Source organism: Tepidiphilus sp. HLB4 (genome assembly GCF_054823945.1).
On record NZ_JSYB01000006.1, the window covers coordinates 1 to 55,771 of the forward strand.

At 65.7% G+C, this 55,771-nt stretch carries 57 protein-coding genes and 2 pseudogenes (1 of these 59 cut by a window edge); 23 read left to right on the forward strand and 36 right to left on the reverse strand.

Translation table 11 applies throughout. The features are described 5' to 3' along the window. Window positions 1-677, forward strand: a pseudogene (locus OA56_RS01040) (acyl-CoA dehydrogenase family protein); the annotation flags it as partial. Here OA56_RS01040 and OA56_RS01045 read toward each other — a convergent pair. Continuing rightward, entirely contained in the window at window positions 674-1,144 is a 471-nt protein-coding gene (locus tag OA56_RS01045; RefSeq protein WP_055423297.1) for a MarR family winged helix-turn-helix transcriptional regulator, read from the reverse strand. The pseudogene OA56_RS01040 and the gene OA56_RS01045 overlap by 4 nt on opposite strands. 108 nt (window positions 1,145-1,252) lie before the next feature. Between OA56_RS01045 and OA56_RS01050 the strand changes: the two genes are divergently transcribed. From OA56_RS01050 to OA56_RS01060, 3 genes are read left to right on the forward strand one after another with little or no spacing between them, the layout of a single operon-like run. After that, entirely contained in the window at window positions 1,253-2,020 is a 768-nt protein-coding gene (locus OA56_RS01050) for a glucose 1-dehydrogenase (protein ID WP_055423298.1), read from the forward strand. A 26-nt stretch (window positions 2,021-2,046) separates the two neighbouring features. Next, on the forward strand, window positions 2,047-2,829 hold the full coding sequence (gene badI, locus OA56_RS01055; protein ID WP_055423299.1) for a 2-ketocyclohexanecarboxyl-CoA hydrolase: 783 nt from the start codon (window positions 2,047-2,049) through the stop codon (window positions 2,827-2,829). A gap of 10 nt (window positions 2,830-2,839) precedes the next feature. After that, window positions 2,840-4,000, forward strand: coding sequence for an acyl-CoA dehydrogenase family protein (locus OA56_RS01060; RefSeq protein WP_461583187.1), 1,161 nt, complete (start codon window positions 2,840-2,842; stop codon window positions 3,998-4,000). 102 nt (window positions 4,001-4,102) lie between these two features. Here OA56_RS01060 and OA56_RS01065 read toward each other — a convergent pair whose 3' ends face one another. Together OA56_RS01065 and chrA are read right to left on the reverse strand one after the other, a co-directional pair. Then, window positions 4,103-4,885, reverse strand: a complete 783-nt coding sequence (locus tag OA56_RS01065) for a GNAT family N-acetyltransferase (protein WP_461583188.1) — start codon at window positions 4,883-4,885, stop codon at window positions 4,103-4,105. A 100-nt stretch (window positions 4,886-4,985) separates the two neighbouring features. After that, a complete protein-coding gene (gene chrA / locus OA56_RS01070) occupies window positions 4,986-6,179 on the reverse strand; it encodes a chromate efflux transporter (protein ID WP_461583189.1) in 1,194 nt (397 codons plus the stop codon). A gap of 128 nt (window positions 6,180-6,307) precedes the next feature. Between chrA and OA56_RS01075 the strand changes: the two genes are divergently transcribed. The 5 genes from OA56_RS01075 (at window position 6,308) to arsA (ending at window position 10,396) form a co-directional block, all read left to right on the forward strand. Beyond that, window positions 6,308-6,664: an ArsR/SmtB family transcription factor gene (locus OA56_RS01075; RefSeq protein ID WP_240803310.1), complete on the forward strand. Its 357-nt coding sequence runs from the start codon at window positions 6,308-6,310 to the stop codon at window positions 6,662-6,664. Beyond that, the gene (locus tag OA56_RS01080; protein ID WP_461583190.1) at window positions 6,661-7,092 is read left to right on the forward strand and encodes an arsenate reductase ArsC; all 432 of its coding nucleotides are present in this window, start codon (window positions 6,661-6,663) and stop codon (window positions 7,090-7,092) included. Before OA56_RS01075 ends, OA56_RS01080 begins: the two co-directional genes overlap by 4 nt. Beyond that, complete coding sequence (gene arsB, locus OA56_RS01085; protein ID WP_141056131.1) at window positions 7,089-8,135, forward strand: ACR3 family arsenite efflux transporter; 1,047 nt, start codon at window positions 7,089-7,091, stop codon at window positions 8,133-8,135. Before OA56_RS01080 ends, arsB begins: the two co-directional genes overlap by 4 nt. 66 nt (window positions 8,136-8,201) lie before the next feature. Then, window positions 8,202-8,585 carry an arsenite efflux transporter metallochaperone ArsD gene (gene arsD, locus OA56_RS01090; RefSeq protein WP_055423304.1) on the forward strand — a complete coding sequence of 128 codons (384 nt, stop codon included), beginning with the start codon at window positions 8,202-8,204 and terminating at the stop codon, window positions 8,583-8,585. Between the two features lie 26 nt (window positions 8,586-8,611). Further along, entirely contained in the window at window positions 8,612-10,396 is a 1,785-nt protein-coding gene (gene arsA / locus OA56_RS01095) for an arsenical pump-driving ATPase (RefSeq protein WP_055423305.1), read from the forward strand. A 51-nt stretch (window positions 10,397-10,447) separates the two neighbouring features. Here the strand turns inward: arsA and OA56_RS01100 are convergent. Beyond that, window positions 10,448-10,958: pseudogene (locus tag OA56_RS01100) on the reverse strand (HPP family protein). Window positions 10,959-11,097: 139 nt separating this feature from the next. Between OA56_RS01100 and OA56_RS01105 the strand changes: the two are divergent. Genes OA56_RS01105 through OA56_RS01120 form a run of 4 tightly spaced genes read left to right on the forward strand, consistent with a single transcriptional unit; the run spans window position 11,098 to window position 13,972 of the window. Continuing rightward, window positions 11,098-11,718, forward strand: a complete 621-nt coding sequence (locus OA56_RS01105; RefSeq protein ID WP_055423306.1) for a TetR/AcrR family transcriptional regulator — start codon at window positions 11,098-11,100, stop codon at window positions 11,716-11,718. Window positions 11,719-11,755: 37 nt separating this feature from the next. Next, a complete protein-coding gene (gene ubiE / locus OA56_RS01110) occupies window positions 11,756-12,490 on the forward strand; it encodes a bifunctional demethylmenaquinone methyltransferase/2-methoxy-6-polyprenyl-1,4-benzoquinol methylase UbiE (protein ID WP_461583191.1) in 735 nt (244 codons plus the stop codon). An 18-nt stretch (window positions 12,491-12,508) separates the two neighbouring features. Then, entirely contained in the window at window positions 12,509-13,381 is an 873-nt protein-coding gene (locus OA56_RS01115; RefSeq protein ID WP_461583192.1) for a Tim44 domain-containing protein, read from the forward strand. Between the two features lie 3 nt (window positions 13,382-13,384). Then, complete coding sequence (locus tag OA56_RS01120; RefSeq protein WP_055423309.1) at window positions 13,385-13,972, forward strand: hypothetical protein; 588 nt, start codon at window positions 13,385-13,387, stop codon at window positions 13,970-13,972. Between the two features lie 53 nt (window positions 13,973-14,025). On the opposite strand, the gene OA56_RS01125 is transcribed toward OA56_RS01120, so the two are convergent. From OA56_RS01125 to OA56_RS01165, 9 genes are all read right to left on the reverse strand, one after another. Next, window positions 14,026-14,466, reverse strand: a complete 441-nt coding sequence (locus tag OA56_RS01125; RefSeq protein ID WP_055423310.1) for a F0F1 ATP synthase subunit epsilon — start codon at window positions 14,464-14,466, stop codon at window positions 14,026-14,028. Between the two features lie 86 nt (window positions 14,467-14,552). After that, the gene (gene atpD / locus OA56_RS01130; RefSeq protein WP_141056304.1) at window positions 14,553-15,950 is read right to left on the reverse strand and encodes a F0F1 ATP synthase subunit beta; all 1,398 of its coding nucleotides are present in this window, start codon (window positions 15,948-15,950) and stop codon (window positions 14,553-14,555) included. Window positions 15,951-15,979: 29 nt separating this feature from the next. Beyond that, complete coding sequence (gene atpG, locus OA56_RS01135) at window positions 15,980-16,849, reverse strand: F0F1 ATP synthase subunit gamma (RefSeq protein WP_461583193.1); 870 nt, start codon at window positions 16,847-16,849, stop codon at window positions 15,980-15,982. Between the two features lie 34 nt (window positions 16,850-16,883). Next, on the reverse strand, window positions 16,884-18,422 hold the full coding sequence (gene atpA, locus OA56_RS01140) for a F0F1 ATP synthase subunit alpha (RefSeq protein WP_055423313.1): 1,539 nt from the start codon (window positions 18,420-18,422) through the stop codon (window positions 16,884-16,886). Between the two features lie 10 nt (window positions 18,423-18,432). Continuing rightward, a complete protein-coding gene (locus OA56_RS01145; protein ID WP_461583194.1) occupies window positions 18,433-18,975 on the reverse strand; it encodes a F0F1 ATP synthase subunit delta in 543 nt (180 codons plus the stop codon). Window positions 18,976-18,978: 3 nt separating this feature from the next. Beyond that, window positions 18,979-19,452, reverse strand: a complete 474-nt coding sequence (locus OA56_RS01150) for a F0F1 ATP synthase subunit B (RefSeq protein WP_142809470.1) — start codon at window positions 19,450-19,452, stop codon at window positions 18,979-18,981. A 49-nt stretch (window positions 19,453-19,501) separates the two neighbouring features. Continuing rightward, window positions 19,502-19,747: a F0F1 ATP synthase subunit C gene (gene atpE, locus OA56_RS01155; protein ID WP_028875394.1), complete on the reverse strand. Its 246-nt coding sequence runs from the start codon at window positions 19,745-19,747 to the stop codon at window positions 19,502-19,504. Window positions 19,748-19,850: 103 nt separating this feature from the next. Continuing rightward, on the reverse strand, window positions 19,851-20,702 hold the full coding sequence (gene atpB / locus OA56_RS01160; RefSeq protein ID WP_055423315.1) for a F0F1 ATP synthase subunit A: 852 nt from the start codon (window positions 20,700-20,702) through the stop codon (window positions 19,851-19,853). 9 nt (window positions 20,703-20,711) lie between these two features. Beyond that, the gene (locus tag OA56_RS01165; protein WP_141056300.1) at window positions 20,712-21,068 is read right to left on the reverse strand and encodes an ATP synthase subunit I; all 357 of its coding nucleotides are present in this window, start codon (window positions 21,066-21,068) and stop codon (window positions 20,712-20,714) included. A gap of 144 nt (window positions 21,069-21,212) precedes the next feature. On the opposite strand from OA56_RS01165, the gene OA56_RS01170 reads away from it, so the two are divergent. Next, window positions 21,213-21,653, forward strand: a complete 441-nt coding sequence (locus OA56_RS01170; protein WP_461583195.1) for a PaaI family thioesterase — start codon at window positions 21,213-21,215, stop codon at window positions 21,651-21,653. 42 nt (window positions 21,654-21,695) lie between these two features. Here OA56_RS01170 and OA56_RS01175 read toward each other — a convergent pair whose 3' ends face one another. The 9 genes from OA56_RS01175 to mdh all read right to left on the reverse strand — a co-directional run bounded on the left by OA56_RS01175 (window position 21,696) and on the right by mdh (window position 32,052). Next, complete coding sequence (locus OA56_RS01175; protein WP_072247929.1) at window positions 21,696-22,517, reverse strand: ABC transporter ATP-binding protein; 822 nt, start codon at window positions 22,515-22,517, stop codon at window positions 21,696-21,698. Window positions 22,518-22,563: 46 nt separating this feature from the next. Then, window positions 22,564-23,814 (reverse strand): ABC transporter substrate-binding protein, encoded by a 1,251-nt coding sequence (locus OA56_RS01180; RefSeq protein WP_141056299.1) that lies wholly within the window; start codon window positions 23,812-23,814, stop codon window positions 22,564-22,566. Window positions 23,815-23,855: 41 nt separating this feature from the next. Continuing rightward, window positions 23,856-24,929, reverse strand: a complete 1,074-nt coding sequence (locus OA56_RS01185) for a branched-chain amino acid ABC transporter permease (RefSeq protein ID WP_055423319.1) — start codon at window positions 24,927-24,929, stop codon at window positions 23,856-23,858. A 3-nt stretch (window positions 24,930-24,932) separates the two neighbouring features. Then, window positions 24,933-25,820, reverse strand: coding sequence for a branched-chain amino acid ABC transporter permease (locus OA56_RS01190; RefSeq protein ID WP_028875388.1), 888 nt, complete (start codon window positions 25,818-25,820; stop codon window positions 24,933-24,935). A gap of 1 nt (window position 25,821) precedes the next feature. Then, window positions 25,822-27,786: an AMP-dependent synthetase/ligase gene (locus OA56_RS01195; RefSeq protein ID WP_055423320.1), complete on the reverse strand. Its 1,965-nt coding sequence runs from the start codon at window positions 27,784-27,786 to the stop codon at window positions 25,822-25,824. After that, window positions 27,776-28,573 carry an ABC transporter ATP-binding protein gene (locus OA56_RS01200; RefSeq protein ID WP_461583196.1) on the reverse strand — a complete coding sequence of 266 codons (798 nt, stop codon included), beginning with the start codon at window positions 28,571-28,573 and terminating at the stop codon, window positions 27,776-27,778. The genes OA56_RS01195 and OA56_RS01200 overlap by 11 nt, the downstream gene beginning before the upstream one ends. 140 nt (window positions 28,574-28,713) lie before the next feature. Further along, complete coding sequence (locus tag OA56_RS01205; RefSeq protein WP_055423322.1) at window positions 28,714-29,088, reverse strand: DUF779 domain-containing protein; 375 nt, start codon at window positions 29,086-29,088, stop codon at window positions 28,714-28,716. A gap of 137 nt (window positions 29,089-29,225) precedes the next feature. Further along, window positions 29,226-30,746, reverse strand: a complete 1,521-nt coding sequence (adh, locus tag OA56_RS01210; RefSeq protein WP_461583197.1) for an aldehyde dehydrogenase — start codon at window positions 30,744-30,746, stop codon at window positions 29,226-29,228. A gap of 124 nt (window positions 30,747-30,870) precedes the next feature. Further along, the gene (gene mdh, locus OA56_RS01215) at window positions 30,871-32,052 is read right to left on the reverse strand and encodes an iron-dependent methanol dehydrogenase (RefSeq protein ID WP_461583198.1); all 1,182 of its coding nucleotides are present in this window, start codon (window positions 32,050-32,052) and stop codon (window positions 30,871-30,873) included. Between the two features lie 312 nt (window positions 32,053-32,364). On the opposite strand from mdh, the gene OA56_RS01220 reads away from it, so the two are divergent. Then, on the forward strand, window positions 32,365-34,200 hold the full coding sequence (locus tag OA56_RS01220) for a sigma-54-dependent Fis family transcriptional regulator (protein WP_461583199.1): 1,836 nt from the start codon (window positions 32,365-32,367) through the stop codon (window positions 34,198-34,200). Between the two features lie 4 nt (window positions 34,201-34,204). On the opposite strand, the gene OA56_RS01225 is transcribed toward OA56_RS01220, so the two are convergent. The 7 genes from OA56_RS01225 to OA56_RS01255 form a co-directional block, all read right to left on the reverse strand. Further along, entirely contained in the window at window positions 34,205-35,053 is an 849-nt protein-coding gene (locus tag OA56_RS01225; RefSeq protein ID WP_461583200.1) for a ParB/RepB/Spo0J family partition protein, read from the reverse strand. Beyond that, window positions 35,053-35,844 carry a ParA family protein gene (locus tag OA56_RS01230; RefSeq protein WP_055423326.1) on the reverse strand — a complete coding sequence of 264 codons (792 nt, stop codon included), beginning with the start codon at window positions 35,842-35,844 and terminating at the stop codon, window positions 35,053-35,055. The genes OA56_RS01225 and OA56_RS01230 overlap by 1 nt, the downstream gene beginning before the upstream one ends. Further along, complete coding sequence (gene rsmG / locus OA56_RS01235) at window positions 35,844-36,512, reverse strand: 16S rRNA (guanine(527)-N(7))-methyltransferase RsmG (RefSeq protein WP_461583201.1); 669 nt, start codon at window positions 36,510-36,512, stop codon at window positions 35,844-35,846. Before rsmG ends, OA56_RS01230 begins: the two co-directional genes overlap by 1 nt. Further along, on the reverse strand, window positions 36,509-38,431 hold the full coding sequence (gene mnmG / locus OA56_RS01240) for a tRNA uridine-5-carboxymethylaminomethyl(34) synthesis enzyme MnmG (RefSeq protein WP_461583202.1): 1,923 nt from the start codon (window positions 38,429-38,431) through the stop codon (window positions 36,509-36,511). Before mnmG ends, rsmG begins: the two co-directional genes overlap by 4 nt. A 68-nt stretch (window positions 38,432-38,499) precedes the next feature. Next, the gene (locus tag OA56_RS01245) at window positions 38,500-39,357 is read right to left on the reverse strand and encodes an SPFH domain-containing protein (RefSeq protein ID WP_055423329.1); all 858 of its coding nucleotides are present in this window, start codon (window positions 39,355-39,357) and stop codon (window positions 38,500-38,502) included. Between the two features lie 28 nt (window positions 39,358-39,385). Further along, window positions 39,386-39,844, reverse strand: coding sequence for an NfeD family protein (locus OA56_RS01250; protein ID WP_055423330.1), 459 nt, complete (start codon window positions 39,842-39,844; stop codon window positions 39,386-39,388). After that, window positions 39,841-40,623, reverse strand: coding sequence for an alpha/beta fold hydrolase (locus tag OA56_RS01255; protein WP_055423331.1), 783 nt, complete (start codon window positions 40,621-40,623; stop codon window positions 39,841-39,843). Before OA56_RS01255 ends, OA56_RS01250 begins: the two co-directional genes overlap by 4 nt. Window positions 40,624-40,740: 117 nt before the next feature. On the opposite strand from OA56_RS01255, the gene OA56_RS01260 reads away from it, so the two are divergent. Next, entirely contained in the window at window positions 40,741-41,010 is a 270-nt protein-coding gene (locus OA56_RS01260) for an HPr family phosphocarrier protein (RefSeq protein ID WP_055423332.1), read from the forward strand. A 13-nt stretch (window positions 41,011-41,023) separates the two neighbouring features. Then, entirely contained in the window at window positions 41,024-42,766 is a 1,743-nt protein-coding gene (gene ptsP, locus OA56_RS01265) for a phosphoenolpyruvate--protein phosphotransferase (protein ID WP_055423402.1), read from the forward strand. 3 nt (window positions 42,767-42,769) lie between these two features. Here ptsP and OA56_RS01270 read toward each other — a convergent pair whose 3' ends face one another. Then, window positions 42,770-43,375 (reverse strand): UbiX family flavin prenyltransferase, encoded by a 606-nt coding sequence (locus OA56_RS01270; protein WP_055423333.1) that lies wholly within the window; start codon window positions 43,373-43,375, stop codon window positions 42,770-42,772. Between the two features lie 37 nt (window positions 43,376-43,412). On the opposite strand from OA56_RS01270, the gene OA56_RS01275 reads away from it, so the two are divergent. After that, window positions 43,413-44,525: a C40 family peptidase gene (locus tag OA56_RS01275; protein WP_198289012.1), complete on the forward strand. Its 1,113-nt coding sequence runs from the start codon at window positions 43,413-43,415 to the stop codon at window positions 44,523-44,525. A gap of 40 nt (window positions 44,526-44,565) precedes the next feature. Here OA56_RS01275 and OA56_RS01280 read toward each other — a convergent pair whose 3' ends face one another. From OA56_RS01280 to OA56_RS01300, 5 genes are read right to left on the reverse strand one after another with little or no spacing between them, the layout of a single operon-like run. Then, window positions 44,566-45,282, reverse strand: a complete 717-nt coding sequence (locus OA56_RS01280) for a uracil-DNA glycosylase family protein (RefSeq protein WP_055423335.1) — start codon at window positions 45,280-45,282, stop codon at window positions 44,566-44,568. Further along, a complete protein-coding gene (locus tag OA56_RS01285) occupies window positions 45,279-45,896 on the reverse strand; it encodes an ABC-type transport auxiliary lipoprotein family protein (RefSeq protein ID WP_461583203.1) in 618 nt (205 codons plus the stop codon). The genes OA56_RS01280 and OA56_RS01285 overlap by 4 nt, the downstream gene beginning before the upstream one ends. 38 nt (window positions 45,897-45,934) lie before the next feature. Further along, window positions 45,935-46,855, reverse strand: a complete 921-nt coding sequence (locus OA56_RS01290; protein ID WP_055423337.1) for an MlaD family protein — start codon at window positions 46,853-46,855, stop codon at window positions 45,935-45,937. Between the two features lie 3 nt (window positions 46,856-46,858). Beyond that, window positions 46,859-47,578: a dienelactone hydrolase family protein gene (locus OA56_RS01295; RefSeq protein WP_055423338.1), complete on the reverse strand. Its 720-nt coding sequence runs from the start codon at window positions 47,576-47,578 to the stop codon at window positions 46,859-46,861. 55 nt (window positions 47,579-47,633) lie between these two features. After that, window positions 47,634-48,569, reverse strand: a complete 936-nt coding sequence (locus tag OA56_RS01300; RefSeq protein ID WP_055423339.1) for a LysR family transcriptional regulator — start codon at window positions 48,567-48,569, stop codon at window positions 47,634-47,636. A 119-nt stretch (window positions 48,570-48,688) separates the two neighbouring features. On the opposite strand from OA56_RS01300, the gene OA56_RS01305 reads away from it, so the two are divergent. Together OA56_RS01305 and OA56_RS01310 are read left to right on the forward strand one after the other, a co-directional pair. After that, window positions 48,689-49,876: an acyl-CoA dehydrogenase gene (locus OA56_RS01305; protein WP_055423340.1), complete on the forward strand. Its 1,188-nt coding sequence runs from the start codon at window positions 48,689-48,691 to the stop codon at window positions 49,874-49,876. A 17-nt stretch (window positions 49,877-49,893) separates the two neighbouring features. After that, a complete protein-coding gene (locus OA56_RS01310; RefSeq protein ID WP_461583204.1) occupies window positions 49,894-51,117 on the forward strand; it encodes a CaiB/BaiF CoA transferase family protein in 1,224 nt (407 codons plus the stop codon). A 7-nt stretch (window positions 51,118-51,124) separates the two neighbouring features. Here OA56_RS01310 and pdxR read toward each other — a convergent pair whose 3' ends face one another. Then, window positions 51,125-52,615, reverse strand: coding sequence for a MocR-like pyridoxine biosynthesis transcription factor PdxR (pdxR, locus tag OA56_RS01315; protein WP_461583205.1), 1,491 nt, complete (start codon window positions 52,613-52,615; stop codon window positions 51,125-51,127). Window positions 52,616-52,726: 111 nt separating this feature from the next. Here pdxR and gabT point away from each other — a divergent pair, with 111 nt between their 5' ends. The 3 genes from gabT to OA56_RS01330 form a co-directional block, all read left to right on the forward strand. Then, window positions 52,727-54,037, forward strand: coding sequence for a 4-aminobutyrate--2-oxoglutarate transaminase (gene gabT, locus OA56_RS01320; protein ID WP_461583206.1), 1,311 nt, complete (start codon window positions 52,727-52,729; stop codon window positions 54,035-54,037). Between the two features lie 61 nt (window positions 54,038-54,098). Then, a complete protein-coding gene (locus OA56_RS01325; RefSeq protein ID WP_461583207.1) occupies window positions 54,099-55,373 on the forward strand; it encodes a Glu/Leu/Phe/Val family dehydrogenase in 1,275 nt (424 codons plus the stop codon). A gap of 32 nt (window positions 55,374-55,405) precedes the next feature. Then, window positions 55,406-55,771: the 5' portion of an ABC transporter ATP-binding protein gene (locus OA56_RS01330; RefSeq protein ID WP_461583208.1), read on the forward strand. Its footprint extends 744 nt past the window's final position; only the first 366 of its 1,110 coding nucleotides appear in the window; it begins with the start codon at window positions 55,406-55,408; its stop codon lies beyond the right edge, outside the window.

A 55,771-nucleotide genomic window follows, 5' to 3' on the forward strand; every position in this document is an offset into this window, starting at 1 on the left:
GGAATTTACAGAAAGGATGGTACACAACCACGGATCGAAAGGGAGCTCGCGCGGGAGATGGGCCAGCTAGGGTTCATCGCGCCGGAGCTCCCCGTGGACTTCGGTGGCTCGGGGCTGGATCGCCTCAGCAGCGGCTTACTGCTCGAGAGCATCGCCAGGGGCGATTTCAACGTCGCCTATGTCAATCTCCTCGCCTCCTTGTGCGGGCAGATCGTTGCACAATACGTACGGCCGCTCCTCCATGGCAAGGGAATGGTTGCGGGCAGTGACGGCGGGAGAGAAACTCATCGCGATCGCCCTGACCGAACCCCACGCAGGGTCGGACGCCGCCCGCATCCGGTTGCGAGCGCAGCGCAAAGGCGATCATTTCGTGCTCAACGGAGAGAAGACCTCGATTTCGATGGCTACCCAAGCCGACGTGGCGGTAGTCCTTATGGCTGAAAGACCAAGAGCTTCCGCACACGGCCGAGGCGGCGATGTGCAAGTGGTGGGCCCCCAAGCTCGCCTGCGAGATCATCCAGCAGTGCCTGATCGCCCACGGTCACGGAGGCTACAGCAACGATCTGCCGTTCGGTCAGCGCTACCGCGACGTGCTCGGTCTGCAGATCGGCGACGGCACCGCCAACATCATGAAGATGATCATCTCCCGGCAGATGCTCGCCCGGCATCGCCCCTAGAGTTTGGCCATGTTGTTATGCAGAACGTTGAGATAATGGATGAAGGTGATGCGATCGTCGAACGACAACCCCTTGAGCGCCTTGTCGTAGAAATCGTGGATCGGTTCGGCAAGATCGGCCCAGAGCTTCTCCCCTTTCGCGGTAAGGCGCACCTTGCGCGAGCGACGGTCCTCCTCGCCGGTGACGCGTTCGACGTACCCCTGGCGTTCCAGGCGGTTGAGGATGCCGAAAAGGTTCTGCCGGCTCACCAGCAGATAGCGGCTGAGCTCACCCACGGTCATCCCCTCGGCCGCCTGCGGACGGGAGAGTGCCCCGAGCACCGACCACTGCTGGGTGGTCACGCCAAACTCGCTCAGCGCCTGCGTCCCTTTGGTGTGCAGCGTGTTGGCCGTCTGAAAGAAACGAAAGAAGAGACGGTTGTTGATCTCGACGATGGCGAGGGTCTTTTCAGGGGTCAGATCCTTCATGGGCAACTCATGGCGCAAAGGCACGCGGCGGGAAAGAATAGGAAAGTATAACCGTAGGGGTCCCGGCACCGGGATCGTGTTCGATACCAAGGAGGAAGGAGGAAGATGATGAAAGGCTTGCGCGACAAAGTAGCGGTAATCACGGGCGGCGGAGGCGGGATCGGTGCGGCCATCTGCCGCCGCTTCGGCGAAGAGGGCACGGCTGTAGCGGTGCTCGATCTCAACGGCAAAGCCGCCGAGGAGGTGGCTGGGGAGATCCGTGCCGCCGGCGGCAAGGCCAAAGCCTACCCCGTCGACCTCACCGTACAGGAACAGGTACAGGCCACGGTGGCGGCGGTCGAGAATGATCTCGGCCCCATCGACATCCTCGTCAACAACGCGGGCTGGGACCGGGCGGCTCCTTTCCTCAAAACCGACAAGGCGCTGTGGGACAAGATCGTGGCGGTCAACCTCTACGGGCCGCTCTACATGCACCACGCAGTGCTGAGCCGGATGGCGGCACGCGGCAAGGGGCGGGTCGTGAACATCGCCTCGGACGCGGCGCGCGTGGGCTCGTCGGGCGAATCAGTCTATGCCTTTTGCAAAGGCGGGCTGGTGGCGTTCTCGAAAACGATCGCCCGCGAGCTCGCCCGGCAGAAGATCAACGTGAACGTCGTCTGCCCCGGCCCCACCGACACGGCACTCTTTCGCGATTTTGCCGGCGAAGGCGAACAAGGAGAGAAGCTGCGCGCGGCGCTCATCAAGGCAATCCCTTTCGGCCGTCTGGGCGAACCCGAAGACGTGGCGGGCATCGTGGTGTTTCTCTCCAGCGACGAAGCGGCCTTCATCACCGGCCAGGTCATCAGCGTCTCCGGCGGCCTGACGATGGCCGGCTGATCCACCCAAAAGGAAGGAGCAAGAAGATGGAATATCAGGACATTCTCTACACCAAGGTCGATGGCGTGGCCACGATCACGATCAACCGCCCGCAGCGCTACAACGCCTTCCGCGCCCAAACCTGCGAGGAAATGATCCACGCCTTCAAAGATGCAGACTTCGACCGCAGCATCGGCGTGGTGGTACTCACCGGCGCCGGTGACAAGGCGTTCTGCACCGGCGGAGACCAGAGCACCCACGAGGGCGGCTACGGCGGGCGTGGTGCCATCGGCCTGCCGATCGAGGAAGTGCAGAGCGTGATCCGTGACATCGCCAAGCCGGTGATCGCGCGGGTGAACGGCTATGCGATCGGCGGCGGCAACGTGCTCGTGACGCTGTGCGATCTGGCGATCGCCTCCGAGACGGCGCAGTTCGGCCAGGTTGGTCCCAAGGTAGGCTCGGTGGATCCCGGATTCGGTACGGCGCTGCTGGCGCGCGTCGTGGGGGAGAAGAAGGCACGCGAAATCTGGTATCTGTGCCGGCGCTACACGGCCCAGGAAGCGCTGGCCATGGGGCTCGTCAATGCCGTGGTGCCGCCCGAGCGGCTCGACGAGGAAGTGCGCCGCTGGTGCGACGAGATCCTGGAGAAGAGCCCGACTGCGATCGCACTGGCGAAGAAGTCGTTCAACGTCGACACCGAGATGATCCGCGGCATGGGAGCGCTGGCGATGCAGGCGCTGCGCCTCTACTACGAGACGCCGGAATCGGCCGAGGGCGTGCGCGCGTTCCAGGAAAAACGCAAGCCCGATTTCCGCAAATACGTCAAATGAGGGCGCGTCGATGATCCGGGACGAGGAAACCTTGACGCTTCTGCTCGACACGATCGCCCGCTTCGTACGCGAGCGTCTGGTGCCGGCCGAGGCGGAAGTGGCGCGCACCGACCGCATCCCCGAGGAGATCGTCGCCGAGATGCGCCGCCTGGGGCTCTTCGGCCTGACGATCCCCGAAGAATACGGCGGCATGGAGCTCACCATGGAGGAAGAAGTGCGGGTGTACTTCGAAATGGGGCACACCTCGCCGGCCTTCCGTTCCTATTTCGGCACCAACTGCGGCATCGGCAGCCAGGCGATCGTCATCGACGGGACGCCGGAGCAGAAAGCCCGCTATCTGCCCCGCCTCGCCTCCGGCGAGCTCATCGGCTCCTTCGCTCTGACGGAACCGGGCGCCGGGTCGGACGCAGCAAGCCTGAGGACGACCGCGGTGCGTGAAGGCGACTGTTATGTGCTCAACGGCACCAAACGCTTCATCACCAACGCCCCGGAAGCCGGCATCTTCACCGTGATGGCCCGCACCGATCCTGCCAAAAAAGGAGCCGACGGCATCTCCGCCTTCCTCGTCGAGCGCGACACACCGGGCCTGTGGGTCGGCCCGCCCGACGTCAAAATGGGCCAGCGCGGGGCCCACACCGCCGACGTCGTCTTCGAGAACTGCCGCGTGCCGGCCGAAAACCTCATCGGCGGACGCGAAGGCCAAGGCTTCAAGACGGCGATGAAAGTGCTCGACAAAGGGCGCATCGCCATCGCCGCAACCGCGGTCGGCGTGGCCGAGCGCATGCTGCAGGATGCGCTGCGCTACGCCTGTGAGCGTGAGCAGTTCGGCAAGCCCATCGCCGAATTCCAGCTAGTCCAGGCGATGCTCGCCGACAGCCAGGCCGAGATCTACGCCGCGCGCTGCACGGTGCTCGATGCCGCGCGCCTGCGGGATGCGGGAGAGAACGTCAACCTGCAGGCGGCCTGCGCCAAGATGTTCGCCACCGAGATGTGCGGCCGCGTGGCCGACCGGGCCGTGCAGATCCACGGCGGCGCGGGGTACATGGCCGAATACGGCATCGAGCGCTTCTACCGCGACGTGCGGCTCTTCCGCATCTACGAAGGCACCACGCAGATCCAGCAGCTGGTGATCGCGCGCAACCTCATCCGTTCGGGGAAAATCTACGGCTGAGTCGCGTCCACGTCCAAGGGTTCGCGCAACGCAAAACCGAACGCCTGCCGCTCGCTGGCAGGTGCTCGAGTCGCGTACCGGCCGTTCGTGTCTCGCTCATGTTCAGCCAATGCTCCCCATCTCCGCCCGAAAATGCCGCGCATAGCGCCGCGAGACGCGTTCGGCCGACAGCAATACCGGCACGTCCGCGCACCGGAAATCCGCATCCAGCGCGGGCGCACCGCACAGCCACGCCCCCGCGTTGAGGTAGGCCTTGAGGAGCGCCGGGCAAGGTGCCGGCTCGGCGCGTGTCGCCCCTTCGACCTCAGGCAGCGGCCGGCGCGGCGTGACGCGATATTCGATCGGTGCAGCGCGTTCCGCCCACTGTGCCACAAACAGGGCATGAACCGCGTCGAGCCCCGCATGCAGCGGCACCGACGCCAACCCGAAGAGATAACGGTAGCCGCGCACGTCCAGATAGCTCGCCAGGCCGGCAAAGAGCAGCGCGATCACCCCGCCATGACGGTGTCCCGGCGCGATGCAGGCCCGCCCCACCTCCACCATGCGCTCGCGCAAGGGGTCGAGGCGCACCAGATCGTATTCCTGCTCGGAATACAAGCCGCCCACGCGCTTCGCCCCTTCCGGCGTGAGCACGCGATAGCAGCCGACCACGCGCTGCTCCACCCGGTCGCGCACGATGAGGTGCTCGCAATACGGATCGAAGAAATCGCAATCGAGCCCAGGAATACGGCTCGTCAAACGCGCCCCGAGTTCATCGTGAAAGACGCGGTAGCGCAGACGCTGCGCCTCATACACGTCGAGCTCGCTCGCGGCGAGCGCCAGTTCATAGCGTCCCAGCGCCGGCAAGGTGGCGCGCTGGTGTTGCACGGCAACGGCAAGGGTCATGACGGCTCCTGCGGCACGAGTCCCGATCGGGACGACGGCGGCAGAGTAAGCACGTCAGGTTACATGGTGATGTCAACGGCACATCGCTGCAACCCTTCCCTCACCCCAGCACACCACCCAGGAAACCGCACCCGCCGACCACTGCCCAAGGCGGCACGCGCCAGAAGAGCAGCGCGACGAAGGCGACGAGCGCGAGACAGAAATCCTGCGGCCGCAGGATCGCGCTGGTCCACACCGGCTGATAGAGCGCGGCAAGCAGGAGGCCGACCACTGCGGCATTGACGCCGGCGAGCGCCGCCTGCGTATGCCGCAGGTGGCGCCATTTCGCCCAGAACGGCAGTGCGCCGAGGATCAGGAAGAACGAAGGCAGGAAAATCGCGGTGAGCGCGAGCAGACCGCCCGTCCAGCCCGCCGGCGCCACCTGACGCACGGCACCGAGAAAAGCCGCGAAGGTGAAGAGCGGCCCCGGCACCGCCTGCGCCGCCCCGTAGCCGGCGAGGAACGTCTGCGCGTCGACCCAGCCGCGCGGCACCGTCTCCGCCTGCAGCAACGGCAGCACCACGTGCCCTCCGCCGAAGACGAACGCGCCGGCGCGGTAGAATGCATCGACGAGCGTGAGCGTGGGATTTGCGGTCAAGTGGGCGAGCAGCGGCAGGACCATGAGCAGCGCGGCGAAGAGCGCGAGCCAAAAGAGGCCCGTGCGCCGTCGCACCGCGATCGGCAACGGCTCGGGCAGCGGTAATTCCCGCCCTGGGAGTAGTGCCAAACCGGCCACGCCCGCCGCCGCGATGACCGCCACCTGCACCCAGGCCAGTGGCGCGAGCGCGACGCAGCACGCCGCCACCGTCATCAGCGTCACGCGCCGCGCATCGGGACACAGCGTGCGCGCCATGCCCCACACCGCCTGCGCCACCACCGCCACCGCCGCCACTTTCAAACCGTGCAAGACGCCGGCGGGAACCGCCTGGGCGTAGTGCGTCAGGCCCAGCGCGAACAGGATCATCGCCACCGCCGAGGGCAGGGTGAACCCGAGCCAGGCGGCGAGCGCCCCGCCGTAGCCGGCCCGCAGATAGCCTAATGCCATTCCCACCTGACTGCTCGCCGGTCCCGGCAGGAACTGGCACAGCGCCACCAGATCGGCATATTCCCGCTCGTCGAGCCAGCCACGGCGCACCACGAACTCCTCGCGAAAATAGCCCAGATGCGCGATCGGCCCGCCGAACGACGTCAGCCCCAGGCGCAGAAAGACGAACAAGACGTCCCACGCCCCTGCCCTTTTTCGTTCCCCGTTCATTGCCCCTCCCTCCACATCTGCGCCGGGCACATCGACCGCCTGGTCGACTCAGGATAGTCGGTGAACGGTTTTTCGGGTATCGTATGCTTGACATCATTCAATACTTCAACAATAATGGAAATATGGAAATGTTACTTGCTGCCGAACTCCTCGCCGCGCTGGGGCACGAAACGCGGCTCGCCATCTTCCGCCTGCTCGTCGAAGCTGGGCCGCAGGGTCGCTATCCGAACGAACTGAGCGAAGCGCTCGGCCTGCCTCCCACCACACTGTCCTTCCACCTCGCGCATCTGAACCGCGTCGGTCTCATCCGCCGGCACAAAGAGGGGCGGTACCTGCGCTACGCCGCTGCTTACGAGACGATGGACGAACTCCTTGCCTTCCTCACGCAGAACTGCTGCGGCGGGGTCACTTGCCTCTCTGGGGCGGCAACCGGACCCAGCGAAAAACGCCCTCCGACGACCATCCTTGCGCCCCAAGGAACATGACGATGACGAAAACCGTGCTCGTGCTGTGCACGCACAATGCCTGCCGCTCGCAACTGGCAAAAGCTATTCTCACGCACGACCTCGCTCCCGCGGTGCGGGCGATTTCGGCGGGCACCCGGCCGGCGAACGAAGTGCCGGCCGAAGTGTTCGCCGCGCTGCGCCTCGCCGGCCTGCCGGCCGATGGGCTCGTGCCCAAATCCCTCGACGCCGTGCTCGACGAACCGGTCGAGCTCGTCGTCACCGTCTGCGACGAGGCCAAGGAATCCTGCCCCGTCTTCCCGCGTCCGGTGCCACGGCTGCACGTTGCCTTCCCCGACCCGATGGGGCAGCCGCTTGCGCGTTTCCTCGAAGTGCGCGACGAAATCCGCGCCAGGCTGGTGCCTGCCGTTCGCCAGGCTCTGGATGCTGAACGAGGAGCCCGTCCATGAGCGCTCCCGCCTCGCCTTTGGGATTCTTCGAACGCTATCTCACGCTCTGGGTGCTCCTGTGCATCGGTGCCGGCATCGGGCTAGGGCAGGCGCTGCCCGAGGTGTTCGCGGCACTCTCCCGCTGCACGGTGGCCGAAGTCAATTTGCCGGTGGGTCTCCTCATCTGGGTAATGATCGTCCCGATGCTGGTGAAGGTCGATTTCAGCGCCCTGCACGACCTGCGCCGCCACGTGCGCGGCATCGGCGTGACGCTCTTCGTCAATTGGCTGGTCAAACCCTTTTCGATGGCATTCTTCGGCTGGTTCTTCATTCGCCAGCTTTTTGCCCCGTGGCTACCGGCCGGCGAAATCGATGCCTATCTCGCCGGGCTCATCCTGCTCGCCGCTGCGCCGTGCACGGCGATGGTCTTCGTCTGGAGCCGGCTCGCCGACGGCGACCCGCTGTTCACCCTCACCCAGGTGGCCGTCAACGATCTCATCATGGTCTTCGCCTTCGCGCCGCTCGTCGGTTTTCTGCTCGACCTGTCGGCGATCACGGTACCGTGGCAGACGCTCGTCGCCTCGGTGCTCCTCTACCTCGTCATTCCGGTCGTCCTCGCCCAACTCTGGCGCAAACGGCTCATGAAACGCGGCGAGGCGGCCTTTGCCGCGGCGATGCGCCGCATCGCGCCGTGGTCGACGGCGGCGCTCCTTGCCACCTTGGTGCTGATCTTCGCCTTCCAGGGGCAGGCCATCCTCGCGCAGCCTCTGGTAATCGCACTGTTGGCCATTCCCATCGTGGTGCAGGTCGCCTTCAACGCCGCACTCGCCTACGGTCTCAACCGCGCCTTGGGCGAGGACCACGCCGTCGCCTGCCCGTCGGCCCTGATCGGTGCCTCCAACTTCTTTGAACTGGCGGTGGCCACGGCCATCAGCCTGTTCGGTCTTGCCTCCGGTGCGACGCTCGCCACGGTGGTCGGCGTGCTGATCGAAGTGCCGGCCATGTTGCTTGTCGTGAAATTCGTGCGTCTCTCACGCGGCTGGTACGAACACCGCACGGTGTGAGCCACGACCCCTGCCCGCCGGCGACGGTAGGCAAACCTCCCTCCCTCGAACCCAAGGAGTTCCATCATGCCCAAACTCGAAGTCTTCGATCCCGCCCTGTGCTGCGCGACCGGCGTCTGCGGCGTCGATGTCGACCCGGCGCTCGCGCAATTCGCCGCCGATCTCAAGTGGCTGGAAGCGCACGGCGTGACGGTCGAACGCCACAACCTCGGCCAGGACCCCGCCGCGTTCGCCACCAATCCGCGCGTGCTGGCGCTTTTGCAACAGGGCAACGACCGCCTGCCGGCCGTTTTTCTCGACGGCGAACTGCTCGCCAGCGGCGCCTACCCCGATCGCCACGCGTTGGCCGCAAAACTCGGCCTGACCGATGTTTCCGCCACCGACGCCCCGGCAAGCGGCACCTGCTGCGCCGCTCAACCCGCCGCCGTCCAGGGCAAAAGCTGCTGTTGAACGCCACCAACAAGGAATCCGCCACCATGAACCTGCTCACCCTCGACACACGCTATCTCTTCTTCACCGGCAAGGGCGGAGTCGGCAAGACCTCGCTCTCCTGCGCCACCGGCCTCTCCCTGGCGCAGCGCGGCAGGAAAGTTCTCATCGTCAGCACCGACCCGGCCTCCAATCTGAGCGAAGTACTCGGCACGCCGGTCGGGCATGCCCCGACGCCGATCGTGGGGGCGCCGAACCTTTTTGCGCTCGATCTCGACCCGCGCGCCGCGGCAGCGGCCTACCGCGAACGCATGGTCGCACCCTACCGTGGCATCTTGCCCGAGGCGGCCATCCAGAGCATGGAAGAGCAGTTTTCCGGGGCCTGCACCGTGGAAATTGCCGCCTTCGACGAATTCGCGCGACTCTTGGGCGACCCATCCGCCACCGCCGGATTCGACCACGTCATCTTCGACACCGCCCCTACCGGTCACACCCTGCGGCTCCTCACCCTGCCGAGCGCCTGGGATGAATTCATCGCATCCACGACCGGTGGCGCCTCCTGCCTGGGGCCGCTCGCCGGGCTACAGCAACAGCGCGAACGCTACGCCGCCACGGTCGCCCGGCTGGGCAATCCGGCCGAGACCACCCTGGTGCTCGTCAGCCGTCCCGAACGCGCCGCGCTGCGCGAGGCCGAGCGCACCCGCGTCGAGCTGGCAGAACTCGGCATCCGCAACCTGCATCTGGTGATCAACGGGCTATTCGCCGACGAAACCGGCGACGATGCCATCGCCCGTGCCATGGCCGAGCGTCACGCCGCGGCGCTTGCCGCCATCCCACCCGGACTCGCCGCCCTGCCGCAAAGTACCCTGCCCTTCCTGCCGCGCGGTACGACCGGGCTTGCCGGTTTGCAGCAATTGCTCTCTGGCACGCCACCCGCCCCGCAGGGGCCGGTAGCGCTGCCGGAAGTCACCGACCTGCCGCCAGGCTTGTCCGCTTTTATCGACGAACTTGCCCGCCAGGATCACGGCGTCGTCCTCACCATGGGCAAAGGCGGCGTGGGCAAGACTTCGGTAGCTGCGGCGATTGCGCTCGCGCTCGCCGAGCGCGGCAAGAAAGTCACCTTGTCGACCACCGACCCGGCGGCGCACCTTGCCGACGCGCTCGCGGGCGAAACCGCCGGCCTCACGGTGACGCGCATCGACCCGGCTGCCGAACTCGCCCGTTACACCTCCGAAGTACTCGAACAAAAGGGCAAGGACCTCACGCCAGAGGCGCGCGCCATGCTGGAAGAAGACCTACGCTCGCCCTGCACCGAGGAAATCGCCGTCTTCCGCGCCTTCGCCCACACCGTGGCCGGCGGTACCTCCGGTTTCGTCGTGCTTGACACGGCACCTACCGGCCATACCATTCTGTTGCTCGACGCGACCGAGGCTTACCACCGCGAAGTCCTGCGCACCCAGGGCGACCTGCCCGAAGCGGTGCGCGAACTGCTGCCGCGCCTGCGCGACCCTGACTTCACGCACGTCTGCATCGTCACCCTACCGGAATCCACGCCGGTTTCCGAAGCCGAGGCGCTCGAAGCCGACCTCGAGCGCGCCGGCATCCACCCCTTCGGCTGGGTGATCAACCAGTCGCTGCTCGCGAGCGGCACGCGCCATCCGTGCCTTGCCGAACGCGCCGCCTACGAACTGCCCTTCATCCGCCGCGTACAGCAACACACACGCGGCCGCTGCGTGCTGATTCCGTGGTTCGCCCGAGAGCCGGTCGGCCGCGACGGTCTGTGGCAGCTCGTCGATGCCGGGGAAAAGAGCCGTTACTGCGCTGCGGCCTGAGGCAGGAAAAGGAAAGGGACGCCTCGTTGCACCGAACGCCCCTTTCCACGCTCACCACCAGTATGTGGGATACGCTCGCCCCGTGCGCAAGTTATTGACGATCAACGCCACCCCGACCAGGGCGAGCGCCCCGCATAAGGTCGGCGTGAGCAAGAACGGCCACGACGCCCCCGAGAGCATGACGATGACCGGGTTCGAGCCGGCCGGCGGATGGACGGTACGGGTGAGTTGCATCCCGGCGATCGTGCAGCCCGCCGCCAGCGCCATGCTCCACCAAGCATCCCCGAGCAGATGCAGGAACACCAAGCCCACGAGTGAAGCGAGCAAGTGGCCACCGATCACGTTGCGCGGCTGGGAAAAGGGCTATCGGGAAATCCAAAGAGCAACACGCAACTGGCGCCGAACGAACCCAGAACGAGCGGCAGCTGCGCCCGGCTCGAAGCATAGGCCACCACGGCGATCGCGATTGCCCCCCGAGTCCGGCCCAAGCGATATCCCCCAAAGGGGCTCGCGGCGGGCATACGGCACCGCCAATTTTCCATTTGCTGACGAATCCGATCATGAGGGGCTCCCAAGGCGTCGTCGAAAGATGGCGTGCAAGAGACACGAAACTGATAATACAGACCTGTCTGTATATGTCAACTTGGGCTTGCCCTTCTCTTCCCATATACTTCACCTTGCCTGCCACAGCGATGCTTCCGATGCGCGACACCCGCCAGCTCCTACTCGATACGGCCGAGCGCCTTTTCTACGCTCACGGCTACCACGCCGTCGGCATCGATCGGATCGTGGCCGAATCCGGCGTCTCCAAGATGACGCTCTACAAACACTTTCCCTCGAAGGACGCCCTGATCGCCGCCGTCCTCGAGCGACGCGACGCAGCGTTTCGCGCTGCGATGGATGCCTTCGTCGCCTCGTTCGACTCACCTTGGGAACGACTCGAAGCGGTGTTCGTCTGGCACGAACGCTGGTTCAACGAACCCACCTTCAACGGCTGCATGTTCATCAGCGCCGCGGCGGAGTATCCAGCACCGGATGATCCGATCCACCTCGCCGCCAAGGCTCACAAGGAAGCGATCCGAAAGAAGATCAAAGAGATCGTGTCACCACTCACCGAGGAATCCGCCGCCGGACGCCTCGCTGCACAAGTACTCTTGCTCCTCGAAGGAGCCATCGTGACGGCGCTCGTGCTCGGAGAGAAAGATTCCCCTCGCAGCGCCTGGCAAGCAACCCAGACCATCCTGGCGCAGAGCAGACCGAAGACGACAGCACCGACCGTTTCGGCTGATTCGTCCACCCCGCGGCACGATGCGTTATCATGAATGCTTCGCATCGATGCCGTGGAGAAACAGGTACGCCATGAACGAAGTCACCGACTTCGGCTTCCGCAAGGTACCCGAACCCGAAAAGAAACGCCTCGTTGGCCGGGTATTTTCCTCGGTCGCCGGCAAGTACGACCTGATGAATGATCTCATGTCGCTCGGCCTGCACCGGCTGTGGAAAAAGTTCGCCGTGACCGTCTCCGGCGTACGCCCCGGCCACCGCGTGCTCGACATCGCCGGCGGCACGGGCGATCTGGCGCTCGCCTTCGCCCGGCGCGTGGGCCCCACCGGGGAAGTCTGGCTCACCGACATCAACGGTGCCATGCTCGCGCGCGGGCGCGACCGGCTCCTCGACGAAGGGGTGCTCGTGCCCACGGCGCAGTGCGACGCCGAAGCGCTCCCCTTCCCCTCGGATCATTTCGACTGCGTCAGCGTCGCCTTCGGCCTACGCAACATGACGCACAAGGAAACGGCGCTCGCCGAGATGCACCGCGTGCTCAAGCCCGGCGGGCGACTCCTCGTGCTCGAATTCTCCCGCGTCTGGGCCCCTCTTTCACCGGCCTACGACCTCTATTCCTTCAAGGTCCTACCTTGGCTGGGCGAGAAAATCGCCCACGACGCCGAGAGCTACCGCTACCTCGCCGAATCGATCCGTGTGCATCCCGACCAGGAAACGCTCAAGGCAATGATGGAACGCATCGGCTTTCATCGCGTCGATTATTACAACCTCACCGCCGGCGTGGTCGCCCTGCACCTCGGCCGCAAGCTGTAAGCCCTTAACGGAGGTCCCATGAAACGCCCCTTCCTCACCCTGCTGCTCGCGCTCTTCGCCTCCTTTACTTTCTTCGACGCAGCCGAAGCCAAACGCCTCGGCGGCGGCAGCGGTGGCGGCCTGCAGCGCAACATCACCCCCTCTGCCCCCCTCTCCCCGGCGCCGAAACCGGCAAGTCCGACCTCTCCCACCCAGGCCCCCGCCCAGCGCCAGACACCGGCGCAGCAACCCAGCACCACGCCGCAGCCGGCGCCCAAACGCTCCTGGCTCGGTCCCCTCGCTGGACTCGCTGCCGGCCTAGGGCTGGCAGCGCTCTTCCAGCACCTGGGCTTGAGCGAAGAATTCGGTTCTCTGCTCCTCCTCGTGCTCTTCGCCGTCGTGCTCTTCGCCCTCTTTCGCCGCTTCGCCGGAGCACGGCGCGCGCCCGAACCGGCCTACGCCGGAGCGACCGAGCGCACGATGACCGGGCCCGCCATGAGCGCGCCCCCTGCAGCGCCGGCCAACGGCACTCCTGTCGCTGACGACCTGCGCGCCCAGCTCGACGAAGCCGCCTTCCTCGCCGAAGCCAAGCGGCGTTTCGTCGAACTGCAGGCAGCGCACGACCGCGGCGACTGGGAAGCCATTGCCTCCCTCGTCACGCCGGAGCTGCTCGCCGACCTGCGCCGCCAGGGTGGGCAGACTCCCGGTGAGAAGACCGACATCGTGATGCTGGAAGCGCGCCTCGTCGATCTCGCCCTCGAAGGGGACCACTACGTCGCCACGGTCGAATTCTCCGGTAGCCTGCGCGAGTCGCGCGACGCCCCGCCGCAACCCTTCAGCGAATACTGGCATCTGGTCAAACCGCTCCACGGCGGCGGCTGGCGGCTTGCCGGCATCCAACCGGTTGCCTGAACCATGTGGCAAGGGGTGCTCACGGCGGCGCTCGAGCGTCACCTCGACGAAGTCCCCTGGTGGCGCGAGCGGCTCGCCGCCCACGCCGGCGCTGCGGTACGCCTCGAAATCGAACCCTTGCCGCCCTTGGGATTGCGAATCGACGCAAACGGCCGACTGCTGCCCGATGCTGCCGTTGCGCCCGCCGTGACGATCCGCCTGCGCCTCGAAGAAGTCCTGCGGCGGAGGCTGCTCGCCGAAGGCGCCGCGGTGCGCACGCACGTCGAGGGCGAAGCGGCGATCGCCGAGCTGCTCGCCAAGGCCTTCTCCGAACCTGCCCCAACGCTGGAACACTGGTTTGCCGAGCGGTTTGGCCCCATCCTGGGGCTGCGCCTGCATGCGCTCATGCGCGCCGGTCTCGCCGCCCTGCGCAATGCCGGCGCGGCGATCGGCGGCAACCTGATCGAAACCCTGAAAGAAGAAGAGGGGCTGCTCCCCTCTCGCGCCGAATACGAACGGCTGCAGGCAGACGCGGCGGCGCTCACCCGCGAACTCGACGCCCTACGCCGGCGCATCGCACGCCTGGCCTCCGGCACAGCGGCACACAAGTGAAAAAGGCCGCATGTCGCGGCCTTTTTCTTTTCCACCTCCGAACAGCAGGCGGCTCAGGTGCCGCCCACGCGGTTCTTCAGGCGCTTCATCTGCTCGATCGTCTGCAGCTGCGCCACGGCCTCGAGCAGCTCGGCCTGCGCCCGCGCGTAGTCGATCTTCGCCTGCTGGTCCTTCAAAGCCTCCTCGGCCCGGCGCTTGGCCTCCATCGCCCGCGCCTCGTCCAGATCGCGGCCGCGGATCGCCGTATCGGCGAGCACCGTCACCAGGCTGGGCTGCACCTCCAGCATGCCGCCAGCCACGAAAATGATCTCCGGCTCCTCGCGATCCGGCACCTTGATGCGCACTGCTCCCGGACGGATACGGGAAAGCAGCGGCGCATGCCCCGGCAGCACCCCCAGCTCGCCCGCCTCGCCGGGCAGCACGACCAGCTCCGCGAGCCCCGAGAAAATCTGCTCCTCGGCGCTCACGACATCGACATGTACGGTCATCGCCATCTTTGCATCCCCTCGTCGAAGGCGCCGCGGACGAGATGCCGCGGCGCGCGATCACGGCCGCCACAACACCACGGCGGCCGAGACCGTCATTGCAGTTTCTTGGCCTTTTCCATCGCTTCGTCGATGGTGCCGACCATGTAGAACGCCTGCTCGGGAATGTCGTCGCACTGCCCTTCGACGATCATCTTGAAGCCGCGGATCGTCTCCTTGAGCGGCACGAACTTGCCGGGGCTGCCGGTGAACACCTCGGCCACGTGGAAGGGCTGCGACAGGAAGCGCTGGATCTTGCGCGCGCGGGCCACGACCAACTTGTCTTCCGGCGAGAGTTCGTCCATGCCGAGAATGGCGATGATGTCGCGCAGTTCCTTGTAGCGCTGCAGCGTCGCCTGCACGGCACGGGCCACGTTGTAGTGCTCCTCACCCACGACGAGCGGGTCGAGCTGGCGCGAGGTGGAATCGAGCGGATCGACCGCGGGATAGATCCCCAGCGCGGCGATGTCGCGCGACAGCACCACGGTCGAGTCGAGGTGAAGGAAGGTGGTGGCGGGAGACGGGTCGGTCAGGTCGTCCGCCGGCACGTACACCGCCTGGATCGAGGTGATCGAACCCACCTTGGTCGAGGTGATGCGCTCCTGCAGCTTGCCCATCTCCTCGGCGAGCGTCGGCTGGTAACCCACCGCCGAAGGCATCCGCCCGAGTAGCGCCGACACTTCGGTACCGGCCAGCGTGTAGCGGTAGATGTTGTCGACGAAGAAGAGGATGTCGCGACCCTCGTCGCGGAACTTCTCCGCCATGGTCAGACCCGTGAGCGCCACGCGCAGACGGTTGCCCGGCGGCTCGTTCATCTGGCCGAAGACCATCGCCACCTTGTCGAGAACGTTCGACTCCTGCATCTCATGGTAGAAGTCGTTGCCCTCGCGGGTACGCTCGCCCACACCGGCGAACACCGACAGACCCGAGTGCTGCTTGGCGATGTTGTTGATGAGCTCCATCATGTTGACGGTCTTGCCCACGCCGGCGCCGCCGAACAGACCCACCTTGCCTCCTTTGGCAAAGGGGCAGATGAGGTCGATCACCTTGATGCCGGTCTCCAGCAGCTCCACCGACGGGGAGAGCTCGTCGAATTTCGGCGCCTTCTGGTGGATCGAGCGGTATTCTTCGGCCTGGATGGGGCCGGCCTCGTCGATGGGGCGCCCCAGCACGTCCATGATGCGGCCCAGCGTGCCGGAACCGACCGGAACGGAGATCGGCGCCCCCGTGGCCTTGACTTTCATGCCGCGACGCAGCCCATCGCTGGAGCCCAAGGCGATGGTACGCACCACGCCGTCGCCCAACTGCTGCTGCACCTCGAAGGTGAGCCCCGTCTCGGCGAACTCACTCGTATCTTCGAGCTTCAAGGCCTCGTAGATTTTCGGCATCTCGTCGCGGGGGAACTGAATGTCCACCACCGCGCCGATGCATTGAACGATCGTACCCGTTGTCATCGTGTCTTTCCTCGATTGTGCATTGTCCGTCACACCGCCGCCGCGCCGCCGACGATCTCGGCGAGCTCTTTCGTGATCGCCGCCTGCCGCGATTTGTTGTAGACGAGCTGCAGTTCCTTGATCACGTTGCCCGCGTTGTCGGAAGCCGCCTTCATCGCCACCATCCGGGCGCTCTGCTCGGAAGCCATGTTCTCGGCCACCGCCTGGTAGACGATCGCCTCGATGTAGCGCACCAGCAGCTCCTCGATGACCGACTGGGGATCGGGCTCATAGAGGTAATCCCACGCGTGCTCCGGCGCCCCCAGCCGCTCCCCGGTGAGCGGCAGCAGCTGCTCGATCACCGGCTCCTGTCTCATCGTATTGATGAAACGGGTGTAGGCGAGATGCACCGCATCGATCTCACCGGCGGTGTAGGCGTCGAGCAGCACGCGCACCGGGCCGATGAGCTGGTCGAGGTGCGGCACGTCGCCCAGGTGCGTGCGCTGGGCCACGACGTTGGCCTTGATGCGCTGCATGAACCCCAGGCCTTTGTTGCCAATGGCCACCACACGGATGTCCTCGACCCCACTGCCTTCCCACGCCTTCATGGCAGTGACGGTGTGGCGCAGAATGTTGGTGTTGAGGCCGCCACAGAGCCCCTTGTCGGTCGTCACGAGAATGAGCCCGACCCGCTTCACCGCTTCCTTCTGGATGAGGAAGGGGTGACGGAACTCGGTCACATTGGCGTGCGACAGGTTGGCTGCGAGCCGGCGGATCTTCTCGGCGTAGGGACGGGCCGTCCGCATCCGCTCCTGGGCTTTGCGCATCTTGGAGGCCGCCACCATTTCCATGGCTTTGGTGATCTTGCGCGTGTTCTGCACGCTCTTGATCTTGCCCCGTATCTCTTTGCTACCGGCCATATCCCGTTTCTCCTAGTGATCGTCGCCCGTACGCTCAGACCCAGGATTTCTTGAACGCGGCGATCGCATCCTTGAGGCGCTGCTCGTCTTCGGCAGAGAGCTCGCCCGTCTTCAGGATGCGCTCCATCACGTCGGGCAGCTGCTGCGCCACGTACTGGTGCATGTCGTGTTCGCAGGCGAGCACTTTCTCCACCGGCACGTCGTCGAAGAAGCCGTTGTTGACCGCCAGCAGCGACACCGCCATCTGGGCGATGTTCATCGGCGAGTATTGCGGCTGCTTCAAGAGCTCGGTGACGCGGCGACCACGCTCGAGCTGCTTGCGGGTAGCTTCGTCCAGGTCGGAGGCGAACTGCGCGAACGCCGCCAGTTCCCGATACTGGGCAAGGTCGGTCCGGATACCGCCCGAGAGCTTCTTGATGACCTTGGTCTGGGCCGCACCGCCCACCCGCGACACCGAGATGCCGGGGTTGACCGCCGGGCGGATGCCGGCGTTGAAGAGGTCGGTCTCGAGGAAGATCTGGCCGTCGGTGATCGAGATCACGTTGGTGGGCACGAAGGCGGACACGTCGCCGGCCTGCGTTTCGATGATCGGCAGCGCCGTGAGCGAACCGGTCTTGCCCTTGACCTCACCCTTGGTGAAGTTCTCGACGTACTGCTCGTTGACGCGCGCGGCGCGCTCGAGCAGGCGCGAGTGCAGGTAGAACACGTCGCCCGGATAGGCTTCGCGCCCCGGCGGACGGCGCAGCAGCAACGAAATCTGACGGTAGGCCCAAGCCTGCTTGGTGAGATCGTCGTAGATGATGAGCGCGTCCATGCCGCGGTCGCGGAAATACTCGCCCATGGTGCAGCCGGCATAGGCGGCCAGATACTGCATGGCGGCGGATTCGGAGGCGGGCGAGGCGACGACGGTGGTGTATTCCATCGCGCCGTGCTCTTCGAGCTTGCGCACCACGTTGGCGATGGTCGAGGCCTTCTGCCCGATCGCCACGTAGATGCAGTACATGTTCTGGCCTTTCTGGTTGATGATCGTATCGACGGCCACCGCGGTCTTGCCGGTCTGGCGGTCGCCGATGATCAGCTCGCGCTGGCCGCGGCCGATCGGGATCATGGTATCGACGGCCTTCAGGCCCGTCTGCACCGGCTGCGACACCGACTTACGCCAGATGACGCCCGGAGCCACTTTTTCGATCTTGTCGGTGAGCTTCGCTTCGATCGGACCCTTACCGTCGATCGGTTGGCCCAGGGCATTGACCACGCGCCCGAGCAGTTCGGGGCCAACCGGCACTTCGAGGATGCGGCCGGTAGCCTTGACCGTGTCGCCTTCGGAGATGTGCTCGAAGTCGCCGAGCACCACGGCGCCGACCGAGTCGCGCTCCAGGTTGAGCGCGAGCCCGTAGGTGTTGCCGGGAAACTCCAGCATTTCGCCCTGCATCGCGTCGGCCAGACCGTGGATACGGCAGATGCCGTCGGCAATCGACACCACGGTGCCCTCGTTGCGGGCCTGGGCCGATAGCTGCAGGTTCTGGATCCGGCTCTTGATCAGGTCGCTGATTTCAGAGGGATTGAGTTGCATCGAATGACTCCTAGATTTTGAGCGCAGCGGCCAGGTTCGCGAGCTTGCCACGTACGGAGGCGTCGATCACTTCATCGCCCACCTGCACTCGCACCCCTCCGATCAGATCCGGATCGACGGTGACTTCGAGCTGCAGTTTTTTCTTGAAATGGGCTTCCAGGTCTTGCTTGAGGCGTTCCCGCGCCGCATCGTCGAGCGGAAATGCGCTCGTGACCTTGGCGACGGCGACCCCTTCGTGATCGTTCTTCCGGGCGACGAACAGCGCATGGATTTCGGGCAGCAACAGCACGCGGTCGTTCTGCACCAGCAACCGCACGAAGTTCTGCACCGCCTCGGGCAGCGGCTGATCGGCGCCTGCGAGCTCGAGGAGCACACGCGCCTTGCTGTCATCGTCGACCTTGGGATCGAGCAGCACGGTGCGCACTTCGTCGAGCGTGACGAGGGCGGCGAGCCGCTCCAGCGCTTGCGACCAGGCCTCCAGCGCACCGGCCCCCAGCGCCAGCGAGAACGCGGCCTCCGCATAGGGGCGAGCGATGGTGACTTTTTCGGCCATGGCTTAGACGAGTTCCTGTTTGAGGTTGGCCAAGAGCTCGGCGTGAGCCTTGGCGTCGATCTCGCGGCGCAGGATACGTTCGGCGCCGGCGACGGCGAGCCGGGCAACTTCCTCGCGCAGATCGTCTTTGATCCGCTCGACGGCGGCGCGCGCCTCCTGCTCGGCCGCTTCGCGCGCCTGAGCGATGAGACGGGTCGCTTCCGCCCGGGCTTCTTCCATCAGCTTGGCGATCTGCTTGTCGGCGGCCGCGCGCAGCTGGGCCGCCTCCTCGCGCGCCTTGCGCAGTTCTTCGACGGCTTTCTTCTCGGCGAGCGCCAGATCCGCCTTCGCCTTGTCGGCCGCCGCCAGCCCCTCCGCGATCTTGGCCGAACGCTCGTCGAGCGCCTTGACGATCGGCGGCCACACGTATTTCATCGTGAACCAGCCAAGGATGAAGAACACCACCAGCTGGGCGATGAGGGTTGCGTTCAAATTCACGACGTCTGCCCCCTATGAAAAAACGGATGGGCGTTCACGACTCCGAGGATCAGAGCTGGAACGGGTTGGCGAACGCGAACATCATCGCGATACCGACGCCGATCAGGAACGCCGCGTCGATCAGACCGGCGAGCAGGAACATCTTGGTTTGCAGCGCATTCATCAGCTCGGGCTGACGGGCGGAGGCTTCGAGGTATTTCGACCCCATGATGCCGATACCGATACAGGCGCCGATGGCCCCAAGACCGATGATGAGACCAGCGGCGAGCGCGACGAGACCCAGAACGTTTTCCATGACGACTCCTAGTGGTTGATGACGAGAAAAAAGAAAAGCGCGATTCTACACTGTTTGCCCACGGCCGCCGGCGGCGGGAAACAGCCCCCGCCGCCGCATCCGATCAGTGTCCCTCGTGGGCCTGACCCACATATACCAGCGTCAGCATCATGAAGATGAACGCCTGCAGGACGATGATCAGGATGTGGAAGATGGCCCATGCCGTGCCGGCGAGGACGTGACCGACGAAGCCGAGCACGGTGGCGGTGCCGCCGAGCAGCGCAATCAGGATGAAGATGAGCTCGCCCGCGTACATGTTGCCGAAGAGCCGCAGCCCGTGCGACAGGGTCTTGGCGAGGAACTCGATGATCTGCATGAGGAAGTTCACCGGATAGAGCACCGGATGGCTGCCGAAGGGGGCGGTGAAGAGCTCGTGCAGCCAGCCGCCGAACCCCTTGATCTTGACGTTGTAATAGAGGCAGATGAGGAGCACGCCGATGGACATGCCCAGAGTGGCGTTGACGTCGGCCGTGGGCACCACCCGCATGTAGGCATGATGCGGATCCCCGCCCATCGCGGCATAGACGCCCTCCCAGATACGGGGCAGCAGGTCGACCGGCAGCAGGTCCATGGTATTCATGAAGAGGATCCACAGAAAGACGGTGAGCCCGAGCGGGGCCACGAACTTGCGCGACTCGGCGCTGTGGATCACGCCCTTGGCCTGGTCGGCGACCATCTCGACCAGGATCTCCACGGCAGCCTGAAAGCGCGTCGGCACGCCGGAAGTGGCTTTCTTTGCCGCACGGTAGAGCAGGTAGACGGTGAGCACGCCCAGCAGGACGGAGTAGAAGAGCGTATCGAGATTGAGTACCGAGAAGTCGACGATGTCCTTCTGCGGCCCGCCTAGAGTGTTGAGGTGCGTCAGGTGATGGACGACGTATTCGGACGCCGTAGGTCCGTGTGCGCTAGCAGTCATGCCTTTCCCTCAGATTTTGCGTAAAAATCCAGCAACGGCGATGTTTGCCTGCAGCGTCACGACCAGCCCGACGATCAACGCGGGCCAACTCTGTACGCCGGCATGGCGCACGAACGCGAACAGCAACACCACCACGGCGGCGATCTTGAACAGTTCGCCGACCAGGAAACCGACTGCCGAGGGAGTGCCGAGCCGCGCGCGTATCGCGAGATAGACGGCGAACGCGGCATTGGGCAACCAGACCGAGAACGCGCCGATCGCTGCCGATCGCCCTGCTGCTTCGCCGGCCAAGACCCAGGCCGCGAGTGTGGCGAGAATGCCGGCAACGAGTTGCCACGCCGCCAGACGCATCAGGCCGGAGCCCACAGCGACCACCCCCTGCAGAAAATCCCGTGGATTCTAAAGCACATCGGTCGATGCTGTCAAACTCCGTTACACTATTCGCGCAGTACGATCGAAACCGTTTTGCGGACGATCAAAATTTTTTGATTCCCTGCCGAGGAGGATTCCATGCCATTCACCCCCGCCGATCCCGACTTCGTGCGCCGCGTACGCGACAATTTCGCCCGCCAACGCGTCATGCAGACCTTCGGTGCCGAACTCACCCGCGTCGAACCGGGCGAGGTGGAGATCGTGCTCCCCTTTCGCGCCGACCTGACGCAGCAGCACGGCTTCCTGCATGCCGGCGTGGTCATCACCATCATCGACAGCGCCGTGGGCTATGCGGCCTATTCGTTGATGCCGCCTGGTCATGCGGTGCTGTCGGTGGAGATCAAGACCAACCTGCTCGCACCCGCCCGAGGCGATCGCTTGGTGGCGATAGGGCGCGTGGTACGCGCCGGGCGCACCCTCACGGTGTGCCTGGGTGAAGGCTGGATGGAACGAGAAGACGGGCGTGAGCAGGTGGCGCTGATGACGGCCACCATGATCGGCTTGCCCGATCGGGAGTAAGCACAAAGCAGGAGACGCGGCCACCGCCGCGTCTTCCGCGATTCAAGCGAGCCAGCGCTTGCGCCGGCGGTAGTGCTTGACGTTGTGATAATCGACGGCATGGCTGCCGCCGAGGTAGAACTCCTGGATATCGGGATTCTGGCGCAACAGCGCGGCGCTGCCCTCCATCACGATGCGGCCCTGGTCGACGACGTAGGCGTGCTGCACCACGTTCAGGGCCGCCACGGCGTTCTGCTCCACGAGGAGCACGCTCATGCGCTCTTTCTCGTTGATCGTGCGGATGATGCCAAATATCTCCTTGACGAAGAGCGGCGAGAGCCCCAGGCTCGGTTCGTCGAGCATCAGAAGTTTCGGCTCGGTCATCAGCGCCCGGCCGATGGCCAGCATCTGCTGCTCTCCGCCGGAGAGATAGCCCGCCTTCGATTTCGCCCGCTCGACCAGGCGCGGGAAGTAACCATAGACCATGTCTCGCAGCTGCAGGTAGCGGCGCTGGTCGCGCCCCCGGTAGGCGGCGATGAGGTTTTCCTCCGGCGTGAGATGCCCGAAGACGCGCCGCCCCTCGAGCACGTGGGCGATACCGAGGTGCACGCGCTGCGGCGCCGGCATCGTGCCCAGATCGCGCCCGGCGAACTCGATGTGCCCGCGGGTCACCTCGCCGCGCTCGGGCGCGAGCAGGCCACTCACCGATTTCAGCGTGGTGCTCTTTCCGGCGCCGTTGGCGCCGAGCAGTGCCACCATATCCCCTTCGCGGATCTCGAGCGAGACGCCCTTGATCGCCAGGAAAACCTTGTCGTAGACCACCTCGACGTTGGATAGCCGCAGCAGCACGGGGGCCGTGCCGCGCGTATCGCCCGTTTGGCTCATGCTCGCTCCCTGTGCGGCGCCGAGAATGTCCCGGCGCCGGCCATCCTCATTTCCCTTGGCTGAACTTGGCCGCGCTCGCGCGAGCCTCTTCCCACACCACGTCCTGATAGGCCGCGGCCCAGTCGCTCACCGGAACCCACGCCTTGCCGTCCCACTGCGACACGCGCGCCTGACCGCCGCCCTGGTGATCCTGCGGCGTGATCGTCACCGGCGGCATGAAGCCCTTGGTGTCGAGGTTGCGGATCATCTCCATGCCGGCCTTGAGTTTCTCGCCGGTGAGCGGCGGACCGAGTTTCTCCAGCGCGAGCTTCGCACCTTCGGTGGCGATCACCATGTCGGCCACGCCGTAGTTGTAGTAAGTGTTGCCCACCCGCGCTTCGGGGCCAGCTCCTTTGCCGGCCTTGTAGACCTTGTCGAGGATGCGCTGGATGATCGGATGATCGCGCCCCGGCTGCACCACTTCGACGCGCTTGGCGCCAATGGCCGTGCTCTCGCCGATGTTCTTCATGTCGGTCTCGGTGAGCCAGACGACCGACAGGATCTTCGCCGGATCGATGCCGTTGCGCACCGCCTCGCGCACCGACACCATCTGCGAGTTGCCCGCGCCCCAGATCAGCACGAAATCGGGCCGGTAACGGCGCACGTCGGACCACACGGCCGACTGCTCGTTGCCGGGGCTGGGGTAGGCAAAGGAGCGCAGCTCGAAGGATTTCTGCTGGGCGAGTTTCTCCAAAATGGGCAGCGGCTCGCGCCCGAAGGGAGTGTCGATGTGCACATGGGCGATCTTCTTGCCCTTGAGCCCGCCTTGAGTATCCTCGACGTACTTGAGCAGGCGCGCCGCCTGCGACCAGTAACTCGCCATCATGGGGAAGACGTAGGGGAAGGTCTCGCCCACCATGGTGTCGCCCCGCCCGTGCAGCGGCGTACCCAGCACCACCTTGTCCTGCAGCGCCCGCGGCACGACGGCGTTGGCCACCGGCGTGCTCAGGAACATGAAGTAGATCGCCCCTTCTTCGCGTGCGCGGTTGTAGAGTTCCAGGCCGCGCTGCGGCTCGTTGCCGTGGTCACGCACGATGGCCTCGAACTTCTGCCCCTTGATGCCACCCTCCTCGTTGATCAGCGTGAGGTAGTCCCGCTGCCCCTGGCTGAACTCGTCGGCCACGAAGGTATAGACCTTGGTGAAATCGTGGAAGAGGCCAAACTTCACCGTTTCCTGCGCCTGCAATGCCGGCGCGGCGGCGAATGCGGCCGTGGCGAACAGCGCCCCGAGCATGCCTTTTTTGAACATCGTTTTCATCGCGTCTCCTCCTTGTCGTAATGAACCACCTGAAATTTCCGTCAGCGCCGCGAGTGCTTGAACGGCCAAACGAGAAAGTAATTGCGCATGTTGTCGTAGATCTTCGCCAGCCCCAAGGGCTCGGCGAGCAGAAAGCCGATGATGAGCGCACCGTAGATCATGAGCGGCAGGTGCGCGAGGAGGTTTGCCGATACCGACAGCCAGCCGGCATCCGACAGCGCCGCGATGCCATTGGAGAGGATCATAGGCGTGAGCAGCACGAAAGCCGCGCCGAGATAGGCGCCGATCACGCTGCCCAGGCCGCCGACGAGCACCATGGCCACGAGCTGGGTCGAGACGTTGAATCCGAACTGCTCCGGCGTCACGGCCCGGTAGAAGCAGAACGCCAGCACCGCGCCGCTCATGCCGCCGAAAAACGAACTGGTGAAGAACGCGAGCAGCTTGTACTTGAACGGACTCACCCCGATCACCGAGGCGGCGTAATCCTTGTCGCGGATGGCCACCAGCGCCCGCCCAAAGCTGGTGCGCTTGGTGTTGAGCAGGAAGACCGTCATGAACACCGCCCAGAAGAAGGCGAAGTAATAGCGCGTGAACCCGTCGGCGAAGGAGAAGAACAGCACTCGCGCTTCGGGCGCCTGCAGCGTGGCGTGCGCCCCGCCCGAGATCGCCGGAACGTTGACGATGACCCAGTCGACGAGGTACTGCATGGCGAGCGTCGCCATCACGAGATAGAGCCCCTTGACGCGCAAAGCCGCCGCCCCAAACAGACAACCGATCACCGCCGCGACGAGCCCCGCCCCGATGAAGGCGAGCTCGAAGGGTACCCCTAGGCGCACGAGGTGGATCGCCGAATAGGCACCGATGGCCATCACCGCGGCGTAGCCGAAGTGCAGCTGCCCCGCCACCCCCATGAGCAGCGTCAGCGACAGGGTGGCCGCGCTCCAGATGAGCCAGGGCAGGAGATAGTTCTGCAGGTAGAGCTCGGAGAGCCACAGCGGGGCGCTGAGCGCAAGGAGGAAGAGCACCGCCACCAGCCGCCGGTCGGTGGGGATGGGCCACAGCCGCCGCGTGTCTTCGTAGCGGGTGTGATGGACGCCGGAGAGACGGTAGAACATGGATCAGACCCTCTCGATGTCTTCGCGGCCGAACATGCCATAGGGCCGGAAGAGGATGGTGAGCACGATCAGCACGGAGGTGACGACGTCGCGCGTACCGCCGCCGACGATGGGATCGAGATAGCCGGGAATCACCGAGCCGAGCACCCCGACCACCAGCCCGCCGACGAAGACGCCGAGCAGGCTGTCGATGCCGCCCAGGATCACCACGGCGATGGCAGGAAAGAGCAGTGCCGACAGGGTCCAGTCCACCCCCTGCACCGAGCCCCAGACGGTGCCGGCCCCCACGGCGGCCACGCCGGCGATCCCCCAGGAGATGCCGATCGCGCGCTCCACCGAGATACCCACGGCCCAGCTGGCGACGTGATCGTCCGAGACCGCGCGCAGCTTGGTACCGAGCCGGGTGCGGAAAAAGAGCATGGCCGCGGCGATGAGCACCATGGCACCGATCGCCCCGACGAGGTAGGCGCGGTTGACGAAGACGTCGGCCACGATGATGGGCGCAAGACCGATGCCCAGGTCGAGCCGCTTGGGCGCCGCACCCAGCAGTCCGGGCACGAAACCCCGCAGGAAGATGTCCAGACCGAGCGTGAGCATGACGATCATGATGACCGGCTGGCCCACCATGCGACGCAGCAGCCAGCGCTCGGTGGCCAGACCGAAGAGGAACATGCCCACCACCGCGAGCGCGATCGCCAGCCACAGCGGCCAGGAAAGGAGGCTCACCACAGCCCAGACGAGATAGCCCGAGAGCATCACCATCGCCCCCTGCGCCAGGTTGGGCACGCCGCTCGCCTTGTAGATCAAGGTAATGCCCAGCGCCACGAGGCTGTACATGAGCCCGGTGCTCAGACCATTGACGAAGAGTTCGGCCAGAAACAAGAAATCCATCTCACTCTCCCTGCGCCGGGGCGACGTCGTACAGCCGCAGACGGCGGGCAATGACGCCAGTCTCGCCGGTCTCGTAGGTGATCGTCGCCTGGAAGTCGATCTCGCGCCGCGCCGGGTCGTAGAGCGCCTCGAGGATGGGCGCATAGCGATCGTAGATCACCTTGCGGCGCAGCTTGCGCGTGCGCGTGACTTCGCCGTCGTCCGGGTCGAAGGGTTTGTGCAGGTTGACGAAGCGGCGGATGCGCAGCCCCGACGGCAGCACGTTGTTGACGTGCGCGATGACCCTTGCGACCAGATCGTAAACTTCGGGCTTCTGCGACAGATCGGCATAGGAGGTGTAGGGCACGCCGTGCTCCTCCGCCCAATGCCCCACCGCCTCGAGGTCGATGCAGACGATGGCGGTGAGGAAGGGGCGGTTCTCACCGACCACGCAGACGTCCTTGACGTACTGACTGAACTTGATGCGGTTCTCGATGTAGGTGGCGACGTAGCGCTCGCCGGCGGCGGTGTAGGCGACTTCCGACAGGCGCCCGAGCACGACGAGCGAGCCGTCCTCTTCGAAGTAGCCGGCATCGCCCGTGTGCAGCCAGCCGTCTTCGAGGGCCTCTTCGCTCGCCTTGGGGTTGTCGTAATAGCCGTCGAAGACGTTGTCGCCGCGCACGAGGATCTCGCCGCTGTCGGCGATCTTTACCTCCACGCCGGGAAAAGGGCGTCCGACGGTGTGTAGCTTGACGTCGTCGGCCGACTGAGCGGCGCACAGGGCGCAGTTCTCGGTCTGGCCGTAGAACTGGCGCAGCGGAACGCCGAGCGCGCGCAGAAAGAGGAAGTCGTCCTCGCCGATCGCCTCGCCGGCGGTGTAGGCGCGCCGCACGCGGGCAAGCCCCAGCTGATCCTTGATCGGGCCATAGATCATCCACTCGCCCAACGTCCGCCATAGCCGCGCACCGAGCGAAGGCGGGCTTCCGGCCAGACGCCGTCGCTCGAGGTCGATGGCGAAAGCCATGAAATGCTCGTAGAGCCGGCGCTTGAGCGGCGTGGATTCGTCCATGCCCACCTGGATGCGGGTGATCATGCCGGCCCAGGCGCGCGGCGAGGAGAAGAAGACGGTGGGCGCGATCTCGCGCAGATCGCGGATCACCGTTTCCTGCCGCTCGGGGATGTTCACCGCGAAGCGCAGGGCGAAGGCCGCCCCGATGGAGAAGATGTAGTCGCCCACCCACGCCATGGGAAGGTAGGCGACGTGCACGTCGCCATTCTGGAAATAGCCCGCCTGCGCGGCGTTGCGCACCGCCGAGAGCACGTGGCCGTGCTTGAGCGGCACCCCCTTGGGCGTGCCGGTGGTACCGGAAGAGTGCAACAGCACGGCCACGTCGTGCGCGGAGGGGCGCTCGAGCAGGGCCTGGCGCAACAGGGGATCGGCGGCGAGCCGCTCGCGCCCACGCGCGACGACGTCGGTGAAGGCAACGAAGCGCTCGGGCATCTTGCCGGCCAGGCCGCGCGGGTCGTCGTAGACGATGAGCCGGTAGCGTTCGCCGTGCTCTTTTTCCAGCTGCAGCAGCTTGTCGACCTGCTCCTGATCTTCGACGACGGCACAGCGCACGTCTTCGCGCTCGGCAAGCAGAGCGATCTCGTCCGGCGTGGCGTCGGGGTACGCCGGCGAGGCGATGGCGCGCAAGGCCCCCAACGCAACCATGGCGAAATAAAGCGCCGGCCGGTTGTCGCCGATGATCTGTACCACCTCGAAGGGACGCACGCCAAGGGCTTCGAGGCCGGCGGCGAAGGCGAGCACCGTGTCGTGATAATCCTGCCAGGTGTATTCGCGCCAGATGCCGCGGTCGCGCTCGCGCATGGCGATCTCGGCCGGATGGCTCGAGGCGTTGGCGGCGAGCAGCGCAAGCAGGTGGTCCCCTTTGCGCCAGTCGTGGGGGCGCCAGGGCAGGGCTTGAGGCAGATCGTCAGGCCGCATCGCTCGCTCCGATGTAGGCGGCCACGACGGCCGGATCGTTGATGGTCTCGCGCGGCGCACCTTCGGCGATCTTCACGCCGTCGTTGAACACCGCCACGCGGTGGCAGATGGAGGTGACCACGTCCATGTGGTGCTCGATCATGAGGATGGTGAGACCGAGATCCTCGTGCGCATCCAGGATGAAGCGCACCATGTACTCTTTCTCTTCCTGGTTCATGCCGGCCATGGGCTCGTCGAGCACCAGCAGCCGCGGCTCGGCGGCCAGCGCCCGGGCGAGTTCGACGCGCTTTTGCAGCCCCAGGGGGATGACATCGACGGGCTCGTCGCGCACGTCTTCGAGCTGCAGGAGGTCGATCACATCCTCGACCTTGGCGCGGTGCGCCACCTCCTCTTTCTTCGCCCACCACCAGTAGCCGAGCGTGGCGAGTGCGCTCGGCCGCATGTGGATGTGGCGCCCCACGAGGATGTTGTCGAGCACGGTGAGACCGCGGAAGAGCGCGACGTTCTGGAAGGTGCGCGCCACGCCCTTTTGCGCGATGCGATAGGGTGGCAGGCCGTTGATCTGTTCGTCGAACAGGAATACCCGCCCTTTCTGCGGCGGATAAAACCCCGTGACGGTATTGACAAGGGTGGTCTTACCGGAGCCGTTCGGCCCCACCAACCCAAAGATTTCGCCTTGGAAGATCGCCAGATCGGGGCCCTTGAGCGCATGCAGGCCACCGAACCAGCGATTGACGTTTTCACAGCGCAGCGCGACCCTGCGCGCGGCTTCGGCCGTCGTCGCCACTCCTCCCTCCTTTTGTTGCATCGCAATATCGAATGATGATGCGATGAACGTTTGTTATCGTATGAAGGAGATACTAGAGGAAGTTCAGCATGGGGTCAAGAGGGTCTGGTCGAAGGAGATTTGTTGCATAGCAACGAGGCTCACACCTTGCCGGCCGCCTGCAAGGCGGCATATTCTTCATCAGTAAAAAGCCGAGAACGCACGAGGAAGCGCACTCCTTCGCCATTTTCCAGGGAGAACATGCCGCCCCGGCCGGGCACGACGTCGATGATGAGCTGCGTGTGTTTCCAGTACTCGAACTGCGGCTTGCTGATGTAGAACGGCGCCCCGCCGATCTCGCCGAGCAGCACATCGTTGTCTCCGACGAGGAACTCCCCCTGCGGATAGCACATGGGGGAAGAGCCGTCGCAGCAGCCACCGGATTGATGAAACATCACGGGTCCGTACTTCTCCTGGAGCCTTTTGATGAGCTCGAGCGCGGCCGGCGTGGCGATCACTTGGGGCGGTGCTTGCATCGGAGGGCGTTCCTCGGATGCAGTTTGTGTGGACATTTCTGCAGCCATCGTATCCTCCCAGACAAAAGCGCCAGGGGATGCCCCTGGCACCCAGCACAATCGAATGGAAGGGAGGGAATTTCCCTCCCCCATCCCTATTAGAAGAAACCGAGTTTCTTCGGCGAGTAGCTCACCAGTAGGTTCTTCGTCTGCTGATAATGCTCCAGCATCATCTTGTGGTTCTCACGGCCGATGCCGGACTGCTTGTAACCGCCGAAGGCCGCGTGCGCCGGATAGAGGTGGTAGCAGTTGGTCCACACCCGACCGGCTTGGATGCCGCGGCCCATGCGATAGGCCCGGCTGCCGTCGCGCGTCCACACGCCCGCGCCCAGGCCGTAGAGCGTGTCGTTGGCGATCGAGAGCGCCTCGGCTTCGTCCTTGAAGGTGGTGACCGCCAGCACGGGGCCGAAGATCTCCTCCTGGAAGATGCGCATCTTGTTGTGCCCTTTGAAGATCGTGGGCTTGACGTAGTAGCCGCCGGCGAGTTCTCCGGGCAGTTTCGCCTGTTCGCCGCCGATGAGGCACTGCGCCCCCTCTTGCTTGCCGATGTCGAGATAGGAGAGGATCTTCTCCAGTTGCTCGGAGGAAGCCTGAGCGCCGATCATCGTCGTCGGATCGAGCGGGTTGCCCTGTTTGATCGCCTTGACGCGTTCCAGGGCGCGCGACATGAATTTGTCGTAGATCGACTCCTGGATGAGGGCGCGCGAAGGACAGGTGCACACTTCGCCTTGGTTGAAGGCGAAGAGCACCATGCCTTCGATCGCCTTGTCGAAGAAGTCGTCGTCGGCCGCGGCCACGTCCTCGAAGAAGATGTTGGGCGATTTGCCGCCGAGCTCCAGTGTGACCGGAATGAGGTTCTGGCTGGCGTACTGCATGATGAGCCGGCCGGTGGTGGTCTCGCCGGTGAAGGCGATCTTGGCGATGCGCGGGCTGGTGGCCAGGGGCTTGCCCGCCTCGAGACCAAAGCCGTTGACGACGTTGACCACGCCCGGCGGAATGATGTCGGCGATGAGCTCCATGAGCACCATGATGCTCACGGGCGTCTGCTCGGCGGGCTTGAGCACCACGCAGTTGCCAGCCGCCAGCGCCGGGGCGAGTTTCCAGGCCGCCATCAGGATGGGGAAGTTCCAGGGAATGATCTGACCGACCACGCCCAGCGGCTCGTGGAAGTGGTAGGCGACGGTATTTTCGTCGATCTCGGAGAGCGTCCCTTCTTGGGCGCGGATGCAGCCGGCGAAGTAGCGGAAGTGATCGACGGTGAGCGGAATGTCGGCCGCAAGGGTTTCGCGGATCGGCTTGCCGTTGTCCACCGTCTCGGCGTAGGCGAGTTTTTCCAGGTTCTGCTCGAGCCGATCGGCAATCGCGAGCAACACCTGGGCGCGTTGCGCCGGCGGGGTCTTGCCCCATTTCTCCTTGGCGGCATGCGCGGCATCGAGCGCGAGCTCGATGTCTTCGGCCGTGGAGCGCGCCGCTTGGCAGAACACCTTGCCAGTGATGGGCGTGATGTTGTCGAAGTACTGCCCCTTGACGGGCGGCACCCATTTGCCACCGATGAAGTTGTCGTACTTGGCCTTGAACTGGACCGGGGCACCAGCAGCGCCGGGGAAAGGGTAGGTCATCTTCGCGTCTCCTCGTGGATCAATGATTTCGTTGCCACATCTATGGGCAGCGTATAGATAAAATTAGCACATGCACAGATAAATTCAATCCTCCATCAAGTCGTCTCTTCCGAAAGGGAGGATGTCACATGGCCGCCTCGAAGATGCCGATCACCTGTTCCAACGTAGCTTTGCGCGGATTGGTGAGCATGCAGGCATCCTTCTGGGCGTTTTCGGCCATTACCTTGTGATCGGCCGCCTTCACACCCAGCTCACTCAGACCACGGGGAATGCCAATGGATGAAGAAAGCTCCTTGATGGCAGCGATCGCCGCCAAGGCAGCCTCTCGCGTCTCCATGCCTGAAGTGTCTACACCCAGCAAGGCGGCAATCCGGGCATAGCGTTCAGTGGCTGCGATGAGATTGAACTGGCAGACGTGCGGCAGTAGGATGGCATTGCACACACCATGCGGCAGATTATAGAAACCGCCGAGCTGGTGCGCCATGGCATGGACGTAACCGAGCGAGGCATTGTTGAACGCCATGCCGGCAAGATACTGGGCATAGCACATGGCGGCGCGCGCTTCCATCCAATCACCGTTGGCCACCGCTTTGGGGAGCCATTGACCGATGAGTTCGATGGCCTTTTCGGCACAAGTATCGGTGATGGGGGTGGCGGCGGTGGAAACATAAGCCTCGACCGCGTGCGTCAAAGCGTCCATACCCGTGGCGGCGGTAAGCGCAGGCGGCATCTTCACCATCAAGCGAGGATCATCGATCGCTACCAACGGGGTACAGCGCCAGTCGACGATGGCCATTTTCACGTGGGTATCGGTATTGGTGATGATGCAAAAGCGGGTCATTTCCGAGGCGGTACCGGCAGTGGTGTTGATGGCGATCAGCGGCGTCATCGGCACCTTGGACTTGTCGACTCCTTCGTAGTCGCGGATATGCCCCCCCCCCGCGGTGACCAGACCGATACCTTTGGCACAGTCGTGCGAGGATCCGCCACCCAAGGAAACGATGAAATCGCACTTCTCTTTCTGATAAACTTTTACACCATCATGAACATTGATGTCGGTTGGATTGGGTTCGGCACCAGCGAAAATTACACTGTCAATGCCCTCGCTGCGCAGTAGGTCGGCAATTTCCTGCGACAACCCCATCTTGTGCAACCCAGCGTCGGTGACGATCAACGCCCGTTTCGCGCCCAGCATCTTGGCCCGTGGCCCAACTTCTTTGACACATCCAGGGCCAACGAGGGTCACTGAAGGGATGAAGAAACCATCGGTGCGGTCGGCCAGTTGAAGATAATTCACCAAACTCATGGAAGTCTCCTCTCAAAATATAGAGATACAATTTTCATCATACCGATGGATCGATCCATCGGTGAAATTGATATAGCAAAAAACATGCCGCAAACCGCATCCCTGTAACTTCACTCATGAAGAGGGGTATCGGGGCCAAAAAACGGAAAAGTGTCGCAATTCGAGACGATACACCGAAATACAGGGTCGCAATCTGCGACACCGTCTCACATAGTGGAGGAGGAAATGGAGATCGAATTCCGGGTTTGTCCAGAATCCGTACGTCAAGCTAAGCGAATCTTTGTCGAACGAGGTGAACTTCCCGCCCTTCCCTTGGCGACACCCATCCTACACTCGTGGAAACGCTGCCGTGAGCACCATGTAGCAGCCGAGCGTCTCCTGCCTCCCGAAGAAGGTGTAGTAGAAACACTCATCCTCGAGCAGGCTCGCCAGTCGGTCGAGGAATGGCTACGGCTTGCCCGTCCAGTATTGGAGGGTGTTTTCGGCGGCTTCGACACGAGTCGCAGCGTACTCGTCGTCGCCGACACACAGGGTTTGATCGTAGAGGCGGAGGGAAATTCGTCTTTCCTCGAACGCGCGCAACGGGTCCACCTGGCCCGCGGTGCGATCTGGCACGAAGGCGTGCGCGGCACCAACGCCGTGGGTACGGCGATCGCCGAAGGGGCTCCGGTCGAGGTGCTGGGGCCGGAGCATTATCTGAGCTGCAACGAATTTCTCGCCTGCACCGCCGCCCCCATCTTCGACGGCACTGGCCGCTTGGTGGCGGTGCTCGACGTCTCCTGCGACTGGCACGACCACCATCCACACACCCGCGCCCTGGTCGATACGGCGGTGCGCCTGATCGAGAACCACGCCATCGTTGCCCGCCACCGCGGTCTGCGCATCCATTTGCATCGCGATGCGCACGCCCTGGGCAGCTTCGTCGATGACGCCATCGTCTGCGTGGACGACGACGGTCGCGTGGTGGCAGCCAATTCCGCTGCCCGCCGCCTTTTTTCTCTACGGCACGAGGAGCTTGGTGCGGTGCCACTGGAACGGCTCTTCCGCCGCGCCGCCCCCGTGCCGCGCGGCGACGAACCGGTGCTGCTGTACGATCCGCAGGGCAATCCCCTCTATGCGCGCTTCGAAGGACGCCGCGCGCGCGTCGTGATCCGCCGCGCCGATCCTGCACCGGCCAACGATGCCTTGGCCGAGCTCGACACCGGCGACGAGGCGCTGCGCCGGGTCATCGCCCAGGCCCGTCGGGTGCTCGACAAGGACATCCCCATCCTGCTGCGCGGCGAGAGCGGCGTGGGGAAGGAACTCTTCGCCCAAGCCCTCCATCGCAGCTCGCCGCGGCGCGACAAACCGTTCGTGGCAGTCAATTGCGCCGCGTTACCGGAAGCGCTCATCGAGGCCGAGCTCTTCGGCTATGCCCCCGGCGCCTATACCGGCGCGCGCCGCGAGGGGAGCCTCGGGCGCATCCGCGAGGCGCACGGCGGCACGCTCTTTCTCGACGAGATCGGCGACATGCCGCTCGCGCTGCAGGGGCGACTGCTGCGGGTGCTGGAGACGAAGGAGGTCGTGCCTCTGGGCGGAAAACCGGTGCGCGTCGAGTTTGCGCTCATCGCGGCCACACACCGCGACCTGCCAGCAGAAGTCGAGGCGGGGCGATTCCGTGCCGATCTCTACTATCGGCTGGCGGGTCTGACGCTCACCTTGCCGCCGCTGCGCGAGCGCAGCGATCTACCCGTGCTGGTGGAGCGCATCCTGCGCGCCTGCGCGCCGGACCGGGACCTGAGGCTCGCGCCCGAGGTGGCCGCCGCGTTCGCGGCCCATTCCTGGCCGGGCAACGTGCGGGAACTGGTGCAGGTGCTGCGCGTGGCCGCGGCCTTGGTGGATGAGGAAGAAATGGTGATCGGCTGGGAGGCGCTGCCCGAGGGGCTCGCGGCGGCGCTGAAACGATCGCCCGGAACGACGCCGCTCACTTCCCCCGCAGGGGAAGAAGCGTTCGAACTGGCAACCCTGTCACGCGCCGCGATCGAGCGGGCGCTCGTCGCAAGCCGCGGCAACCGCACGGCGGCGGCGAGGCGCCTGGGCATCAGCCGCGCCACGCTCTACCGCAAATTGCGCGAGATGGGCAGCCCCCCCGCGCAAGCGGCGGGTTGACCGTTCAGGCCCGCACGCCCAGGCGTTCGAGCAGGCCCTCGAGCGTGTCGTCGTCGGCGAAGGAGATCTCGAGCGTGCCGCGCCCGTTGCGGCGGCGCTTGATGAGGACTGGCGCGCCGAAGTGTTCGGAAAGCGCCTCTTCCAGCCGCCGCCAGTCGGGGTCTTTCACCGCTTCGGGTTTGGGCGCGGGCGGAGAAAGCAGCGCCTGCACGGCGCGCTCGGTCTGGCGCACCGACCAGCCCTGCGCCGCAGCGCGGCGGGCGAGTTCCACCTGTTGCGGCACGGCAAGCGCGAGCAGCGCCCGGGCGTGGCCCATTTCGAGCGCCCCCTCCATCAGCAGCTCGCGCACCGGCTCGGCCAGTTGCAGCAGGCGCAGCAGGTTGGTGACCGCCGAGCGGCTGCGCCCGACGGCCTCGGCCGCCTGCTGGTGGGTCATGCCGAATTCGTCGATGAGCCGCTGCAGCCCTTGAGCTTCTTCGATGGGGTTGAGGTCTTCACGCTGGAGGTTCTCGATGAGGGACATCGCCAGCGCCGCCTCGTCCGGGATCTCGCGCACGAGACAGGGCACTTCCAGCAGACCCGCCATGCGGGCGGCACGCCAGCGCCGCTCGCCGGCGATGAGCTCGTAGCGCTCGCCCACGGGGCGCACCAGCAGCGGCTGCATCACGCCCTGGGCGCGGATCGAGGCGGCGAGTTCTTCCAGCGCCTGAGGGTCCATGCGCGTGCGCGGCTGGTAGCGGCCGGGGTCGATGCAGTCGATGTCGAGGCTGCGCAGCGCCTCTTCCACCGCCGTCGGCGCGCCCAGCAGTGCGTCCAGCCCGCGCCCCAGCCCCTTGCGCTTGCCCGCTGCCATCAGTGCGCCTCCGCGAGCGGAGCGGCCACGCCCAGGCGCCGCTCCAGCTCGGCGGCGAACTCGAGGTAGGCGAGGGCGCCCCGAGAGCGGGGATCGAAGACGACCCCGGGCATACCGTGGCTCGGCGCCTCGGCCAGGCGCACGTTGCGCGGAATCACCGTCGCGAAGACTTTCTCGCCGAAATGGCGCTGCACTTCCTCCGAGACCTGCTGCTGCAGCGTCACGCGCGGATCGAACATCACCCGCAGCAGCCCAACGATGCGCAGGTCCCGATTGAGGTTCGCATGCACGCGCTTGATGGTGTTGGCCAGATCCGACAAGCCCTCCAGCGCGTAGTATTCGCACTGCATCGGAATGATCACGCCGTGGGCGCAGGTGAGCGCATTGAGCGTGAGCAAGGAAAGCGAGGGCGGACAATCGATGAGCACGAAATCATAGGTGGAAGGGGCGGCGGCGAGCGCATCGCGCAGGCGGAATTCACGCCGAGGCAAGTCGACGAGCTCCACTTCGGCGCCGGCCAGTTCCCGATTGGCCGGCAGTACGTCGTAGCCGCCGGATTCGGAGCGTAACGTTGCCTCTTCCAGGCCCGATAACCCGACCAGCACCTGATAGACGGAGCGCTCGAGCGTGCGCTTGTCGATGCCACTGCCCATGGTGGCGTTCCCCTGTGGGTCGAGGTCGACGAGCAGCACGCGGTGCCCCCGCCGGGCGAGCGCCGCGGCAAGGTTGACGCTGGTCGTGGTCTTGCCGACCCCGCCTTTCTGGTTGGCGATGCAAAACACGTGGCCCATCAGCGAAATTCCCCGATCACGAGATGGCGCGCCTCGGCAAGCCCCGGCACTTCGAGCGGTACGACCCGAACCGCCACATCTTCCGGCAAGCCGGCGAGCTCTTCTTCATGGCGCGGTCCTTTCATGGCGTACCAGCGTCCGCCTTGCGGCAGGAGGTGGCGTGTGAGGGCGATGAATTCATCGAAGCGCGCGAATGCCCGCGAGATGATACCCGAGATCGGCGCCGGTGGCTGCCAGCGCTCGATGCGTTCGTGCCAGGGATGGAAGCCTTTCAGTCCCAATTCGATCGCCACCTGACGCTGAAAGGCGATCTTCTTCGCCACCGCATCGAGCGAATGCACTTCGAGCGGCCGCCCCTCGGCCTGCGCCGCGAGCGCGAGCACGATGCCCGGTAGTCCCGCGCCGGAGCCGACGTCGACAAGCACCCTTTCCTGCCGCACCCAGGGCCAGACGGCGAGCGCATCGAGCAGGTGGTGCGTGACCACTTCCTCAAGCCGCGTGATGGCCGTGAGGTTATAGACGCGATTCCACTTCACCAGTAGGCCAGCGTAGCGCCACAGCGCCTCCAGCGTCGTCGCAGGCAAGGAAAGCCCGAGCACGGCGACACCCTCTTCGAGCAGGGCGCGCGCCGCGGCTTCGTCCTGGGACGAGGGAGCGCGAGGGCTCACTCGATGCCCTCCGGCGCCACTTCGACCTGCGGCGCGGGTTCGCCACGGCGCAGCCACACGAGCAGGATGGCGATCGCCGCCGGGGTCACGCCCTGGATGCGACTTGCCTGCCCCAGCGTCTCGGGCGCGTGCTGGGCGAGTTTCTGCTGGATCTCGCGCGACAGCCCCGGGATGCGGGAATAGTCGATCCCCGGCGGAATGCGCAGCGCCTCGGCGGCCTTGAGCCGCTCGACCTCGGTGTGCTGGCGCGCGAGGTAGCCGTGGTACTTGGCGGCGATCTCGAGCTGCTCGATCACCGCCGGGTCGCACTCGGGCAGCTCCGGCGCCCCTGGCAGGGTCATGAGTTCCTCGTAGCGCACGCCGGGGCGGCGCAACAGGTCGAAGAAGCTCGCCTCGCGCTCGAGCGGCGCGCCCAGCACGCGCGCGAACGCCTGCGCCTCGTCCGGCGAGAGCCGGGCCGGCACGACGCGACTTGCCTGCAGACGCGTGGTCTCGCGCTCGATTGCCTCGCGTTTGCGGCAGAACGCCGTCCAGCGCAGATCATCGACCAGCCCCAGCCGGCGCCCGATCTCGGTGAGCCGCAGGTCGGCGTTGTCCTCACGCAGTTGCAAGCGAAACTCCGCGCGCGAGGTGAACATGCGGTAGGGTTCGCTCACGCCCTTGATGACGAGATCATCGACGAGCACGCCGAGATAGGCCTCGTCGCGCCGCGGCCACCACGGCTCATGGCCGAAGACGAAGCGCGCCGCATTGACCCCGGCGAGCAAGCCCTGCGCGGCGGCTTCTTCGTAGCCGGTGGTGCCGTTGATCTGCCCGGCGAAGAAAAGCCCGTGGAAATGCTTGGTCTCGAGGCTGTGCTTGAGGTGGCGCGGATCGTAGTAGTCGTATTCGATGGCGTAGCCTGGGCGCAGCACGTGCACCCGCTCCAGCCCCGGGATGGTGCGCAGCATCTCGATCTGCACGTCGAAGGGCAGCGAAGTGGATACCCCGTTGGGATAGATCTCGTTCGTCTCCAGCCCTTCGGGTTCGAGGAAGACGTTGTGCCCGTCCTTGTCGGCGAAACGGTGGATCTTGTCCTCGATCGAGGGACAATAGCGCGGCCCCACCCCCTCGATCACGCCGGAGTACATGGGCGAGCGATCGAGGTTGCGGCGGATGATCTCGTGCGTGCGCGCGTTGGTGCGCGTGATCCAACAAGGGCGCTGCGGCGGATGCATGGCGCGCGAGCCGAGGAAGCTGAACACCGGCTCGGGATCGTCGCCCGCCTGCACGGTGCAGCAGGAGAAGTCGATCGTGCGCGCATCGAGCCGCGGCGGCGTACCGGTCTTCAAACGCCCCTTGGGCAATCCCAATTCGGCGAGCCGCTGCGCGAGCGACACGGACGCCGGATCGCCCGCCCGCCCGGCCGTGTAGCGCGACAGGCCCACGTGCACGAGGCCGTTCAGAAACGTGCCCGTGGTGAGCACCACGGCCGGAGCCTCGAAACGGATGCCCAGCTGGGTGACGACGCCCTGCACGCGATCGCCCTGCACCAGCAGGTCGTCGACGGCCTGCTGGAACAGCCACAGGTTGGGCTGGTTCTCCAGGCGCTTGCGGATCGCCTTGCGGTAGAGCACGCGATCGGCCTGGGCGCGGGTGGCGCGCACCGCCGGCCCCTTGCTCGCGTTGAGGATGCGGAACTGGATGCCGGCCTCGTCCGTGGCGAGCGCCATCGCCCCGCCGAGCGCGTCGACCTCCTTGACGAGATGCCCCTTGCCGATGCCGCCGATGGACGGGTTGCAGCTCATCTGCCCCAGCGTGTCGAGGTTGTGGGTGAGCAGCAAGGTGCGCGCGCCGGCCCGCGCCGCGGCCAGCGCCGCCTCGGTCCCGGCGTGGCCGCCGCCGACGACGATGACGTCGAAGCGTTCAGGAAAAATCATGGGCTTGCGATGGTCGAGGAGAAACTTTTGATTTTAGGCGTTTTCGACGCCGAAGACCAGCAAAGGGTTCAATGCCCCCCGCGGGCGAAGAGCCCCGCCACCGCCTGGGGCAGATCGGCCGGCAGGACGAGGAACTTGGCGTTCTCTCCGGCGGCGAGGCGCTCAAGCGAGGCGACGTACTTCTCGCCCAGCAGATACCACAGGGCGGCGGAATCCGGTCCCACCGCCTCGCCCACCCGGCGCAGCGCCTCGGCGGAAGCCTGCGCCAGCATCACCTGGGCGTTGGCGTCGCGCTTGGCCGCCTCCAGCCGCGCCTCGGCTTCCAGGATGGCCGCCTGTTTCTCGCCTTCGGCGCGCGTGACCATGGCCTTGCGCTCGCGCTCGGCGGCGGCCTGCTGTTCCATTGCCTGCTGCATGGACGGGGAAGGACGAATGTCCTGGATTTCCACCGACTTCACCGTCAGCCCCCAGTCGATCGCCTCATCGACGATGGATTCACGCAGCCGCACCTTGATCTTCTCGCGCGAGGAGAGCGCTTCGTCGAGCTCCATCTCGCCGATGATCGAGCGCAGCGTCGTCATGATGAGGTTTTCGATCGCCACGGCGAAATTCGTCACGCCATAGGCGGCCTTCACCGGATCGGTGACCTTGACGAAGGCCACCGCATTGGTGACGATCACGGCGTTGTCGCGCGTGATCACCTCCTGTTCCTTGATGTCGAGGATGAGATCCTTCGTCACCAGCTTATAGGCGATGCGATCGAAGTACGGGATGACGATGTTGAGCCCGGGCCGCAGGGTGGTCCGGTATTTCCCCAGACGCTCCACGATCCACTCTTCCCCCTGCGGCACGATACGCACCCCCTTGGCGATCGTGACGACCACGAAGAGCAGCAAGACGCCGACGACGACCAGACTCGCGTTCATTTCCCCACCTCCCGCAAAAAAGCATCCCTCAAGATCGCCCCTGACGCAGCCGCGCCACTTTCACCATCTGCCCTTCGACCGCCACCACCCGCACCCGCTCGCCTTCGCCGATCGGCTCGTCGGCCAAGGCCGGCCATTCTTCCGCCCCGAGAACCGGCCGCTGGAACCGCACTTTTCCTCGCCGCTGCGGCTCGATCGCCTCGCTCACCCAGCCGATCTCCCCCACCGCCGCGTCGGAAGCCCCGATGCGCGAGCGCCGCCGGCGCGGTTCCAGCCAGCCAAACCACGCCGTCACGAGCAGCAGGGAAGCGACCAGCCAGAGACCGAGCTCCAGAAGTAGCGAACTCTGCGGCAGGATCGCCACCACGGCGGCCACGCCACAGGCGGCCAAGCCGAACCAGAAAATGAAGAAAGAAGGCACCACCAGCTCGGCGAGCATCAGGAGCACGCCCAGCACCAGCCACACCCAGGCAGGCCAGCCGTTCATGTACGTTCCTCGTCGAGCTGGTGGAGGAAGTCGGCAATCAGCGCGATCAGCGCCTCAGGTCGCTCCCGATGCGGGCTGTGGCCGCACTGCGGCAATACCGCCATCTTCCCGCGAGGCGCGCCCCGTGCGATCTTCTCGATCTGGGCCAAGGTCGCGTATTCGTCCCGGTCACCCTGCACCGCCAGCACCGGACAGGCGATTTTCGGGATCTCCGCCTCGATGTTCCACGCACGAAACTCAGGCGAGCGCCAGGTATCACGCCAAGCGGCGAACACGCGCTGCGGATCGGGCTGATGCCGCGCCAGGCGCTGCGGCCAGTCGGTCGTGCGCCACAGCCGGTCGGCCGCCTCGATGCCGGCGATCGCCTCGGGTTCCACCTCGACGTGCGGCGCGATCAGCACCGCCGCCTCTGGCCGCGGTGCCAAACCGGAAGCGGCGCAGATCAACGCGATCGAAGCCCCGTCGCTGTGCCCCACGAGCACCGGATGCTCGATCTCCAACGCCGACAGCACCCGCGGCAGCCAATGCAAGGCCTCGCGGTGCAGGTAATCCACCCCGCGCGGACGATCCTCCCGGCCGCTGCGCCCATAGCCCTGGCGCGAGTACGCCATCACGGGACGGCGCAGGGCAGCGGCCAGCCGCTGCGGGAAATCGCGCCAGATCGACACCGAGCCCAGGGCCTCGTGCAGCAACACCACGGGCGAAGCCGCCGCAGCGGCATCCTGCGGCCGCCACCATTCGTATTCCAGCGCAATTCCATCGATCTCGACGAATGCCATGGTCTCCTTTCCTTCCATCCGTTTTGCGCAGTCTAGCATTACCCTGCTTTCCACGAAAAGAAACCCTTTCCCCCGCAGATTCGCTAAAATGCAGACTCCTTTCCCGGCGCTACCACCATGCCCAAGGCCGAAGTCGAAATCATCAACAAGCTCGGACTGCACGCGCGGGCCTCGGCCAAGCTCACCGAGCTCGCCAGCCAGTTTCCCTGCCAGATCTGGATCAGCCGCAACGGGCGACGGGTCAACGCCAAGAGCATCATGGGCGTGATGATGCTTGCCGCCGCCAAAGGCAGCAAGATCGAGATCGAAACCGAGGGCGAGCGGGCCGACGAAGCCTTGCAGGCCATCGTCGAGCTCATTGGCAACCGCTTCGGCGAGGAGGAGTGAGCCCTTGGGCGGCATCTCCTTCGCGCTGCACGGGCTCGCCGTCTCGAGCGGCATCGCCATCGGCCGGGTGCACCTCGTCTCGCACGCCCTGCTCGAAGTCAGCCATTACGAAATCCCCGAGAACCGCGTCGAGGACGAATGCGCCCGGCTGCGTGCCGCCGCCGCCGCGATCAAGGCCGAACTGGCCGCGCTCAAGGCCACCACCGCCGCGAGCCAGGCCTCGGCCGAACTGAACGCCTTTCTCGACCTGCAGGCGATGATGCTCGAAGACCCGCTGCTCATCGAAGCCGCCTGCGATCGCATCCGCCAGCAGCACATCAACGCCGAATGGGCCCTCACCCAGCAGCTCGACACGCTGCTCGAGCAGTTCGACACCATCGAAGACCCTTACTTGCGTGAGCGTCGCGCCGACGTCATCCAGATCGTCGAGCGGCTCCTCAAGGAACTGCTGGGGCTGGCGCGCCCGCCGAAACCGCGGCGCGACGATCTGCCCACCATCGTCGTGGCGCACGACCTCTCGCCGGCCGATACCATCGGTTTTCGCGGCCAGCACATCGCCGGCTTTCTCACCGACGTCGGCGGCCCTACCTCCCACACCGCCATCGTCGCGCGCAGCCTGCAGCTGCCGGCGGTGGTGGGTGTGCGGCTCGCGCGCCAGCTCCTCGAAGAAGACGATCTCGTCATCATCGACGGCGCGCGGGGCGTGGCCATCGTCAATCCCCATCCCAGCATCGTCGAGGAATACCGCCTGCGCAAGGCCGAGCTGGAGATCTCGCGCACGCGGCTCGCCCGCCTGAAAGACGCCCCCACCGTCACGCTCGATGGCACACCGATCGAGCTCTTGTGCAACATCGAGACACCGAGCGACCTCGAGCTCGTGCAGCGCGTCAACGCCGATGGCATTGGGCTCTACCGCACCGAATTCCTCTTCCTCGACCGGCTCGATCGGCCGAGCGAAGACGAACAGTACGAAGCCTATCGCGACGTGCTCAAGAGCATGAAAGGCAAGCCGGTCACCATCCGCACCTTCGATCTGGGCGGCGACAAGGATTTCGAGCCGAACACCTCGCGCGTGCAGCCCAATCCCGCCCTGGGGTTGCGGGCCATCCGCTATTGCCTCGCCGAGCCCACGTTTTTCCTCACCCAGCTGAGGGCGCTGCTACGCGCTTCGGTGCACGGCAAGCTCAAGATCCTGCTGCCCATGGTGGCGCACGCCCACGAAATCGACCAGACACTGCAGCTGCTTGCCCGCGCCAAGGAACAGCTGCAGCGCGAAGGGAAGAAATTCGCCGAAGACGTCGAACTCGGCGCCATGGTCGAAATCCCGGCCGCGGCGCTCGCGCCTGGTATCTTCCTCAAGCGCGTGCAATTCCTCTCCATCGGCACCAACGACCTCATCCAGTACACCTTGGCCATCGACCGGCAGGACGATGCCGTGGCCGATCTCTACGACCCGCTGCATCCGGCCGTACTGCGGCTCATCGCCGGCACTATCCAGTTCGGCGCCAAGAACGGCCTGCCCGTATCCCTGTGCGGGGAGCTCGCCGGCCACGCCGAATACACCTGGCTCTTCCTCGGTATGGGTCTGCGGCAATTTTCCATGCACCCCGAGCGGGTGCTCGGCGTGAAGCAGCGCCTGCTTCATGCCGACATCAACGAACTCACTCCCAAGGTGCAGCGCCTGCTCAAGCTCGACGAGCCGGCGCGGCTGCGCGAGGCGTTCGAAAAACTCAACGCCGCCCTGCCCGCCGCCTGAGCCTCACTCTTCGCCCGTCCATTGCGCCCACGGCGCCGGTGCCACGCCGAAGAGCGAAGCCACCCGCATGGCGATCTGCTGTACCAGCCGCTGCGGCGTGAGTTCCCCCAGATAGAACGCCGGCACGGGCGGGGCCACCACCGCACCCGCCTCGGTCACCGCCGTCATGTTGCGTAGGTGAATGAGGTTCAAGGGCGTCTCGCGCGGCACCAGAACCAAGCGCCGGCGCTCCTTGAGCGTCACGTCCGCCGCCCGTGCGATCAGGGTGTCCCCCAGACCGTGGGCGATCGCCGCCAGGGTGTTCATCGAACAAGGGATCACTACCATGCCGAGCGTGGCGAACGAACCCGAGGCGATCGATGCGCCGATGTCCTTGTTCGCGTACATCGCATCGGCGAGCGCCGCGAATGCCTCGCGCCCGACGCCCAGTTCGAGCCGGGCGGTACGCAGCGCCGCTGCCGACACCACCACGTGCAGTTCCCAATCGGTCGCCTCGCGCAGCCAGCGCAGCAGTTCCAGCGCCAAGGCGCTACCAGAAGCGCCGGTCACCGCCACCACCAGCCGCGACGGGGAGCGGGCGAGGTTTGCATCTCGTACGTTTCGTTGCATAATTGGCAATTATCCTTTTCTGGTCGGAGGGTCTGCCATGCCGACACCAGTGACCCAGCCCTTGTGGCGGCTGAGCCTTCTGGCGATGGCGTTCGGTCTGCTGAGCGCCTGCACCCTCACCCAACAAGCAACACGCCCCGATGATTCTTCTCAGTATGCCCTAACCAGCGGCAACGAGATCGCCACCCAGGAAGAAGACGAAGAGGCAGCGGAAGACGCGCTCGACGTCTTTCTCTCTGCCCCCATCTACCGCAGTCCCGACTATACCCTGAGCGCCGACGTCAAACCCGGTCGCATGGCTCGGGCACTGGAGACCGCCCTCTCCTTGCAGGGAACACCTTACCGCAACGGAGGGGACCTCCCTGAAGAAGGCCTCGATTGCAGCGGTTTCGTCAAATATTCGTTTTCCAGCGTCGGCATCGACCTGCCGCGCACCTCCAGCGACATGTACAACGCCACGGAACGGGTCTCGCGCAGCGAGCTTCAGCCAGGCGATCTCCTCTTCTTCAAGACCGGGCGCCGCAGCCGCTCGATCAACCACGTCGCCATCTACCTCGGTAACGGCCGTTTCATCCACGCCCCTCGGCGCGGCCGCACCGTCTCCATCGACACGCTCGAGCAGGACTACTGGCGCGAGCGCTTCATCGCCGGAGGTCGCGTCGGCGGCATGAGCCACGCGCCGCTCGAACTCGCCGCCAAGGAAGAAAGCCAGGAAACTCCTTCTTCCCACGGCAAAGATTCCCTCGAAACGGCGGCCGCCGCGGCCGCTCCTCTGCTCGCGGCCGGCGTCGCACCCAACAAGGGGGGCAGCAGCAAGGCCAAGCCCGCCAAAGCGGCTCCCTCGGCCAACCGCGTCGTCGCACGCAACGACAAAACCCGCAAAACCGCGGCACCCACGGCTCAGGGGCGCGCCACGCCTACGGTCCACACGCAGACGGCGAGCCGAACGCCCGCGTCACGCTCCCCGGTGGGGAAGAACACCGTACAGACCGCCAAGGCCAGCGGCAAGCCGCCCGCCAAACCCGTGGTTCAGGCGAAGAACGAGAAGCCTGCCGCGGCACCGCACGGCGTTCAGGCCAAAGCCCAAGCCAAAGACAACGACAAAGCCAAGTCCAAGGCTCCTACCCGAGTCGCTCAGGCCGGTCGCTGAGAGCCGCATCGCAAAGGGCGGCCAAGGAGACGGATCGCCCCTAGCGCCACACGTCCAGTTCGGTCAGCGTCTCCCGCGCCTGCTCGGCCCAGCCGCGATTGGCCGCCGGGCTCGCCGGGCTCGGGTGCAGGATACGGGCAATGCGAACCGGCAGATCCTCGAGCGCTTCCCGCGCACGCTGCTCCGCCCAGGCGCCCACCCCGATCACCCATTGCGGCCTCAAGGCTTCGACCACTTCGCGCAAATGCGCGTCGCAGGCCGCGAGCAGCGCCGTGCGCGCCGCGGCGGGCAGTTTGTCCGGCGTGAAGTTGCGCGTGCCGGCAAAGAAGGCAAGCGGGCAGTAATTCGCCACGAAATGTTCGGTGAAAAAGGCTGCCGCAGTGCCGAAGCGCTCGCGGAAAAGCCCCCACAGCCTCGCCCCCGAGACTTCGGATCGCCGGCAGGCCCAGCCTTCGATGGGGCGCTGCGGGTGTTCGCGCACCGGGCGCACGATCGGCGCATCCAGTCCCAGCCAGTCGCGCACCGCCGCGATCTCGCCAAACGGCACCCCCGTCTGTACCATGCCGAACGGCCCGGGATTCATGCCGAGGAAAAGCACGCGCTTGGGCCCTTCACCATAGCGGCTCAGGTATTGCTCGTGCACCGCCCAGGCGTAGTCGAGCGGGGCATAGACGTGCGTCACCGGCGGGCCGAACTCGAGCGCCGCCGTGCGCTCGTGCAGGCGGCGCGCCGCTGCCACCAGTGCCCCGGCGCTCATCGCCCTTGCGCCTCCACGGCCAACGTCCAGCGCGCGACCTCTTCGCTCACGCGCGCGAGCGCCTCCCCGAGCGCTGCCACCGCCCCTTCGGCGTTCGGCTGGGTCACGGGCGCCGTGGCGGCGAAGCGCTTGCTCGCCAGTACCCGACCGTCGCTCGTCTGCACCCAGCGCGCCCGCAGCGCCACCTCCGCTTCGCCGTAAGGGGCAGGTCCGACCGGCGGAACCCGTTCTTCCAAGAGCTCTAGGTCGACGGCGAGCCGCCGATCGGCCGACAGACGCGCCTGCGGCGGCAGCACCACGCGAAATGCGCCGCTTTCCTCGAGGCGGCGCGTGAGTACCGCCGCTACGGCCTCCTGCGGCGGCTCCGCCCAGCGGCTAAGGGTGTAATACTCCAGGCGCAGCGGCTCGCGCCGGTAGGCGATGCGCTCTCCGGCGAAGGCCGGCGCCACCCACGGCGCGCTCACTTGCACCGTCAGGGACGAAGAGGCCTGCGGCGGGGCGGAGGACTCTCCTCCTTGCCCAGCCGTGCGTGCCGCCGCCTCCAGCGACAGCCGCGCCGGCGCCTGCGAAGACCCTTGCTGGCCCATGGCGCAAGCGCCCAACGCCAAGCTCACGACCCCTATCGTCGCAACCGCCCTTACGCTCATCGTGCTCACTCCCCTGGCCCTGGCCGTTCCGGCGGATCGCCCCACAGCAGACGCTGCGGCCGCTCCTCGAGCGAAGCGCTCAAGCGCTCCAGCCGGGCCATCGACGCCTCCAAGCGTTGCAGCGCCGCCTCCGCCTCCGGTTGCAGCCCGCGGCGCGCCGCCTGCAATTCTCCCTGCGCCGCCACCGTGGCCTCTCGCAGGGCCGCGGCCGTGCGCTGCAGCTCCGCCAGAAGCGCCTGTGCCTCGCGCAAGGTCCGGCGCCCGTCGGCGGCCAGTTCCGGTGCCTGCGCTGCCGCCTTCTCGAGGGAAGCGGCCAGCGCATCGATGCGTTTCTCCTGGGCAGCGAGCGCAGCCGTGAAACGGCGCGCGTCGGCCATCGTCGCCGTGAGGTTGGCGAGGTTGTCGTCGGAGAGGAGCTTGTGCAGCTGCTGCATCACCCCCGCCACCTGCTCCAGATTCTGCGACAGCGCCACGTCCAGCCGGCGCATCAGCGAAGGCGCCGCGGTGATCACCGCCGGCGTGCCGTCCGGCCCCGGCAGCAGCGGCGGCGCCTCGACCGAGCCGCCGGACAATTCGATGTACGACAAGCCCGTCAGGCCTTGGCTGGAGATCGTCGCCTTGGTGTCGGTCTTGATCGGCGTTCCTTCGACGATATCGAGGTCGATCGCCACGCGCTCGGAATCGACGAGCGTGACCCCCTTCACCCGTCCGACGACGACACCGCGGTAACGCACGAAGCTGCCACGATTGATGCCGGTCACCGACTCGGTGGTCAGCACCCGGTAGGGCAGATAGCGGCGGGTATCGACGTCGGCGCCCAGCCACAGGCCTAAACCGGCCAGGGCCGTGAGCGCCACGACGACGAACACGCCGACGATCACATAAGGGACGCGCGATTCCACCGTCTGGTCAGCGCCGCGGCGCACGCCTCATGCGAAGATCTCGTGCAGGAACTCGCGCAGGATCGCCCACGAGCGCGCATCGGCTTTGGGCTCATAAACCGTCCCAAAGGACGGGTCGTTTGCCTCGGGCAGGGTAAAGGCGTGCATGGTGTTGCCGAAGGCATGCAGCTGCCAGTCGGCGCCGGCTTCCGTCATTTCCTTGGCGAAGTCCACCACCATGTTCGGCGGCACCATGGGATCGTCCCAGCCGTGCAGCGCCAGCACCTTGGCCTTGATCTTCTTGCCCGCGGTATTGCCCGGCGGCGTGAAGAGGCCGTGGAAACTCGCCACCCCACGCACGTCGGCCCCAGTGCGCGCCAGATCGAGCACCGTGAGCCCGCCGAAACAGAAGCCGATCGCCGCAATTTTTTCGGCATCGACTTCGGGTTGCGCCCGCAGGGTCTCGATCGCCTGGGCGATACGCCCCTGCAGCTTCGCGCGATTCTCGACGAAGGGGGCCATCAGCTTCGCGTTCTCTTCCTTGCTCTTGCCGAGCACCCCCTTGCCGTACAGGTCCACGGCAAAGCCGACGTAGCCCATCATCGCGAGCTGGCGCGCCTTCTCGCACTCGAAGGCGGTACGCCCGGCCCAGGCATGCACCACGGCCACGGCCGGTCGCTTGCCGGTGATCGCGTCATCCCACGCCAGGAAGCCTTCGAGCGTCGTGCCTTCGTGCGTGTATTCCACCAAACGCGTGCGTATCGTCATCTCGTTCCTCCTCGTGGTAGGGAATCCTCGCGGACCAGACGGCCCTCGGCATATCTTAGCACTGCCCTTCGCCGCCAGCCACCGCCGCGTCCCGGACCGCTTCGTGGCTGCGTCCCGCCTCTTCGACCAGCCATTGGCGAAATACTGCCAGTGCCTGACGTTCGGCCTTGCGCTCGGGCACGATCAGGTAATAAGCGCGGCGGCTCACGAAGCTGCGGTTGCAGGGAATCATCAGTTCGCCCGCGGCGAGCTCGCGTTCGATGAGGAAAGGCGGGATGAGGGCCACGCCCATGCGCTCGATCGCCGCCTGGGCCAGCATCGAGAACAATTCGAGCCGCATCCCCGACAGGTCGTGCGCCACCCGCATGCCCGCGGCCTCGAACCACTGCCGCCAGGCATAGGGACGGGTGCTCTGCTGCAGCAACGGCAGACGAGCCACCTCTTGAGGGGAAAGATCCGGCCTTGCCCCCGGTAATGACGGGCTGCACACCGGCACGGGGAATTCCGGCATCAGGAAATGCGCTTCCGTCCCCGGCCACCCCGCTTCGCCGAAATAGATCGCTGCATCGAACGGCGTATCGGCGAAGAGGAAAGGGCGGGTGCGCGTCTCCATGTGGATCACCACCTCGGGATGGAGCGCGCGAAACGCGCCCAGGCGAGGCAGCAACCAGCGGGTGGCGAAAGTGGGCACCACGGCGAGCTCCAGCGTACCCGCTCCCTGGCCGGACATCACCGCCAGCGTGTCGCGCTCCAGGGCCTCGAGTCGCAGCGCCACCTGGCGGCTGTAGGCCCGGCCGGCTTCCGTGAGTTGCACCCCGCGCCGCGTGCGGCGAAACAGCGCCACCCCCAGAAAGTCTTCCAGCGCCCCGATCTGGCGACAGACGGCGCTCTGCGTCAGCGCCAGTTCCTCGGCCGCCCGGGTGAAACTCTCATGGCGCGCCGCCGCCTCGAACGCCGTCAGCGCCATCGTCGAAGGGATTCTCTTGCGCATACCCCAATGCCGCGAAGTGAGCAAAACGCACCGGTCGATGCATAAAAAGCGCTTGCCGGCAGAAGATTCCCTTTATACCATACCGAAACATCACATCTACCCCACCGAAGGAGATCGCCATGCCCTCCCCCCGCGCCGCATTCGACTGGCAAGACCCGCTGCTGCTCGACACCCAGCTCACCGAAACGGAACGCCTCGTGCGCGACACCGCCCGCGCCTACGCCCAGGAAAAACTCCAGCCCCGCGCCCAGCATGCCTTCCGCCACGAACACACCGACCCGGCGATCTTCCGCGAGATGGGCGAACTCGGCCTGCTCGGCCCCACCATCCCCGAAGAATACGGTGGTGCGGGACTCAACTACGTCGCCTATGGGCTCATCGCCCGCGAAATCGAATACGTCGACTCGGGTTTCCGTTCGATGATGAGCGTGCAGAGCTCGCTCGTGATGGTCCCCATCCACGAATTCGGCACCGAAGCGCAAAAGCGCAAGTACCTGCCCAAACTCGCCCGCGGCGAATGGATCGGCTGCTTCGGGCTCACCGAGCCCAACCACGGCTCCGACCCCGGCGGCATGGAAAGCCGGGCGCGCCGCGTCGAGGGCGGCTACCTGCTCTCGGGCAACAAGATGTGGATCACCAATAGCCCTATCGCCGACGTCTTCGTCGTCTGGGCCAAGGACGACGAGGGGCAGATCCGCGGCTTCATCCTCGAGAAGGGCTGGAAGGGGCTCTCGGCGCCGGTCATCCACGGCAAGGTGGGGCTGCGCACTTCCGTCACCGGCGAAATCGTCATGGACGAAGTCTTCGTTCCCGAAGAGAACGCCTTTCCCGAAGTCCGCGGCCTCAAGGGCCCCTTTACCTGCCTGAACTCCGCCCGTTTCGGCATCGCCTGGGGCGCGCTGGGCGCGGCCCAAGCCTGCTACGAGACCGCCCGCAACTACGTGCTCGAACGCAAGCAGTTCGGCCGGCCGCTCGCCGCCAACCAGCTCATCCAGAAAAAGCTCGCCGACATGTGCACCGAGATCGCCCTCGGGTTGCAGACGGTGCTGCGCATCGGCCGGATGAAGGACGAAGGCATCGCCGCCGTCGAACTCACCTCCCTCGTCAAGCGCAATTCCTGCGGCAAGGCGCTCGACATCGCCCGCACCGCCCGCGACATGCTCGGCGGCAATGGCATCAGCGATGAATACTGCGTGGCGCGCCACCTCGTCAACCTCGAAGTGGTCAATACCTACGAGGGCACGCACGACATCCACGCCCTCATCCTCGGCCGAGCCATCACCGGCATCGCCGCCTTTGCCAACTGAGCCGGGGAATCGCGACGATGGATCAGGCCCTCTCCCACCTGCGCGTGCTCGATCTCTCGCGCGTGCTGGCCGGCCCCTGGGCGAGCCAGCTGCTCGCCGATCTGGGCGCCGACGTCATCAAGATCGAAAAACCCGGCAGCGGCGACGACACCCGTACCTGGGGCCCGCCGTGGTGGAAGGGAAACGGTGAAGACGGGGAAAAAGTAGCCGCCTACTTCCTGTGTGCCAACCGCAACAAGCGCTCGCTCACCGTCGATCTCACCCGCCCCGAAGGCCAGGAGCTCATCCGGCGGCTCGCCGAAGAAGCCGACGTCGTCATCGAGAACTTCAAGGTGGGAGCGCTCGCACGCTACGGCCTGGATTACGCCAGCCTCTCGGCGCGCAATCCCCGCCTCGTGTATTGCTCCATCACCGGATTCGGCCAGACCGGCCCCTACGCGCCTCGGGCGGGGTACGATTTTCTCATCCAGGGCATGGGCGGCCTGATGAGCATCACGGGCCGCCCCGATCACGAACCCGGCGGCGGGCCGATGAAAGTGGGCGTGGCGCTCACCGACATCCTCACGGGGCTCTACGCCGCCAATGCCATCCTCGCCGCGCTTGCCTGGCGCGAACGCAGTGGCCGCGGCCAGTACATCGACATGGCGCTCCTCGACGTGCAGGTCGCCTGCCTCGCCAATCAGGCGCTCAACTACCTCACCACCGGCCAGGATCCTCCGCGGCTGGGCAATGCGCACCCCAACATCGTCCCCTACCAGGATTTTCCCACCGCCGACGGCTGGATGATCCTGGCGATCGGCAACGATGGTCAATTCGCCCGTTTCTGTGCCGAAGCAGGGGTGCCGGAACTCGCGGCCGACCCGCGCTATGCCACCAACCCGGCGCGCGTCGCCCACCGCGCCGAGCTGATCCCGCGCCTGCAGGAGCTCACCCGCACGCGCAGCACCGACGCCTGGATCGTCGCATTGGAGCGGGCCGGAGTCCCCTGCGGCCCCATCAACCCTCTCTCCAAGGTCTTCGCCGACCCCCAGGTACGCGCCCGCGACATGGCGCTGCACCTGCCCCATGAGCGGCTCGGCGACGTGCCCCAGGTCGCCAACCCCATGCGGCTGTCGGCCACGCCCCCGGCCTACCGCGGCGCGCCGCCGCTCCTGGGTGAGCACACCGCCGAAGTCCTGCGCGAGGTGCTCGGGATGGACGAAGCAGAAGTGGCCGCACTGCGGGCGAAGGGGGTCGTCTGATCTCCTCTCAGCCTTCGCGGCGGGGCACCCCAGGGCGACTGTGGGCCCCGATCGCACGCAGCAAGACTTCGACTGGCCGTTTCATGTGCTCGACCGGTACCGGCGCGAACCCCAGCACCATGCCGGAGCGCCGGGTCGCCGCCTCGAGCGAGTAGCGCGACAAGGGGCGGCAGATCACCCCTTCATTGAGGGCGCTCGCGGCGATCGCCACATCGTCGAGCGGTTCGGCGAACTGCACCGTCAGGTGCAACCCTGCATGCCCGCCCAAAAAGGATACGGCCGCCCCCAGTTCCCCGGACAGCAGCTCCCGCAAGGTTTCCATGCGTTCGCGGTAGAGCGGCCGCATGCGACGGATGTGGGCGCTGAAATGCCCGTCGTCGATGAACTCGGCCAGCGCCGCCTGTTCGGCGAGACGTCCCTCCCGGTACAGTTCTGCGTTCGCCACGGTAAAGGTTTCGGCCAGGGACGGCGGCACCACCAGATACGCCAGCCGAAGGCCAGGAAAGAGCACCTTACTGAAGGTGCCGACGTAGATCACCCGATGCGCCCGTGACAGGCCGAAGAGCGAGGCGATCGGCTGGCTGTGGAAACGCATCTCGTTGTCGTAATCGTCTTCGATTACCCATGAACCATGACGATGGGCATATTCCAGCAGATCCAGACGCCGCTCGAGCGACATCACCGCCCCCGTTGGATACTGGCACGAAGGCGACACGAAGATGAGCCGCGGCGGCCGCTCCCGCTCCTCGGACCGGATCGCCAGCCCTTCGCCATCGACCGGCTGCGCCACCACCTCCAGCCCGGCCGCCCGCAGCACGTTGCGCGCTCCCCAGTAGCCGGGGTCTTCCATCCACGCCCGGTCGCCGACGTCGGCGAGCACCCGGGCGATCAGGTCGACTGCCTGATGGGTCCCATTGACGATCACCACCTGCTGCGGCGTGCACGACATCATACGCGTCATGCCCAGATACTGCGCCAGAACCGTCTTGAGCGGTCCGTAGCCGCCATAGCCATACTGCGCCAGATGGCGTTGTTCGGGCCGAAGGTAACGCCCCAGGATTCGCCGCCACACCGCGAAAGGGAAATGGCTCACGTCGGGAATTCCCGGCATGAAGGCCCCTCCCTGCAAGCGGCTGCTCGCTGCATGCGCCAGCAGCGTCTTACCCCGTGCGCTCACGACCGGCTGTGTCCGCGCGCTTCCCTCCGTCATCGTCCCCTGGGGCGCACGGATGCGATCGGAAACGAAGGTCCCCGAGCCGCTTCGCCCCTCCAAATACCCTTCGGCCAGCAACAATTCATAGGCTCGCAGCACGGTGTTGCGGGCTATCCCCAGTTCCTTGGCCAGGCTTCGGCTCGAAGGCAATTCCGTCCCCGCCGGCAGGCGACCGGACAAGATGGCCTGGCGCACCGCGAGATAAAGGCGATTGCGCAGACCATTGTGCACGGGCGCGCCTGCAAATGCGGCGACGATCGGTTCGACGGAAAGCTCGCGCGGCATTGACTACACTCCTCCAAGCGGCCCCAAGAAATTACCATAAACTGGCCCCACTGTGGGCCGCATCATTCTTTATAGTGGTTCACCACAACCAGCCCCAGTCCAGGAGAACCCATGAACGCCAACGCACCCAAGCCCCCCTCCAACGCCGAGCTTTTGCGCCGCCGCAACGCGGCGCTGCCCCGCGGCTATGGTCAGGCGCATCCCATCTTCGCCAGCCGTGCCGACAATGCCGAGATCGTCGATGTCGAAGGCCGCCGCTGGATTGATTTCTGTGCCGGCATCGCCGTGCTCAACACGGGGCATCGCCACCCCCGCGTGGCTGCAGCCGTCCGCGAGCAGCTCGAGCACTTCACTCATACCTGCTTCCAGGTCGTCGCCTACGAATCCTACGTCGCGCTGTGCGAGCGCCTCATCGCGCTTGCCCCCGGCAAATCGCCGAAGAAAGCCTGTCTCTTCACCACCGGCGCCGAGGCCGTCGAAAACGCCGTCAAGATCGCCCGCGCGGCTACCAATCGCTCGGGGGTCATCGCCTTCGGTGGCGCCTTTCATGGCCGCACCCTCCTGACGATGGCCCTCACCGGCAAGGTCGAGCCCTACAAGGGCGCCTTCGGCGCCATGCCCGGTGAGATCTTCCACGTTCCCTATCCGCACGCCCTGCGCGGCGTGCGCACCGAAGATTCCCTGCACGCCATCGAGACGCTGTTCAAGACGACCATTCCCGCCCACCGCATCGCCGCCATCATTGTCGAGCCGGTGCAGGGCGAAGGCGGCTACATCCCCGCCCCCGTCGATCTACTGCCGCGCCTGCGCGCCTTGTGCGACCAGCACGGGATCGTGCTCATCGTCGACGAAGTACAGACCGGCATCGCCCGCTGCGGCTCGCTCTTTGCCACCGAACGCTACGGCATCGAGCCGGATCTCATCACGCTGGCCAAGGGACTGGGCGGCGGCACGACGCTCTCGGCGGTGGTCGGAAAAGCCGAGCTCATGGACGCCCCGCCCGCCGGCGGCCTCGGCTCCACCTATGCCGGCAATCCGCTGGCCGTGGCCGCCGCGCACGCCGTGCTCGACGTCGTCGCAGAGGAAGACCTGTGCGCCCGGGCCGAGACGCTGGGCGTGCGCATGCGGGCCCGTTTCGAGACGATGCGCAACCGCTTCCCCTTCATCGCCGAAGTGCGCGGCTTGGGCGCAATGACCGCCGTCGAATTCTGCCATGAAGGCGATCCGAAACGCCCCGCCCCCGAGATCGCCAACGCCCTCAAGGAAGAAGCGGCGCGTCGCGGCCTGCTGCTGCTGACCTGCGGCAGCTACGGTAACGTCTTGCGCGTCATGATTCCCCTGACCATCCCCGAAGCGGTGCTCGACGAGGGGCTCGACATCATCGAAGCCTCCCTTCAGGCCATCGCCGAACGGAAGGCCTGATTTCCGCAACCGACCCGATCCCACAAGGATTTTTTTACACTCCCACAAGGAGAACTCTTCGATGGATACCATCCCATCCTACCTCGACCACGCCCATCTCGGCCCATGGGAAGTCTTCCTCGAGCAGGTCGACCGGGTCGTGCCGCATTTGGCCGATCTGGGCCATCTCGTCGAAACCCTCAAGCGTCCCAAACGCATCCTCATCGTCGACATCCCGGTGAAGATGGACGACGGCTCGATCAAGCACTTCGAAGGTTATCGCGTCCATCACAACACCTCGCGCGGGCCGGGCAAGGGCGGGGTGCGCTATCACCAGGACGTCACGCTCTCCGAGGTCATGGCGCTCGCCGGCTGGATGACGATCAAGAACGCCGTGATCGGTCTTCCGTTCGGGGGAGCCAAGGGAGGGGTACGGGTCGATCCCCGCACCCTGACCCGGGGTGAGCTGGAGCGCCTCACTCGCCGCTACACCAGCGAGATCGGCGTGCTCATCGGTCCGGACAAGGACATCCCCGCGCCCGACGTCAATACCAACGAGCAGATCATGGCCTGGATGATGGACACTTATTCCATCAACCAGGGGCGCACCGTCACCGGCGTGGTCACCGGCAAACCGGTGGCCTTGGGCGGCAGCTTGGGCCGGCGCGAAGCCACCGGCCGGGGCGTGTTCATCGTCGGGCGCAGTGCGGCGCGCAAGCTCGGCCTGGATCTGGCCGGGGCCCGCGTCGCCATCCAGGGCTACGGCAACGTCGGGGCCACCGCCGCCCGCTGTTTCGCCGCAGCCGGCGCCAAAATCGTTGCCCTGCAGGACGTTACCGGCACGATCCACAACGGTGACGGCATCGACCTCGATGCCCTGCAGCACTGGCTCGATGGCGGGGGTACCCTGGGGCGATTCCCCGGGGCCTCGGCGATCGCGAACGAGAATTTCTGGTCGGTCGAAACGGACATTCTCGTACCGGCTGCCCTCGAAGGCCAGATCGACCGGCACAACGCCATGGACATCAAGGCGCGGCTCATCCTCGAAGGCGCCAACGGTCCCACCACGCCCGAAGCCGACGACATCCTCACGTCCCGCGGGGTGACCCTCGTGCCCGACGTGCTCACCAATGCCGGCGGCGTCACGGTGAGCTACTTCGAATGGGTGCAGGATTTCTCCAGCTTCTTCTGGACCGAGCAGGAGATCAACGAAAGGCTCGAGCGCATCCTCAGCGAAGCCTTCGAGTCCGTATGGAAAGCCGCGCAAGAACACCGCGTGACCCTGCGCACCGCCGCCTACCTCCTTGCCTGCCGGCGCGTACTCGAGGCAAGGCAGCTGCGCGGCATCTATCCTTGAACGAAAAGAGACAGACCCAGGGAGGGGCCCGCATGGCAGGAGAAACGAACGCAAGCACCGATGCACCGCACGTCCGTTTCATCGGCGTGCAAAAAACCTACGATGGCGCCTCGCTCATCGTGCGCGATCTCAACCTCGACATCCGGCGCGGCGAATTCCTGACCCTGCTGGGCCCCTCCGGTTCGGGCAAGACCACCACGCTGATGATGCTCGCCGGTTTCGAAACGCCGACGAGCGGCGAGATCCTGCTGGAGGGGAAGGTCATCAACCGCGTGCCGCCGCACAAGCGCAACATCGGCATGGTCTTCCAGAACTATGCGCTCTTTCCCCACATGACCGTGGCCGACAACTTACGCTTTCCGCTACGGGTACGCAAGCTTTCGACCGACGAGATCGAG

Coding starts and splice junctions, on each gene's coding strand:
- OA56_RS01145 (WP_461583194.1), bottom strand. CDS start 18,975: ATGGCCGAAAAAGTCACCATCGCTCGCCCCTATGCGGAGGCCGCGTTC.
- OA56_RS01050 (WP_055423298.1), top strand. CDS start 1,253: ATGAAAGGCTTGCGCGACAAAGTAGCGGTAATCACGGGCGGCGGAGGC.
- OA56_RS01325 (WP_461583207.1), top strand. CDS start 54,099: ATGGATACCATCCCATCCTACCTCGACCACGCCCATCTCGGCCCATGG.
- OA56_RS01300 (WP_055423339.1), bottom strand. CDS start 48,569: ATGCGCAAGAGAATCCCTTCGACGATGGCGCTGACGGCGTTCGAGGCG.
- atpB (WP_055423315.1), bottom strand. CDS start 20,702: ATGACTGCTAGCGCACACGGACCTACGGCGTCCGAATACGTCGTCCAT.
- OA56_RS01060 (WP_461583187.1), top strand. CDS start 2,840: ATGATCCGGGACGAGGAAACCTTGACGCTTCTGCTCGACACGATCGCC.
- OA56_RS01195 (WP_055423320.1), bottom strand. CDS start 27,786: ATGCGGCCTGACGATCTGCCTCAAGCCCTGCCCTGGCGCCCCCACGAC.
- OA56_RS01075 (WP_240803310.1), top strand. CDS start 6,308: ATGTTACTTGCTGCCGAACTCCTCGCCGCGCTGGGGCACGAAACGCGG.
- OA56_RS01270 (WP_055423333.1), bottom strand. CDS start 43,375: ATGCAACGAAACGTACGAGATGCAAACCTCGCCCGCTCCCCGTCGCGG.
- chrA (WP_461583189.1), bottom strand. CDS start 6,179: ATGAACGGGGAACGAAAAAGGGCAGGGGCGTGGGACGTCTTGTTCGTC.
- mnmG (WP_461583202.1), bottom strand. CDS start 38,431: ATGATTTTTCCTGAACGCTTCGACGTCATCGTCGTCGGCGGCGGCCAC.
- arsB (WP_141056131.1), top strand. CDS start 7,089: ATGAGCGCTCCCGCCTCGCCTTTGGGATTCTTCGAACGCTATCTCACG.
- atpA (WP_055423313.1), bottom strand. CDS start 18,422: ATGCAACTCAATCCCTCTGAAATCAGCGACCTGATCAAGAGCCGGATC.
- OA56_RS01225 (WP_461583200.1), bottom strand. CDS start 35,053: ATGGCAGCGGGCAAGCGCAAGGGGCTGGGGCGCGGGCTGGACGCACTG.
- arsA (WP_055423305.1), top strand. CDS start 8,612: ATGAACCTGCTCACCCTCGACACACGCTATCTCTTCTTCACCGGCAAG.
- OA56_RS01120 (WP_055423309.1), top strand. CDS start 13,385: ATGTGGCAAGGGGTGCTCACGGCGGCGCTCGAGCGTCACCTCGACGAA.
- OA56_RS01065 (WP_461583188.1), bottom strand. CDS start 4,885: ATGACCCTTGCCGTTGCCGTGCAACACCAGCGCGCCACCTTGCCGGCG.
- OA56_RS01105 (WP_055423306.1), top strand. CDS start 11,098: ATGCGCGACACCCGCCAGCTCCTACTCGATACGGCCGAGCGCCTTTTC.
- gabT (WP_461583206.1), top strand. CDS start 52,727: ATGAACGCCAACGCACCCAAGCCCCCCTCCAACGCCGAGCTTTTGCGC.
- adh (WP_461583197.1), bottom strand. CDS start 30,746: ATGACCTACCCTTTCCCCGGCGCTGCTGGTGCCCCGGTCCAGTTCAAG.
- OA56_RS01310 (WP_461583204.1), top strand. CDS start 49,894: ATGGATCAGGCCCTCTCCCACCTGCGCGTGCTCGATCTCTCGCGCGTG.
- OA56_RS01125 (WP_055423310.1), bottom strand. CDS start 14,466: ATGGCGATGACCGTACATGTCGATGTCGTGAGCGCCGAGGAGCAGATT.
- badI (WP_055423299.1), top strand. CDS start 2,047: ATGGAATATCAGGACATTCTCTACACCAAGGTCGATGGCGTGGCCACG.
- OA56_RS01250 (WP_055423330.1), bottom strand. CDS start 39,844: ATGAACGGCTGGCCTGCCTGGGTGTGGCTGGTGCTGGGCGTGCTCCTG.
- OA56_RS01080 (WP_461583190.1), top strand. CDS start 6,661: ATGACGATGACGAAAACCGTGCTCGTGCTGTGCACGCACAATGCCTGC.
- pdxR (WP_461583205.1), bottom strand. CDS start 52,615: ATGCCGCGCGAGCTTTCCGTCGAACCGATCGTCGCCGCATTTGCAGGC.
- mdh (WP_461583198.1), bottom strand. CDS start 32,052: ATGAGTTTGGTGAATTATCTTCAACTGGCCGACCGCACCGATGGTTTC.
- ubiE (WP_461583191.1), top strand. CDS start 11,756: ATGAACGAAGTCACCGACTTCGGCTTCCGCAAGGTACCCGAACCCGAA.
- OA56_RS01190 (WP_028875388.1), bottom strand. CDS start 25,820: ATGGATTTCTTGTTTCTGGCCGAACTCTTCGTCAATGGTCTGAGCACC.
- OA56_RS01230 (WP_055423326.1), bottom strand. CDS start 35,844: ATGGGCCACGTGTTTTGCATCGCCAACCAGAAAGGCGGGGTCGGCAAG.
- OA56_RS01205 (WP_055423322.1), bottom strand. CDS start 29,088: ATGCAAGCACCGCCCCAAGTGATCGCCACGCCGGCCGCGCTCGAGCTC.
- OA56_RS01115 (WP_461583192.1), top strand. CDS start 12,509: ATGAAACGCCCCTTCCTCACCCTGCTGCTCGCGCTCTTCGCCTCCTTT.
- atpG (WP_461583193.1), bottom strand. CDS start 16,849: ATGGCCGGTAGCAAAGAGATACGGGGCAAGATCAAGAGCGTGCAGAAC.
- OA56_RS01185 (WP_055423319.1), bottom strand. CDS start 24,929: ATGTTCTACCGTCTCTCCGGCGTCCATCACACCCGCTACGAAGACACG.
- OA56_RS01280 (WP_055423335.1), bottom strand. CDS start 45,282: ATGAGCGCCGGGGCACTGGTGGCAGCGGCGCGCCGCCTGCACGAGCGC.
- atpE (WP_028875394.1), bottom strand. CDS start 19,747: ATGGAAAACGTTCTGGGTCTCGTCGCGCTCGCCGCTGGTCTCATCATC.
- OA56_RS01305 (WP_055423340.1), top strand. CDS start 48,689: ATGCCCTCCCCCCGCGCCGCATTCGACTGGCAAGACCCGCTGCTGCTC.
- atpD (WP_141056304.1), bottom strand. CDS start 15,950: ATGACAACGGGTACGATCGTTCAATGCATCGGCGCGGTGGTGGACATT.
- OA56_RS01295 (WP_055423338.1), bottom strand. CDS start 47,578: ATGACGATACGCACGCGTTTGGTGGAATACACGCACGAAGGCACGACG.
- OA56_RS01180 (WP_141056299.1), bottom strand. CDS start 23,814: ATGAAAACGATGTTCAAAAAAGGCATGCTCGGGGCGCTGTTCGCCACG.
- OA56_RS01045 (WP_055423297.1), bottom strand. CDS start 1,144: ATGAAGGATCTGACCCCTGAAAAGACCCTCGCCATCGTCGAGATCAAC.
- OA56_RS01275 (WP_198289012.1), top strand. CDS start 43,413: ATGCCGACACCAGTGACCCAGCCCTTGTGGCGGCTGAGCCTTCTGGCG.
- OA56_RS01260 (WP_055423332.1), top strand. CDS start 40,741: ATGCCCAAGGCCGAAGTCGAAATCATCAACAAGCTCGGACTGCACGCG.
- OA56_RS01245 (WP_055423329.1), bottom strand. CDS start 39,357: ATGAACGCGAGTCTGGTCGTCGTCGGCGTCTTGCTGCTCTTCGTGGTC.
- OA56_RS01170 (WP_461583195.1), top strand. CDS start 21,213: ATGCCATTCACCCCCGCCGATCCCGACTTCGTGCGCCGCGTACGCGAC.
- arsD (WP_055423304.1), top strand. CDS start 8,202: ATGCCCAAACTCGAAGTCTTCGATCCCGCCCTGTGCTGCGCGACCGGC.
- OA56_RS01175 (WP_072247929.1), bottom strand. CDS start 22,517: ATGAGCCAAACGGGCGATACGCGCGGCACGGCCCCCGTGCTGCTGCGG.
- OA56_RS01255 (WP_055423331.1), bottom strand. CDS start 40,623: ATGGCATTCGTCGAGATCGATGGAATTGCGCTGGAATACGAATGGTGG.